This window comes from Pseudomonas multiresinivorans (assembly GCF_012971725.1).
In the GTDB taxonomy this organism is placed as follows: domain Bacteria; phylum Pseudomonadota; class Gammaproteobacteria; order Pseudomonadales; family Pseudomonadaceae; genus Pseudomonas; species Pseudomonas multiresinivorans.
Window position 1 is genome coordinate 4,257,018 of the sequence record NZ_CP048833.1, and the last position, 53,864, is coordinate 4,310,881.

Sequence of the window (53,864 nt, forward strand, 5' to 3'; positions counted from 1 at the left end):
CGGCGCAGGATATGGAACACCTCGGCCGCTTCATCCAGCCCCATGCGTCGAGCGATAGCGGGCCCGGCGGTACGGCGTTCAGCGGCGAGCACTTCGGTACGCGGCACCCGCCCCTGGGCCTGGACGTAATCCATGAAGCCCGTGGTGCGGGTCGGGTTGTAGCGGATGCGCGGCGGCGAGACGAACCAACCGCGACGATTCTCGCGGTAGAGCACGCCTTCTGTTTCCAGCTGTTGCAGCGCCTCGCGCAGGGTTACTCGCGTGCAGCCGAAGCGTTCGGCCAGCTCGCGCTCGGCGGGCAGGCGCGCGGCCAGGGTGGCGTTGGCGATGTCCTGCGCCAACTGCTCGCGAATGCGCAGGTAATGGGGCATGGGTTCGACCGGCATGGGTGTCTTCCGCAAAAAGGCGCGGCGATTATAACGGCACGCAGCGGGACTTCATCGGACCGTCACAATGGGCCGCTAGTCTGGCCTAGACCAATTATCAGAAAAGCCCACCATGCCTGCGACTGCCGACCTTCCGCGCTTCACGACCCTGCTGTTCGGACTGTCCGGTGATCTGGTGGACTTCGGCGCAAGGACGCTGCCGGTTGCCCTGCAACGTATTTGCCCCGATTGTCCGCCGGAGCGCCTGACCTCCGCCCTCGCCCTGCCACCACAGCAGGCCCTGGATCTGGCCCTGGGCCACGATGCCGACGCCCCGGAGCGCGACCTGTTCCAGTCGGCCCTGGATGAAGCCGCCCAGGCCCACGCCGAGGCGACGCCTGGCGCACTGGATGCCCTGCAGTCGCTGCACCGCAACGGCGTTCCCTGCGCCTGGCTGGATGAGCTGCCCAACGCCACGACGCTGCACCTCGCCGCCGCGCTGGATGATCAGCTCGCCACCGGCCTGGACATTGCCGGCCGCCAGTGGCCGGCGCCGGATTCCTGCTGGCAGGCACTGATGCAGCTTGGCACTCCATTGCTGGACGGCTGCGTGCTGGTCAGCGGCCAGCCGCGCCTGCTCCAGGCAGGCCTGAACGCCGGCCTGTGGACCATCGGCCTGGCCGCCAGCGGCCCCCTGTGCGGCCACGCACCAGGAGACTGGGACGCCCTGGGCAATCTCGACCGCGACCGCCTGCGCGCCCAGGCCACACTCGGCCTGTACCGCCTCGGCGTGCACTCGGTCATCGATCATCTGGGCGAGCTGGATTCCTGCCTGCAGGACATCGCAGGCCGCCGTCTGAAAGGAGAAAAACCATGAAGCACGAGCGCCACCGCTTCCTCGACGAGCTGGCCGAGCGTTTTGCCAGCCACGGCGCCGAGCCTTACGGCGAAGCCGTCAGCCAGGCCGAGCACGCGCTGCAGTGCGCCACGCTGGCCGAGCGCGCCGGTTGTTCCGACAGCCTGGTGATCGCCGCCCTGCTCCACGACATCGGCCACCTCTACGAGAACCCGGAGCTGATCGATGAACAGGACCTGCGCCACGAGGAGTTCGGCGCCAGCCTGCTGCGCGAGCTGCTGCCCGAATCCGTCTGGCAGCCGATCCGCCTGCACGTGGCCGCCAAGCGCTACCTCTGCGCGGTGGACCCGGCGTACCACGCCGGCCTGTCCTGGGCCTCGCGGCAGAGCCTGGCGCTGCAGGGCGGGCCGTTCGATGAACGCGGCTCCAGCGCCTTCCTCAACGCGCCCTTCTCCCAGGACGCGCTGACGCTGCGCCGCCTGGACGACCTGGGCAAGGACCCAGCCATGCGCACGCCCGAGCTGGAGCACTTCTTCCCACTGCTCGAGCGGCTCCTGCGCGTTGATCGGCATCAGGCAAGGGTGCGCGCGGCGAGTTAAGCTCAAAGGCATGGCGATGGACCTTTTCCCCGTCGGGCGAGGTCCATCTTTGGGTACGTACCGCAGAAGGACACCACCATGCCGACACAACGCCTCCAGGAAGAACTCCAGGCCCTGCGCGACCAGCTGGAGCGCCAGCCGCCGCTGAACGCGGAAGAGCGCGAATCGCTGCAAGCCCTGATCAAGGACATCGAATTGCAGCTGGCCAACGAAGAGGCGCTGGCCGACGAGACCCTGATGGATAACGTCAACCTGGCCGTCGAGCGCTTCGAGGCAAGCCATCCGACCTTGGCCGGCACGCTTCGCTCCATCGTGCAGAGCCTGGCGAACATGGGCATCTGAAGCTCCCAGACATGAAAAACCCGGCCAAGGCCGGGTTTTTTGTATCCGCGATTGACAGGCGCGCCAGCAACTACTGACGCACCAGCCGGCGATTGTCCGGCTGCACGGCTTCGCTGCTGCGGTAGGGGTTGATGTCCAGCCCACCACGGCGCACGTAGCGCGCGTAGACAGTCAGGCGGGTCGGTTGCAGCAGGCGTTGCAGGTCGAGGTAGATGCGTTCGACGCATTGCTCGTGGAAGTCCTGGTGCTGGCGGAAAGAAACCACGTAGGCCAGCAGGCTGGCAGGATCCAGCGCCGGGCCGGCGTACTCGATCACCAGGGTGCCCCAGTCCGGCTGGCCGGTGACCGGGCAGTTGGATTTGAGCAGGTGGCTGTAGAGCACTTCGTCGACGCGGCGGGTGTCGTCGCAACGCAGCAGTTCCGGGCGCGGGTGGTCGTAGCTTTCCACCGCGACATCCAGATCGTCGACACAGGTGCCCTGGATGACTGCCACGCCCTCGCCCGCCACTTCGTCCAAGCCGCGAACACGGACGCCCACCGGCGCGCCAGCGGCGGCGGACAGGTCACGCTCCATCACCGCGCGCACGGCTTCAGCGTTGTCGAAGGCGGTCTGGTTCAGCGAGTTGAGGTAGAGCTTGAAGGACTTGGACTCGATGATGTTCGGCGACTGCGCCGGGATCGAGAACTCGCCGATGGCCACCACCGGCTTGCCCGATGCGGTCAGCCAGGACAGTTCGTAGCAATTCCACAGGTCCACGCCCTGGTACGGCAGGGTGTCCGCGGTCAGGCCCAGCTCCGCCCACTTGGTGGTGCGGGAGATCGGGAAGAGCAGCTCCGGCGCGTAGGTGGAGACGTATTCGCTGGATTTGCCCAGGGGCGAGTGTTCGGCGGGATGCTGCATGGGGAGGTCCTGCTGGATCGGCGATGCGGGTAGTGACGCGAGGCGGCGAGTGTATACAAATCCGCCGCCCCTTTCAGCAGCCGGCGGACGAGCTGGGGACGCGCGCCCCTGTAGGAGCGAGCTTGCTCGCGAACCGTCATGGCGACAACGCCGCCGGGAAATCCGTTCGCGAGCAAGAAATGGGCGTCCCCCTCGGTCCTACAAAGAGCAGTCAGAACCACATCCGCACGCCCGCCACCCAGTAGCCCTCTTCGTCGTCCTCTCCTTCCGCCCGAGCAATGTCGCCACTGCGGCCGTAGGTCTTGTTCCAGACGTAGCCGAAGTAAGGCGCGAACTCCCGGCGCACTTCGTAGCGCAGGCGCAAGCCCACCTCAAGCTCGCTGCCGCCCGCGCCAACGCCGGTGTCACGGTCATCGGCCAAGGCCAGGTTGTACTCCAGCGCGGGCTCAAGAATCAGCCGCTGAGTCAGCAGCAGCTCGTACTCGGTTTCCAGGCGCAACGACGGGTCGCCACGCTCGCTGAGGAACAGGTTGGCGTCCACCTCGAACCACTGCGGCGCCAGCCCCTGGAGGCCGAGAACGGCATAGGTGCGCGACGGCCCCGGTTGATCGTCATGGCGCACGCCCACCTGCCAGTCCCAGAAGTCCGCTACCAGGCGCTGGTAAAGCAGCTGCACTTCGTTGTCGGTGGTCGGGCCGCCGGCGTCGCGCTCGCCCTCCAGCTTCAGGCGCAGCTTCTGGTAGTCGGTGCCGTACCAGCCCTGGGCTTCCCAGCCCAGCGCCTGGTCGTTGCCGTGAAAGCGGCTTTCCAGGCGCTGGATCAGCAGCGAGCCCATGGGCATGTCGTCCATCTCGGCGCTTTCTGCGGGCAAGGCCAGACCCAGGGTCGCCGCGCAGGCCACCGTTGCAATGCGTTTCATGGCGGTTCCTCAGAGGCTGGCGCTGGCGGGGGCCGGCTCGACTATGACCTTGCGCATCATGCCGGCGGCCATGTGGTAGATCAGGTGGCAGTGAAAGGCCCATTCGCCCAGCGCGTCGGCAGGCACGTCGACATCCAGGGTGCTGCCGGGCGCCACGCTGACCACGTGCTTGAGCGGGTTGAAGCGGCCGTTGCCCTTGTCCAGCTGCATCCACATGCCGTGCAGGTGCATGGGGTGGGTCATCATGGTGTCGTTGACGAAGCGGATGCGCACGCGCTCGCCGTAGGTCAGGCGGATCGGCTCGGCCTCGGAGTACTTCTTGCCGTCGATGGACCAGAAGTAGCGCTCCATGTTGCCGGTCAGGCGAAACTCGATGGTGCGATCCGGCGCACGGTAGTCGGCGTAGGGACGCATGGCTTTCAGGTCCGCGTAGACCAGCAGGCGGTTGCCCGGTTCGGCCGGTTGCGGCGTCAGGCCGCTGCCGGGGGCGTAGTCGGACTTCGGCGCGGCGGCGCCCATGGTCGAATGATCCATCCCAGCCATCTGCGAATGATCCATGCCGGCCATCTTGGAGTGATCCATGCCGGCCATGTCCGAACCTTCCGGCTGAGCCATCGCCATGCTGCTGTGGTCCATGCCCTCGTGGTTCATGCCCATATCGGCCATGGTCAGCAGCGGCCGCTCGCGCAGCGCCGGCACCTCGGCCTGCAACCCGGCGCGCGGCGTCAGGGTGGCACGGGCGTATCCGCTGCGGTCCATGGCTTCGGCGAAGAAGGTGTAGGCGCGGTCTTCCTGCGGCTGGACTATCACGTCGTAGGTCTCGGCCACGGCGATGCGCAGCTCATCCACCGTCACCGGCTGAACGTCATTGCCATCGGCTTGCACCACGGTCATCTTCAGGCCGGGGATGCGCAGGTCGAAGTAGCTCATGCCCGAGCCGTTGATGATGCGCAGGCGCACGCGTTCACCGGGCTTGAACAGGCCGGTCCAGTTCTGCGTGGCGTCCTGGCCGTTGACCAGGAAGCGGAAGCCGGCGATGTCGGCGATGTCCGTCGGCGTCATGCGCATGCCGCCCCAGTCCAGGCGGTCGCGCAGGGTCGCCATAAAACCATTGGCGCTGGAGTCGGCGATGAAGTCCCCCAGGGTGCGCTGGTTGTGGTTGTAGTAGTCGCTCTGCTTCTTCAGGTTGGCGAACACGGTTTCCGGCTTCGTGTCGTGCCAGTCCGCCAGCAACAGGGTGTACTCGCGGTCGTAGCGGTACGGTTCGCGCGCCTTCGGTTCGATCACCAGCGGGCCATAGAGGCCCTCGATTTCCTGGAAGTCGCTGTGGGCGTGGTACCAGTAGGTGCCGGACTGCTTCACGGTGAAACGGTAGGTGAAGGTCTCGCCGGGCCTGATGCCGGGGAAGCTGATGCCCGGCACGCCATCCTGGGTGTAGGGCAGGATCAGCCCGTGCCAGTGCAGCGAGGTGTCGCGGTTGAGGGTGTTGGTGACGCGCAATTCGACGTCCTCGCCCTCCTTGAAACGCAACTCCGGCGCGGGCGTCCGGCCGTTCACCGTGAGCGCCTTGCGCGCGCCATCGGACAGCTTCAACTCGCCCTCGCCAATCGTCAGGTCGTACACGCCCGCCTGCACCGCCCACGGTGCCAGCAGCAGCGCCCCCAGAGCCCAATCCCTTGCGCGAATCATCTTGGCGCTCCCGGTTCAGGGCTTGACGGTCAGTTTGCCGACCATGCCGGCCTGGTAGTGCCCCGGAATATTGCAGGCGAACTCCAGGCTGGCGGCCTTGCTGAAGGTCCAGGTCAGCTCGGCGGTCTTGCCCGGCTCCACCAGCACGCTGTTGGGATCGTCGTGCTTCATCATCTGGCCGTGGCCCATTTTCGAATGATCCATCTGGCTCATGTCGTGCTGCATGCCGGTGGGCGTGAGCATCCCGGCGTCCATCATCTGCTGCATTTCCTTCTGGTGGCCGGCGTGCATCGCGGCGCTGCCCAGGTTGAATTCGTGCAGCAGGCTGCCCGTATTGTGGATGACGAAGCGCACGGTCTCGCCCGGCTTCACGTCGATGTTCTCCGGTTCGAAGAACATCTCGCCCAGCTTGATCTCCACGGTACGGGTGGCCTGGGCGGCCTTGGCCGGCTTGCCGAAGTCGTAGGCGTGCCCGGCGTCGGCCAGGGCAGGCAGGCTGATGGCGGCGGCGAGGCCGAGGACGGAGGCACGGAACAGGTTGAGCGGGGACATGGCGTTTCCTCGATGGATTCGATTGCTTGCGGCCATGGTCGCCATCCGCGCCTGAGACTTGCCTGTCGGGAAGATTACAAATGTGTCAGCTTGGCGCTGATCGGCGGCTGTCGCGGTATAAAGCGGCCAGCCACACTGACTGAAATCGGCGCGCGCGCCAGGACGGAAGCCCCGACCATGAAACTCCTGATCGTCGAAGATGAACCCCGCATCGGCCAGTACCTGCAGCAGGGCCTGAGCGAGGCCGGCTTCGCCGTCGACCTGACCGCCGACGGCGACGAAGGCCTGCAACTGGCCCTGGCCGCAGAGCACGACCTGCTGATCCTCGACGTGATGCTGCCCGGCCGCGACGGCTGGCAGATCCTCCAGGCGGTGCGCCAGGCCGGCAGCACCGTGCCGGTGCTGTTCCTCACCGCCCGCGACGCCGTGGAAGACCGCGTGCGCGGCCTGGAACTGGGGGCCGACGATTACCTGGTGAAACCCTTCGCCTTCGTCGAACTGCTCGCCCGCGTCCGCACCCTGCTGCGCCGCGGCGGCCAGCAGATCCAGGAAACCACCCTGCAACTGGCCGACCTCGAACTCGATCTGCTGCGCCGCCGCGTACAGCGCGCCGGCAAGCGCATCGACCTGACCGCCAAGGAGTTCGCCCTGCTGGAGTTGCTGCTGCGCCGCAGCGGCGAGGTGCTGCCCAAGTCGCTGATCGCCTCCCAGGTGTGGGACATGAACTTCGACAGCGACACCAACGTCATCGAAGTCGCCATCCGCCGCCTGCGCGCCAAGGTCGACGATGACTTCCCGCAACGCCTGATCCACACCGTGCGCGGCATGGGTTACGTACTGGAAGAGCGCGAGGCATGAGCGCCCGCCTCTCCCTCGGCCTGCGTCTGAGCCTGCTGTTCGCCGCCTGCACTGCCGCCGTGTCGCTGCTGGCAGGCATCGTTTTCAGCCGCGCCAGCGAGGCGCACTTCATCGAGCTGGACCAGCAGTTGCTGAGCGGCAAGCTGGCGATCTTCCGCGATGTATTGAAGGGCGTCGGCAACGCCGACGAACTGGCGCCACACTTCGCCGAGCTGCGCCGCGAACTGGAGCGCCACCCCGACCTCGGCCTGCGCCTGCAAGGCCCTGACGGGCAACGCTGGTTCTGGCAACTGCCGACTATGAACATGGCCAGCGGCGAGCCGCCTGCCTACCGCGAACTGCAAGCCCCATTGAAAACCGGCCGAACCGATGGCCCGCAGCTCACCCTGATCCTCGACATCACCCACCACCAGCATTTCCTGCAACGCATGCAGCGCCTGATCTGGATGACCATGGGCTTCTCCGCCCTGGCCACCGCGCTGCTTGGCGCCTGGGCCGCCCGCGCCAGCCTGCGCCCCTTGCGGCGCATGAGCGAAGTGGCGGCGCAGGTCAGCGCGCACTCGCTGACGACCCGCCTCGACGCCGGGCAGATGCCCCAGGAGCTGCGCGGCCTGGCCGGCGAACTGAACGCGATGCTGGCGCGTCTGGAAGAAGCCTTCCAGCGCCTGTCGGCCTTCTCCGCCGACATCGCCCACGAGCTGCGCACGCCCCTGACCGGGCTGCTGACCCAGACCCAGGTGGTGCTCTCGCGCTCGCGCGGCCTGGAGGATTACCGCGAGGCGCTGCACGGCAACCTGGAAGAGCTGGAACGGCTCACCGCGATGGTCAATGACATGCTGTTCCTGGCCAAGGCCGACCACGGCCTGCTCGCACCGAACCGCCAGGCTCTGGCCCTGGCCGGCGAGGTGGACGAACTGCTGGAGTTCTACGGGCCGCTGGCCGAGGAAAAGTCCATTCGCCTGGAGCGCGACGGCGAGCTGTCGGTACAGGGCGACCGCGCCCTGCTGCGCCGCGTGTTGGCCAACCTGCTGGACAATGCGCTGCGCTTCACCCCGCAAGGCGGCGACATCCATGTCCTACTGGAGCCGGGACGGCTGGCGGTGGAAAACCCCGGCCGGGAAATCCCCGTCGAGCGCCTGCCGCGACTCTTCGATCGCTTCTACCGCGCCGACCCGGCCCGCCGCGAAGGCCAGGGCGAACATGCCGGGTTGGGCTTGGCGATCTGCCGCTCCATCGTCCGGGCCCATGGTGGGGAGATTCGCTGCGAGTCGGCTGGTGGGTGGACGCGGTTCGTTATCGAGTTTCCGAACCTGTAGGAGCGAGGGGGACGCCCAGTCCTTGCTCGCGAACAGATTGACCGATAACTCCGGCGTTGAGCGGTTCGCGAGCAAGCTCGCTCCTACAAGATCAAGATCCCCAGCGGCCATGCACCCAATACCCCGAAAAAGGAAAAGGCCCCAACCGGGGCCTTTTCTCAATCATCGCAACGAGCCGCTCACTGCCGCATCCCGCGCCCACTCACCAGCAGACGCACGCAGAACACGTACAGCACCACCGTCGCCACCAGCATGAAGATCACCGCGGTGCCGATGCGGATGTCCGACACCCCGAGAATGCCATAGCGGAAGGCGTTGACCATGTGCAGGATCGGGTTGGCCAGCGACACGGTCTGCCAGAACGGCGGCAGCAGCGTGATCGAGTAGAACACCCCGCCCAGGTAGGTCAGCGGCGTCAGCACGAAGGTCGGGATGATCGAGATATCGTCGAAGTTGCGCGCGAACACAGCGTTGACGAAGCCGCCCATGGAGAAGATGGCTGCCGTCAGCACCACTACCAGCACGGTGATGCCGATGTGATGGATCTGCAGGTCAGTGAAGAACAGCGACAGGATCGTCACGATCACGCCCACCGCCAGCCCGCGCAGCACACCACCGCAGACGAAGCCGAGGAGGATGGTGTGCGGCGACACCGGCGACACCAGCAGCTCCTCGATGTTGCGCTGGAACTTGCTGCCGAAGAAGCTCGACACCACGTTGCCGTAGGAGTTGGTGATCACCGACATCATGATCAGGCCGGGCACGATGTACTGCATGTAGGTGAAGCCGCCCATGTCGCCAATCTGCCGGCCGATCAGGTTGCCGAAGATGACGAAGTACAGAACCATGGTGATCGCCGGCGGCAGCAGGGTCTGCGGCCAGATGCGCAGGAAGCGGCGGACTTCGCGGTAGACGATGGTGTTGAGGGCGACCCAGTTGGCGCGCAATTCGTGGCTCATACCGCCACCTTCGACAGATTCTTCTCCACCAGCGACACGAACAGCTCCTCCAGCCGGTTGCTCTTGTTGCGCAGGCTCAGGATCTGCACGCCCTGGGCATTGAGCTGGACGAACAGACCGTTGATCCCCAGGGATTTGTCCACCTGCACTTCCAGGGTGTGGTCATCCACCAGCCGCGCCGGATAGCCGTCGAGCCTGGGCGTCTCGCTGAGCGTGCCCTGCAGGTCGAGGTAGAAAGTCTCGACGTGCAGCTTGCTCAGCAGCTTGCGCATGCTGGTGTTCTCCACGATGGTGCCGTGGTCGATGATCGCGATGTTACGGCACAGCTGCTCGGCCTCTTCCAGGTAGTGCGTGGTGAGGATGATGCTGATGCCTTCTCCGTTGAGCTCGGTGAGGAAGTTCCACATCGAGCGGCGCAGTTCGATGTCCACGCCGGCGGTGGGTTCGTCGAGGATCAGCAGGCGCGGCTCGTGGACCAGCGCGCGGGCGATCATCAGGCGGCGCTTCATGCCGCCGGACAGTTCGCGGGAGGCGGAATTGCGCTTGTCCCACAGGCCCAGCTGGGTCAGGTACTTCTCGGCCCGGCCCTTGGCGACGCTCATCGGGATGCCGTAGTAGCCGGCCTGGGTGACGACGATGTCGAACACCTTCTCGAATTGGTTGAAGTTGAATTCCTGGGGCACCACGCCCAGGCAGCGCTTGAGGCCGTACGGGTCCTTGTCCAGGTCATGGCCGAACACGTTGACCGTGCCGCTGGTCTTGTTCACCAGGGTGGAAAGGATGCCGATGGTGGTGGATTTGCCGGCGCCATTGGGGCCCAGCAGGGCGAAGAAATCGCCTTCGGCGACGTCCAGATCGATGCCCTTGAGGGCCTGGAAGCCGTTGCCGTAAGTCTTCGTCAGTTGACGGATGGACAGCGCGGAACTCATGGGGATTCCCGTTGCAAGTCTTTGGAAGGTCGCAGGTCTTTGCAAAAAGGCCTGCTTGATACTGGTCCGCCGCACCGATTGCAACCTTCTCGGCGCGCAGGCGGGCCTCAGGTCAGGTCGGTCATCACTGCGTCACGGTAGGCCGGGCGCGCCTTCAGGCGTTCGTACCAGGCCTTGAGATGCGGCTGCGCCGGGCGCTCGATGGGCATTTCGAACCAAGCATAGATGAAGCTGCCCAGCGGAATGTCACCGATGCCCAATTGTTCGCCGGACAGATACGGCTGCTTGGCCAGCGTAGCCTCGGGGATTTCCAGCAGGCGCACGCAGGTATCGATGGCGGCCTGGATGGCGGCGGCGTCGCGCTGCTCCGGCGGGGTGCGCAGGGTACCCCAGAAGACGGTGCGGAACGGGCCGGCGAACGACGAAGTCGTCCAGTCCATCCATTTCTCGGCACTGGCGCGAGCTTGCAGGTCCTGCGGATACAGGTCCGGTGCGTAGCGTGCGGCGAGGTAGCGGACGATGGTGTTGGACTCCCAGAGAATGAAACCATCGTCATCCAGAGTCGGCACCACGCCATTGGGGTTCAGCGCGCGGTAAGGCGCATCGTTGACCACGCCGAACGCTCCGCCGGCGTCGATCCGCTCATAGGCAAGGCCCGCCTCCTCCGCACACCAGAGTGCCTTGCGCACGTTGGAGGAGTTCTTCCGGCCCCAGATCTTGAGCATGCTGCGCCTCTCTTGTTGTCGTCATCGGATGAAGGCACGGCCTGAAGGCGCGGCTTCGGATGACGGCACCCTACCGGCAACGGCGCCAGGAAAAAAGTCGCACGTACTGATGGTGACTATCGATTGTTTTCATGCGGGCGATTGTGTTCATGCCTGGCCGCTTCGCTGCGCATGTCGCCGTCAAGCGGGGCGTCCTCGCCGGTGAACAGGTGCGGGTAGCACTGCTTGAGGTAGCCGAAGAAGAACTCCTCGGGCACATCGGGGAACTGGCCGTGGTCGCGCAGGTACTCCATGTGCCGCTCGCCGTCGCGGTTGAACGGGTGGAAGACGCTGTCGGTGCGCCCGTCGAACTCCAGCGGCAGCACGCCGAAGGCTTCGCACAGGCCGATGTCGAAGGCCGGCGTGGCCTTCACCCAGCGGCCTTCGAGGAACATTTCGGTGTAGCCGTGCATGGCGAATACCTCGCTGCGCAGCAACTCCAGCAGGCGCGGCGTGGCCAGGTGGTTCTTCACATCGGCCAGGCCAATGCGCGCGGGGATCCCGCAGTGCCGGGCGCAAGCGGCCAGCAGCGTGGCTTTTGGCACGCAGTAGGACTGCCCGCTTTCCAGGGCGTGACTGCCCTTGAGGGTCTGCGGGTCGCGGCTGAACACGTAGGGGTTGTAGCGAATCCCGTCGCGCACCGCGTAATAGAGCGCCACCGCCTGCTCCAGCGGCGTACCGCCGTCGCCCCGATGATTTAGAGCGAACTCGATTACCCCGGGGTGGTCACTATCAACGAAGCGGCTGGGCTTGAGGTACTGCTGCATGGCTCTGTCTCCGGGCTGGTCGTCCTTGATGGCGCCACCAGTCTAACCAGCCGGATCGGCTACCCGACAAGGCGATCCGGCCAAGCTCTCCGGCCATGCGGCCATCGGTCCCGTTCGGCCAGCTAAGCTTCCGGTGCATTGTGAAAGGTGTTCACGCCCGCCGCTTTGCGCGCGCATTGTTCGTCACCAAGCCCACCACGGCGCGCTGCCGCCGGGGCGGACTGTCATGGAGGAATCCGCATGCTGTTGCTCTGGTTACTCGTCCTGATTCTCGGCGTCGCCTGGCTTGCGCACCGCCGCGCCGCGCCGCCCAAGGCCCTCGGCATCGTCGCCGTGTACCTCGTGCTGATGAGCCTGTTCAGCCATGCCCACGGCTGGATGGTGTTGTTCTGGCTGATCTGGGCCGTGGTCGCGGTGACGATTCTCGCCACCGACCTGCGCCGCAGCCTGTTTACCTCGCGGCTGTTCGCCTGGTTCAAGAAGACCCTGCCGCCGATGTCCGAGACCGAACGCGAGGCCATCGAGGCTGGGACGGTCTGGTGGGACGGCCAGCTGTTCAGCGGCCGCCCGGACTGGCATACCCTGCTCGCCTACCCCCGCGCGCAGCTGACCGAGGAGGAGCAGGCCTTCGTCGACGGCCCCACCGAACAGCTCTGCGCGATGATCAACGACTACCAGGTCGGCAAGGACATGGACCTGCCGCCCGAGGCCTGGGCCTTCATCAAGGACCAGGGCTTCTTCGGTCTGATCATTCCCAGGGAATACGGCGGCAAGGGCTTCTCCGCCTTCGCCCACTCCCAGGTGGTGATGAAGCTTGCCACCCGCAGCGGCGACCTCGCCTCCACCGTGATGGTGCCCAACTCCCTCGGCCCGGCCGAGCTGCTGCTGCACTACGGCACCGACGCCCAGCGCCAGCGCTACCTGCCGCGCCTGGCCACTGGTGCAGAAATCCCTTGCTTCGCCCTCACCAGCCCGCAGGCCGGCTCCGATGCCGGCGGCATGACTGACGTCGGCGTGGTCTGCAAGGGCCAGTGGGAAGGCCAGGAAGTCCTCGGCCTGCGCCTGACCTGGGAAAAGCGCTACATCACCCTCGGTCCGGTGGCCACCCTCCTCGGCCTGGCCTTCAAGTGCCATGACCCGGACCACCTGCTGGGCGAGGAAGAAGACCTCGGCATCACCCTGGCGCTGATCCCCACCGACACCGATGGCGTGCAGATCGGCCGCCGCCACGTGCCGCTGGGCGCCGCCTTCATGAACGGCCCCAACTCCGGCAAGGATGTATTCGTGCCGCTGGACTACATCATCGGCGGCCAGGAAATGATCGGCAAAGGCTGGATGATGCTGATGAACTGCCTGTCCGTGGGCCGCTCGATCTCCCTGCCGGCGGTGGGCACCAGCGCCGCCAAGGCCGGCAGCTACGTCAGCGGTCGCTATGCGCAGGTGCGCGAGCAGTTCAACGTGCCGCTGTCGGCCTTCGAGGGCATCCAGGAAGCGCTTGCCCGCATCGGCGGCAACGCCTGGCTGATGGACAGCGCGCGCATCCTAACCGCCAACGCCGTGGACCTGGGCGAGAAGCCCTCGGTGCTCTCGGCCATCCTCAAGTACCACCTGACCGAACGCGGCCGCGAGTGCATCGCCCACGCCATGGATATCCATGGCGGCAAGGGCATCATTATGGGCCCGAACAACTACCTGGGCCGCTCCTGGCAGGCCGCGCCGATCTTCATCACCGTCGAGGGCGCCAACATCCTCTCGCGCAACCTGATGATCTTCGGCCAGGGCGCCATCCGCTGCCATCCGTACGTCCTGAAGGAAATGGAACTGGCCCGCCGCGAAGACCAGGACCAGGCCGAGCGCGAGTTCGACGAACTGCTGCTCGACCACATCGGCTTCGCCGTCAGCAACGCCGCCAGCAGCCTGCTGCTGGGCCTGGGCTTCGGCAGCTTCGACCAGGTGCCGGGCGACCGCGTCAGCCGCCCGTACTACCGCGCGCTGAACCGCCTCGCCGCCTCCTTCGCCCTGCTTGCCGACTTCAGCATGATGATGCTCGGCGGCGAGCTGAAGCGCCGCGAGCGCCTGTCGGCGCGCCTGGGCGATGCGCTGAGCCACCTGTACCTGGGTTCCGCCGCGCTCAAGCGCTACCACGACCTGGACAACCCGGATTACCTCCACCCGCTGCTGCGCTGGGCCATGGAGGAAAACCTGGAGAAGGCCGAAGCGGCGCTGGCCGACCTGATCGACAACTTCCCCAACCGTGCCTTCGCCTGCCTGCTGCGCGTGCTCGTGCTGCCGTTGGGCCGCCGCCACCGTGGCCCTGGCGATGCGCTGGACGCCGAGATCGCCGATATCCTCGGCCGCCCGCTGAGCGACCCGGCGCTGCAGGCGATTCTTGCCGGCGCCTACCTGCCCAGCGGGGAGGACGATCCGGTCGCCAAGCTCACCATCGCCTACGACCAGCTCGCCGCCGCCGCACCGCTACAGAAGAAACTGCACAAGGCCCTCAAGGAGCACGGCGTCGATCCCAAGCCAGGTCAATCTCCCATCGACGCCGCCCGCGAAGCCGGCGTGCTGGAGGCGACCGAGGCCGAAACCCTGCATGCCGCCGAGCGCGCCCGCCGCGCGGTGATCGATGTGGACGACTTCTCCAAGGAGGAACTGGCCGGGAAGACATCCGCCAGCGAGAAGTCGAACAAGGAGAAACCGGCGGGCAAACCGACCACCACCACAGACTGATCCACAGGCTTCACGCTTAGGGCGCCTTCGGGCGCCCTTTTTCTTGTCCGACGCAAAGCAATGCCGAGCGCGATGATCAGGTGCACACTGGGGGCAACCCCGTCATGGAGATACCTCCCATGCGCCGATTCCTCCTTCCGCTGCTGGCGATCTTCCTCGTCGGCGCCGCCCAGGCCGATCCCTGGCTCTATCCCAGCCGCCCGCGCCCGGCCCCCACGCCCAACCCGGTCATCGACCCCATCCAGCAACAGCAGGACAGCCTGCGCCGCCAGTCCGAGCTACGGCAGAACGAACTGGACCGCCAGCGTCTGAACTACGAGGACCAGCGCCTGCAGATGCAGCAGGAGAACCTCAAGCGCCAGCAGGACAGCCAGCGCCGCTGGGACGAACAGCGCCGGCAGAGCGACCAGATGATCCAGCGGCAGAAGAGCGAGCTGCAGCAGGACCAACTGCAACAGCAGCAGCGCATCCTCGACCAGCAGCGCCAGCAGATCGACAACCAGCGCCGGCAGATCCAGATGCGCCCGATCCGCTGATCATCCCCGGCGGCAGCACGGGCGAAACCCGATATACTCCGCAGCCGTTTAAATACAGCTCCAGAGGAACTCCCATGGCCAGCGCCTATCTCGACCACCACATTGCCCTGCTCAACCACCTGCGCATGATCCTAGGCGCGCTGGGCGAAGCCGAGCAGGTTCCCGAGGACAACCACGGCCTGTTCCTGGAACGCTTCGACGAACTGATGCTGGAGTTGCCACGCGACCCCGAAGGCGCCCAATACCTGGGCCAGGACCTGATCAGCCAGGTCTTCCATCGCTACCCGCAGATCGCCCACCTGGTCCCGCGCGACCTGCTGTGGTTCTTCGGCGGCGACTGCCTGCACTTCATGCCCGACGAAGAACTGCAGATGTACCAGCAGCTCGACGAGCGCCGCTTCGAAGCAGAAGAAAACGGCGAACCCTTCGACTGGAACCGCGAGAAGCAGGTGCTCGCCCTGCCGGACGACTCACCCAAGCACTGATCCCCGCCTGGCGCGGTGCCTACTGGGAGCCGCACTGATCGGCTTGATCATCCACCTGCTGGCCACCCGCCGCCTGTTCGTCCCCCGCGAGGAGCCGGCGGCAGCCTGATCCAGCAGAACGAGAAAAGCCCGCATTCGCGGGCTTTTCTCGTTCTGCTGGATCAGCGTTCGGAAGCTTCCCCCTCGACCTCCTCCTTCTGCGGGAACAGCAGGCTCGCCACAATCCCCACCGCCAGGACCGCCAGCACGACCACCAGACTGGTGTTGGCATCGATGCTGTAGCCGTGATGGAACAGGTGATCCGTGGCATTCAGGCCCAGCTTGGCGGCAATGAAGAACAGCAGCACCACCACCGACTTCTCCAGATGCACCAGGTAGCGCTTGAGTGCTTCGAGCACGAAATAGAGCGTGCGCAGGCCGAGGATGGCGAACAGCATTGCCGAGTAGACGATCAACGGCTCGCGGCTCACTGCGATCACGGCCGGGACCGAATCGAAGGCGAACAGCACATCCGACACCTCGACCACCACCAGGCAGAGGAACAGTGGCGTGGCAAACAGCGCGCCCTTGGCGGCCAGGCTGACGCCCTTGTGCTCCGGCTTGCACACTTCCACTTCGAGCTGCTTGCGCGCCACGAAGAAACGCCCGCCCAGCAGCTTCGGCCAGACCGGGAACAGCTTGCTGGCGAAGCGATAGGCCAGATGCCGGGAATAGTCCTCCTCGCCGTCATCGTCGCCGCCACCCCTGAGCATCATCACGCCGGTCCAGGCGACGATCGCGGCAAAGACGATCTCCACCCACGGGCCGAAGGCCAGCAGCCCCGTGCCGATGGCCACGAAGATGGCGCGGAACACGATGGCGCCGATGATGCCCCAGTACAGAACGCGGTGGCGCAGGCCATCCGGCACCTTGAACCAGGCGAAGATGGCGATGAAGACGAACAGGTTGTCGACGCTCAGCACCTTTTCCAGCGCATAGCCGGTGAGGAACAGGCTGGCCACCTGGGAACCGTGCTGGACATAGAGGAACCCGGCGAAGCTCAGGGAAATGGCGACCCAGAAGACCGACCAGCCCGCCGCACCCGCCAGTGAAATGGGCTTGTTGTCGCGGTGGGTCGCCATGTCCAGCAAAAGTGCCGCCAGGGCGAGCCCGAGAAAGACCGCTACGGTCAGCGGGGGGAAACCAATATGTGTCTGTTCCACGATTGCGACTCTCGAAAATGGAATGTCAGCCGGATCGATCCGGCCACCGTTCGGATCAGGCGACCGGGCGGGCTGCGCCGATGTTTCGCCGCCAGCGAGGATGGAAGGCCCGCCAATGCGGGTCCTGTGCGGCACGCAGCAGCGCATGGTCGCCCTGGGTATCGCCCCACGCGCGCAGCCGATAAGCCGTCAGGGGGCCGTACTTGGCCTGCAGGCGCAGCACCTTGTTCTCGGCGCGGCAATTGCCGCCGGCGATGCGGCCGGTGATTCGGCCATCGATCACCTCCAGTTCGGTGCCGATCAGCCCCACGCCCAGGCGCTCGGCGAAAGGTCGCAGCACCAGCGCAGGCGACGCCGAGCAAAGAGTCACTTCGGCCCCGGACGCCAGTTCTGCGGCCACGCCGCACAAACCTTCCGGACGCAGCAGGTAGCCCCAGATGAACCGGCAGTAGGCTTGCGCCCGGACCGCAAGCCATTGCGCGTCGATACCTCCGAGAAAAACCGCGAGGAGGCGCGCCTTGAGCTCATCGCGGCTGATCCGGCGCGAGAGGAAAGCCAGGCTCGGCAGCAGCATGGCGGGCAGGCGTCGGGCGAATCCGAACGTGCCGAAGGCGAACCAGAGGAACGGCAGAAAGCTGTCATGGCGGGTCAAGGTGCCGTCGAAATCGAATACCGACAGGACACCGCCTCCGCCCGCGCTCGATTGACGCCCATGGCGGCCAGAATCGGGGCGATCCACTGACTCCCACATCCGCATGACCACCTCACCTGAGCGACCCACAATCTCCATCCCCGCCGCCGACAGGCGGCACGAACGGGCCTCGCTCCATCGCACAACGATCGAGCGCTGGCATTCTCGGGTACCTGTCTGAGGCGACAAACGAGAATCCCCTCAGGGCTGCGTCGGAATTTTCCTCAATGCAGCCGCCAGAGCGGATTTGCCGGTAGATAGCGAGGAAGCCCCAAGCCCACGGCGGAGCAATGAATGCAGAAGGGAGGCCAAGGATGGCAGCCGGAATTGGGCCCCGAGAGAGATGGCGCGTGGCAGCGGGAAGATTTTCGCCGCGCAAACGAAAACGCCGCCCGGATGGGCGGCGTTTCGATTCTGGAGCGGGAAACGAGACTCGAACTCGCGACCCCGACCTTGGCAAGGTCGTGCTCTACCAACTGAGCTATTCCCGCATCAACTTGCTGTAACCTTCAGCTTGCGTCGAAGGTTAACGAAAACGCCGCCCAGATGGGCGGCGTTTCGATTCTGGAGCGGGAAACGAGACTCGAACTCGCGACCCCGACCTTGGCAAGGTCGTGCTCTACCAACTGAGCTATTCCCGCATCAACTTGTTGCAACCTTCAGCTTTCGCCGAAGGGTAACGCCATTTCATCTTTCGGTCACTGCCAGAGGCAATGATCGAGAATCTGGAGCGGGAAACGAGACTCGAACTCGCGACCCCGACCTTGGCAAGGTCGTGCTCTACCAACTGAGCTATTCCCGCAATGGCGTCCCCTAGGGGACTCGAACCCCTGTTACCGCCGTGAAAGGGCGGTGTCCTAGGCCACTAGACGAAGGGGACGCGGCCCGGAACTTAACATCTTTCCGACTTCGTCGCTCCGGCTTATTCAGCGTTTCGCGTCGAAGTGGCGCGCATTCTAGGGAGGCTTTGAAGGGTCGTCAACCCTTCAGAGAAATTATTTTTAAATCAAAGACTTCTGGGTAAAAACCGAGCTGCCGCTATCAGCAGTATCACTAAGACATTACACTCGCGGAAAACATCCGGAGCACTCCACGGTGTCGCCAATCGTCATTACGGTCCTGGTTCTCGTCGGTATCGCCCTGCTGGTCGCCATCGGCTACATCAACCATCTGGTGGAAAACCGCAAGCTGGAGCAGGCGCGCCTGAAGGCCGATCTGGCCGACCGCTGCCGGCGCTGCGCCGATGTTTCCGAATCCCTGCCCGGCCAGTTCATGTCGCCGGCACTGAAGCTGCTGCTCAGCGGCTTCGAACTGAGCCTCAGCGAACGCCTGCTGGCCGTCGACAAGCAGAACGCTGCGCTCAGGCAGCGAATAGAAGAGCTGCGCGGCCTGGTGGCCAAGGGCGAGTCCATTCCGGTCAAGAATGCGCCACAACCGATCCTCACCGAGGCAAAGGCCAAGGACGTGCGCTTCCTCTTCGAAGCGCTGCATGCCCAACTGACCCGCTGCGCCCAGGACAACATGCTGCCTCGGGTGGAAGCGCAGAAATGGGTCAAGGAAATCCGCCACCTGCTCACCCTCCTTCATATAGAGTTCTTCGGCAATCTCGGCCAGCAGGCGCTCCAGCAGGGGCAGCCCCGGCAGGCACGCCTGGCCTTCGAGCGCGGCGCACAGTACCTGCAGAAGCAACCGGAAATCGGCCGCTACCAGGCGCAGCTCAAGCAGATGAAAGCCCAACTGGCCCACGCCAACGCCCTGGTACTGGAAACCTCCCAGCCCGCCGTGGATGAGCAGAGCGAACTGGGCGACGGCCTCAAGGCACTGGACGAAGACGATATCTGGAAGAAGAAGAACCTTTACGACTGATCCGTCGTCGAACCAACACCCCGGCCACCTTCGCCCCAGGAGCCTTGCATGAGCCTCGTCGTCTTCGGCGCCCCGCTGTCCCCCTTCGTTCGCAAAGTCCGCCTGTTCGCGGCCGAGAAAGGATTCGACTACCAACTGGAGAACGTCAACCCGTTCAACCAGCCGGACTGGTACCGCGAACTCAACCCGCTGCGCCGCGTGCCGGCGATCCGCGACGGCGACTTCACCCTCGCCGACTCCAGCGTCATCTGCCACTACCTGGAAGACCGCGACCCGCAGCGTGACCCGCTGTGCGGCACAGGCGCCGAGTCCCGCGCGCGGATCAACTGGCTGGAGAAGTACGCTGACTACGAGCTGGCGCCGCTGACCACTTTCACTGTGTTCCGCAACCGCCTGCTCAAGCCGCTGATGGGCAAGGTCTGCGATGAAGTGGCGGTGAAAGGCGCCATGCAGGAGAAACTTCCCGAACACTTCGACTACCTGGAGAAGTGCCTGGGCCAGCAGCAATGGTTCGTCGACGACCGCTTCAGCCTCGCCGACATCGCCATCGCCTGCCAGTTGGTCAACCTGCGCCACGGCGAAGAAGAACTGGATGCCCAGCGCTGGCCGAAGCTGGCCGCGCATTTCGAGCGCACCCTGGCCCGCCCCGCCCTCGCCGAAATCGTCCAGGGCGAGCTGCAGATCATCGCCAAGATCATGGCCAAGCGCTGATCGTCCCGCATGAACGAAAAAGCCCCGCCTAGGCGGGGCTTTTTTCATGGGCGCGGATCAGCAGTCGGAGAGGCGCAGGAAAATCTCCACCAGGCGCTCGATACCTGCCTGGTCTTCCTCACTGAATCGGCCAACCTTCGGGCTGTCCAGATCCAGCACGCCAATCAGGCGGCCCTCCTTCACCAGCGGCACGACCAGCTCGCTGTTGGAAGCGCTGTCACAGGCGATGTGGCCGGGGAATGCGTGCACATCTTCGACTCGCTGGGTTTCCCGGGTACGCGCCGCGGCGCCACACACGCCCTTGCTGAAGGGAATACGCACGCAGGCGACCTTGCCCTGGAACGGGCCGAGCACCAGTTCCTCGTTGCGGTTCAGGTAGAAGCCGGCCCAGTTCAGGTCCGGCAGCTCGTTGAACAGGAACGCGGAAAACTGCGAGGCGTTGGCGATGAAATCGCGCTCGTCGGCGAACAGCGACTCCGCCTGGGCGGCGAGCAGCGCGTAGCCGCCAAGGCCGGCGCCGGCCTGTTGCAGATCGATCATGGGGTCTCTCCTTCCAGCAATTGTCTGCCCACCCAGTAGCGGGCGAATTGATAGGCACAGCGGCCATTACGGTTGCCGCGCCCGAGCGCCCAGCGGATGGCTTCCTTCTCCAGCGCCTCGTCCCAGGTCCAGGCAGCGAGCCCGGACTTCTGCGCGAGCACCTCGACCCAGTGGCGCACCACGCTGAGGAAGTGCTCCTGGGTGAAGGGATAGAAGGACAGCCACAGGCCGAAACGGTCGGACAGGGCGATCTTGTCTTCGACGGCCTCATTGGGGTGCAACTCGCCGTCGACCATCTTCCAGTTCTCGTTGTCGCTCTGCTTCTCCGAGACCAGATGGCGACGGTTGGACGTGGCGTAGAGCAGCACATTGTCCGGCGCCTGCTCCAGCGAGCCGTCGAGCACGCTCTTGAGGACGCGGAAATCGCCTTCGCCGGCGTCGAACGACAGGTCGTCGCAGAACAGCACGAAACGCTGCGGCAGCCCCTGGATCTGCTCGACCACGCGCGGCAGGTCGGCCAGGTGGTCGCGTTCGATCTCGATCAGGCGCAGCCCTTCGCCGGCCAGCTCCGCCAGCAGTGCGCGGACCAGCGAGGACTTGCCGGTGCCTCGGGCGCCCCACAGCAGTGCATGGTTGGCCGGTTGGCCGGCGACGAACTGCCGGGTATTGCGCGCCAGTTGCTCGCGCTGCCGGTCGACGCCCAGCAGGTCGTCCAGGCGCAGGTCGAGGCTGACCTTCAACGGCTGCAGATAACCGCTGCGGCCGTCACGGTGCCAGCGCGCCGCCAGGCTCTGCTGCCAGTCCACGGTTTCGCGGGCGGCGGGCAGCAAAGGTTCCAGGCGCACCATCAGCGCTTCGGCGCGGGCAAGAAAATCGTTCAGGCGGGAATCCACGCGGGTCTCCATATTCTTCGACGCGGCTCTTCGGGTTAAGAACCGGGAATTTCTTCGCCTTCGGGCTATCCCGACAGACGGTTCCGATGGGCTATGCTACGCCGCAGGAAAGCTTCTGCGAGGCGACGCTCCGCAACCATGGATATTGCGCTCACACATCGCCTCTCGTTCAAGCAGGCCAGCCTGACGGTGCTGGTGGCGTTCATCCTGGGCACCTTGCTGAGCCTCATCCAGGTAGGCGTCGATTATGCCAGCCAGGACGCCTCCATCAACCGCGAAGTGCGCGCCCTGCTGGACGTCAGCCACAACCCCGCCGCCCGCATCGCCTACAACATCGACGCCGAACTGGCCCAGGAACTGGTCGTGGGCCTGCTGCGCTCGCCCGCGGTAATCCGCGCCGAGATCATCGATAACGCCGGCGTGCCCCTGGCCAGCGCCGACCGACCACCGGCGGAGAGCCACCTGCGAGGCCTGAGCGATTTTCTCTTCGGCCAGCAACGCACCTACGAGGAACCGCTGTTCGTCGAGCATGCGCCGGCGGAATCGCTCGGCGTGCTGCGTCTGGAGATCGACACCTTCGTCTTCGGCAACGACTTCCTGCGCCGCGCCGGGATGACCTTCATTTCCGGCTTCATCCGCAGCCTGATGCTCTCACTGATCCTGTTGGTGCTCTTCTACGCGCTGCTGACCAAGCCCCTGGTGAGCCTGATCGAAGCCCTCTCCCGCCACGACCCGCGCTCGCCCTCCCGCCTGCGACTACCCTGCCCGCGCGGCCACGAGCGCGACGAGATCGGTGTGCTGGTGGAGGTCACCAATCGCCAGCTCAACCGCATCTCGGTGGAGATGGAACAGCGCCGCGAGGCGGAGGACCGCCTGACCCAGTACCTGGAAGAACTGGAAAGCATCGTCGCCGCGCGCACCGCCGAATTGAAGGCGGCCAACGCGCGCCTGACCCTGTCCAACCAGGAGCTGGAGCAGGCGCGGCAGAACGCCCTGGCCATGGCCCAGGCGCGCGGCAGCTTCCTGGCCAACATGAGCCACGAGATCCGCACGCCGCTCAACGGCTTGCTGGGCATGCTCGGCCTGGCGCTGGACGGCCCGCTCACCGCCGAGCAGCGCCAGCAGCTGTCCATCGCCCACGATTCGGGCAAGGTGCTGGTGGACCTGCTCAACGACGTGCTCGACCTGTCCAAGTTCGAGGCCGGCCAACTGGAGCTGGAGCAGATCCCCTTCGACCTCGGCACCCTCGTGGAAGACACCGCCAGCCTGCTGTCGCAGAACGCCGGTCCCGCAGTGGAACTCACCTGCCTGATCAGCCCGCAGCTGCCGGCCCAGCTTTCCGGCGACCCGACGCGAGTGCGCCAGGTGGTGAGCAACCTGTTGTCCAACGCCCTCAAGTTCACCCGCTTCGGCCGCGTGGATGTCCGCGTCGATCCTCTGGACCATGGCGTGCGCATCAGCGTCCGCGACACCGGCATCGGCGTGGCGCCCGAGGCCTTGCAGAAGATCTTCCAGCCCTTCACCCAGGCCGACGCCGGCATCGCCCGCCAGTACGGCGGCACCGGGCTGGGCCTGGCGCTGACGCGCAAGCTCTGTGAGGCCATGCAAGGCGAGCTGAGCGTCACCTCCGAACCGGGCCTGGGCAGCGAATTCGCCGTCACCCTGCCCCTGCAGACACTGGAGCCCGCACAGCCGCTGGCGCAGCTGAACGGCAAGCTGATCGTGCAGTGCGCCGCCAGCAGCGGGCTGGCCGCGCTGCTGCAGAACTGGCTGCCGGAATGGGGCGTGGACTACCAGCGCCTGGACATCGACGCCAGCCTGGCCGGAGTGGAGCTGGACGCGCTGCTCTCGGATTGCCCGGACTGCCTGATCGGCCTGCGCCAGAACGTCACCAGGCCGGTGTTGCTGGTGACGGCCTACGGTAACTTCCTCGAGCCCGAGATGGCCCAGCGCCTCGCGCCCTTACGACAACTGGCGCGCCCGTTGTCGCGCGCCGTGCTCTACCAGGCACTGAAACAGGCTTTCGAGCACCAGCCACTGCCCACGGCAAAAGCGCCGGGCACTGCGGCACCGGAGCAATTCTCCGCCCGCGTGCTGCTGGTGGAGGACAACCCGGTCAACCAGCTGGTCGCGCGTGGCCTGTTGCAGAAGCTGGGGTGTCAGGTGGGCATTGCCAACAATGGCGAGGAGGCGTTGCAGCAGCTCGCCAGCGTCGAATTCGACCTGGTGCTGATGGACTGCAACATGCCGGTGATGGACGGCTACCAGGCCACCCGCGAGATCCGCGAGAGCGGCCGCTGGCCGGGCCTGCCAGTGATCGCCCTGACCGCCAATGCCCTGCCGGACGAGCGCGAACGCTGTCGCGCCGCCGGCATGGACGATTACCTCGCCAAACCCTTCCACCGCGACGAGCTGGCCGCCATCCTCGAACGCTGGGCCGGCCCCCGGTCGCGCGGCTGATTCAGGCGCCCAGCTGGGTCAATTGCCACAGCAGGCCGTCCAACTGCTCGCGCAGGCCATCGGTGACGCTCAGATCGATACCGCTGCGGCACAGCAGTTCCTCACGCAGCGGCAGCACCTTATCGCGCAACGCAGCCCCCTCCGCCGTCAGGCCCAGGTGCACCTCACGCTCGTCATCCTGCGCGCGACGGCGCTGCACCAGGCCCAGTTGCTCCAGGCGCTTGAGCAGCGGCGTAAGGGTGCCGGAGTCAAGCATCAACCGCTCGCCCAGAGCCTTCACCGAAGGCTGTTCCGGCGGCTCGGCCTGCCACTCCCAGAGCACCAGCATGGCCAGGTACTGCGGGTAGGTCAGGCCGAGCGCTTCGAGCATCGGCCGGTAGCCACGGATCACCGCGCGGGACACGGCGTACAGGCGGAAGCACAGCTGGTTGTCCAGTTGCAGCTCTGCGGGCAGGGATACAGCATCTTTCATCACAGCAGCGCTTCGATCTCGGCGGACAGTTGCTCGGGCTTGGTGGTCGGGGCAAAGCGCTTGATCACCTTGCCATCCTGGCCGATGAGGAACTTGGTGAAGTTCCACTTGATGCCCTGGCTGCCCAGCAGGCCCGGCGCGCGCTTCTTCAGTTGCACATAAAGCGGGTGGGCCTCGGCGCCGTTGACGTCGATCTTCTTGAACAGCGGGAAGCTCACGCCGAAATTCAACTCGCAGAACTGGGTGATTTCCCCTTCGTTACCGGGCTCCTGCTTGCCGAACTGGTTGCAGGGGAAACCGAGCACCACCAGGCCCTTGTCCTTGTACTGCCGCCAGAGCTTCTCCAGCCCCTTGTACTGCGGAGTGAAGCCGCACTGGCTGGCGGTATTCACCACCAGCAACGCCTTGCCGCCGAAATCGGCGAGGGTCTTCTGTTCGCCCTTGATGGTAGTCACGGGAATGTTCAGCAGTGCATCGCTCATCGGACATGGCTCCGGGGGAAGTGGGAAATTTAATAGTAGTGATCAATTAAATTGCATGCAATTTAATTGATCACTAATCACCCACTGAATGCCTCACCATCACCCTGTAGGAGCGAGCTTGCTCGCGAACGAATGTTCCGGCGGCAACCGAACTGGGCGGGTTCGCGAGCAAGCTCGCTCCTACAAAAAGCAAAAAAAGGCCCGCTCGGTGGCGGGCCTTGGGTTCACGCTTTCGGCACCAACTTCAACGACGCCGAATTGATGCAGTAGCGCAGCCCGGTTGGCCGTGGGCCGTCGGGGAAGACGTGGCCCAGGTGCGCATCGCACTTGCCGCAGCGCACTTCGATGCGATGCATGCCATGGCTGAAGTCTTCCAACTCCTTCACCACTTCGCCGTTGACCGGCTGGAAGTAGCTCGGCCAGCCGCTGCCGGAGTCGTACTTGGCGTCGGAATCGAACAGCGCGGTACCGCAGCACACGCAGTGGTAGATGCCGGGTGTCTTGGTGTCGTGGTATTCGCCGGTGAAGGCGCGCTCGGTGCCGCCCAGACGGCAGACATGGAACTGCTCGTCGGTGAGTTCGTCACGCCAGGAATCCAGGGGCTTTTCCAGCTTTTCCATCGATCTACCTCCATTAATGGAAAAAATGCCCGATACCTCCTTTTCCGGGAATCGGGCCGCACGTATGATGCGCGTGGTTAACGTCAGGTTCAGAATCTGCCGCACAGAGACATTCTCGCGATAGAAAAGCCTTAAAAACTCTACTTTTTCGAGAAATCCACTGTTTTCCTGTCGATTTTCAGGGTCGATACCAGGGAAAAGCACTTCCGAACCCATCATTTGACGCCAGTCTGTCACCCGCGTTACAGCCTGCCAAGTCGCCGGCCGCGGACTATTTCGGAATCCCAGATCATGCAGGTCACCAAATCGAACAAGCTCGCCAACGTCTGCTACGACATTCGCGGGCCCGTGCTCAAGCACGCCAAACGCCTGGAAGAGGAAGGCCATCGCATCCTCAAGCTGAACATCGGCAACCCGGCGCCGTTCGGTTTCGAGGCACCGGATGAAATCCTCCAGGATGTCATCCGCAACCTGCCCACCGCCCAGGGCTACAGCGACTCCAAGGGCCTGTTCAGCGCGCGCAAGGCGGTAATGCAGTACTACCAGCAGAAGCAGGTGGAAGGCGTCGGCATCGAGGACATCTACCTGGGCAACGGCGTGTCCGAACTGATCGTCATGGCCCTGCAGGCGCTGCTCAACAACGGTGACGAGGTGCTGATTCCGGCGCCCGACTACCCGCTGTGGACCGCCTCGGTCGCCCTCTCCGGCGGCAAGCCGGTGCACTATCTCTGCGACGAGCAGGCCGGCTGGTTCCCCGACGTCGCCGACATGAAGGCGAAGATCACCAGCAATACCAAGGCCCTGGTGTTGATCAACCCGAACAACCCCACCGGCGCGGTCTACTCCAAGGAAGTGCTGCTGGACATCGTCGAGCTGGCGCGCCAGCACAACCTGGTGATCTTCTCCGACGAGATCTACGACAAGATCCTCTACGACGAGGCCCAGCACATCTCCACCGCGTCGCTGGCGCCGGACGTGCTCTGCCTGACCTTCAACGGCCTGTCCAAGTCCTACCGGGTAGCGGGCTTCCGCTCCGGCTGGATCGCCATTTCAGGACCCAAGCACAAGGCACAGAGCTATATCGAAGGCCTGGACATCCTCGCCAACATGCGCCTGTGCGCCAACGTGCCGAGCCAGCACGCGATCCAGACGGCGCTGGGCGGCTACCAGAGCATCAACGACCTGGTGCTGCCGGGCGGCCGGCTGCTGGAGCAGCGCAACCGCGCCTGGGAACTGCTCAACGACATCCCCGGCGTCAGCTGCGTGAAGCCCATGGGCGCGCTGTATGCCTTCCCGCGCATCGACCCGAAGGTCTGCCCGATCCACAACGACGAGAAGTTCGTCCTCGATCTGCTGCTTTCCGAGAAGTTGCTCATCGTTCAGGGCACTGCTTTCAACTGGCCCTGGCCGGATCACTTCCGGGTGGTTACCCTGCCTCGACTCGATGACCTGGAACAGGCCATCGGGCGCATTGGTACCTTCCTGAAAACCTATCGCCAATAAATCATCGCCAGTGAATCCCAGCGCATAAATGGATCTGCAGATCGACGACTTCTACAAGGACGCAGCCGGCGGCCTGCTGACGCTCTACCAGGCCTTCCCGCGCAAGATCGCCCTCTATGTCGAGGACCTGATCGGCCGGGAAGAGCCCGACGAGTTCGGCCTGCCCAGCACCCGCCACCAGAGTTGCCTGGGCGCGCTGCTGTGGTTGGCCGAAGAAGGCTACCTGCGCTTCGAGGCAACCATTCGTTACGAAGCATTGGACCAGGCGGTCCTCAGCGAAAAGGCCTTCCTGCGCCTGACCCGCCTCGTCCCCCATGCTGTGCGCGACGACCAGGAACTGCCGCCCAGCGTGCGCCGCGACCAGGCCACGCTGGCCAACCAGCTGCGTGAAGCACTGGCCAGTCGGCACGGGGAACGCATCGCCCGGCTGACCCGTCTACTCTTCGAGAGCGACCTGGGGCGCCCGTAGTCCGGGCAGGCGACACAAGTTGAAATAGTCCCCGAGTTGAATCGCCTGGGGGCCATCCGTATATACCCCGCATACTATTCAGCGATCCCGAGCGCGTTGCGCCCGGCGATCCGGAAAGCCGCATTCCAAGGCGGCTTTCACCCCGTCACCGTGAGGAGAAGCTATACGCCATGATGCGCATCCTGTTGTTCCTGGCCACCAACCTGGCAGTTCTGGTGATCGCCAGCATCACCCTGAAACTGCTCGGCGTGGACCGATTCACCGGCCAGAATTACGGTAGCCTTCTGATTTTCTGCGCCGTCTTCGGCTTCGCCGGCTCCCTGGTTTCGCTGTTCATCTCCAAGTGGATGGCGAAGATGAGCACCGGCACCGAGATCATCAGCCAACCGCGCACCCGCCACGAACAGTGGTTGCTGCAGACCGTGGAAGAGCTGTCCCGCGAAGCCGGCATCAAGATGCCGGAAGTGGGTATCTTCCCCGCCTACGAGGCCAACGCCTTCGCCACCGGCTGGAACCGCAACGACGCGCTGGTCGCGGTCAGTCAGGGCCTGCTGGAGCGCTTCTCGCCTGAAGAGGTGAAAGCCGTACTCGCCCACGAGATCGGCCACGTGGCCAACGGCGACATGGTCACCCTGGCGCTGATCCAGGGCGTGGTGAACACCTTCGTGATGTTCTTCGCGCGCATCTTCGGCAACTTCGTCGACAAGGTGATCCTGAAGAACGAGGACGGCCCGGGCATCGGCTACTTCGTCGCGACCATCTTCGCCGAGCTGGTCCTGGGCATCCTCGCCAGCATCATCGTCATGTGGTTCTCGCGCAAACGCGAATACCGCGCCGACGAAGCCGGCGCCCGCCTCGCCAGCACCGGCGCGATGATCGCCGCCCTGCAACGCCTGCGCGCCGAACAGGGTGTGCCGGTGCAGATGCCCGACTCGCTGCAGGCCTTCGGCATCAACGGCAACCTCAAGCATGGCCTCGCCGGCCTGTTCATGAGCCACCCGCCGCTGGAAGAGCGCATCGAGGCCCTGCGCGCCGCCGGCCGCTAAGCTTCGACGCGACAAAAAAGGGCGACCCTCGGGTCGCCCTTTTTCATGCCTGCGATTCAGCCCCGGCGCAGCGCAAACACCACTTCGTCCAGATGTCCTACACCACGCTTGAGAAACTTCGGGTTCTCCGCCAGCACATCGAGGCGCTCCACCTCCGTCACCTCCCAGTCCTCGGCGAAGAGCTCGTGCACTTCCTTCGCCAGCACGGCGAACGGCGGGCCATCCATCTCGGCCTGCGGGTATTCCAGGGTCACCAGCAGTCCGCGCGTGCGAGGCGGCAGGATGCGCTGCAGATGAGCCGCATAGTCGGCGCGCAGGTCCGGCGGCAAGGCGATCAGCGCCGCGCGGTCGTACAGCGCGCTGCACCCCGCTACCTGTTCAGCGGTGACATCGAAGAAATCGCCCTGGAGAATTTCCAGGCGCTCGAAGCTGTAGCGGCGCAGCGCGCCATCCTCGGTGACCTGCGGAGTGACGCCCAGCTCGGTGAAGAAGTCGACGGCGGCGCGCTCGGCCAGTTCGACTCCCAGCACGCGATATCCCCATTGCGCCAGCCAGAGCATGTCCAGGCTCTTGCCGCATAGCGGCACCAGCACCTGCGACTCCTCGGGCAACCCCAGGCCCGGCCAGTTGCGCTGCAGGCCGGGGTTCACCGACTGCTGATGGAAACCGATTTCATTGCGCGCCCAGCGCGACTGCCAGAACTCATGCTGCATAGATCACCTGCTCAAACACTGCGCAAAGCGCGGGGCAGCAGCGAGCGCCACCAGGCGCCGCGCCGCTCGCGCTGACTTTCTCCGGCCTCGAGGATCTTCAGCCGCACCTGATCACCGCGGACCCGCTGCACGCAGATTTCGGTGCCGTCCTCCAGACGGAGGCAGTCGCCGATCTCGAGCATCAGGACTTGTTCGCCTTGCTGCATAGCTGAATTCGCCATCTGTTTCGGAAATTTCCGCAAACTCTAACGCATAGTCCGACTGACATCCTGCCAAAGCGATTCCTGGTCGCTGACTCCACGACTCTGCAACCGAGTTGGCACTTCGGCAGCGATGTCATTCAAGGGAATGAGCACAGATAAACAATCGATCATGCCGATCATTTTCGTCAAAAACCTATACTGGATATCGATCTTTATCCGCGTGAACATAGGGACATTCAAGTAGCGAGGTTCGCCATGCTCCCTGCCCTGTTCATCTCCCACGGCTCCCCCATGCTGGCCCTGGACCCCGGCGCCAGTGATGCGCCCTTGAAGCGCCTAGCCCGCGAGCTGCCACGCCCGAAAGCCATCCTGGTGGTCTCCGCCCACTGGGAAACCCCGGACCTGCGCATCACCGCCTCGCCCATGCCGGACACCTGGCACGACTTCTACGGCTTTCCGCCCGAGCTCTACGCCGTGCAGTACCCGGCCACCGGCTCGCCGGAGCTGGCGCAGCGGGTCGCCGAACTGCTGACCGAGGCTGGCCTGCCTGCCACCCTCGACCCCGAACGCCCGCTGGACCACGGCGCCTGGGTGCCGCTGAGCCTGATGTACCCGGAAGCCGATATCCCCGTCGTGCAGTTGTCCCTGCCCAGCCGCCTCGGCGCCCCCATGCAGCACCGGGTCGGCGCTGCCCTGCGCAAGCTGCGCGATGAAGGCATCCTGCTGATCGGCTCAGGCAGCATCACCCACAACCTGGGCGAACTGGACTGGCACGCAGGCCCCGAGGTGATCACCCCCTGGGCCAAGGCGTTCCGCGACTGGATGGTGGCGCGCCTGGAAGCCGACGACGAAGCCGCCTTGTTCGACTATCGCCGGCAGGCTCCCTACGCGATACGCAACCACCCACGCGACGAGCACCTGCTTCCGCTGTATTTCGCCCGCGGCGCCGGTGGTTCTGCGATGACGGTGGAGCACGCCGGCTTCACGCTTGGCGCGCTGGGGATGGATATCTACCGCTTCGACTAAGTCTGCACCGCCTTTGTAGGAGCGAGCTTGCTCGCGAACCGCCCAACTCCGAAGCTGCCGCGAGAAGTTCGCGAGCAAGCTCGCTCCTAAAGATCTGAACCGGGCAAATACCGGAAATGAAAAAGCCCCGCCAAGGCGGGGCTTTTTCATTCACGAGAGACTGACGAATCAGTCTTCGCGGTAACGGCGCAGGCGCAGGGCCTTACCGGCAACGCGAGTGTCCTTGAGCTTGGTCAGCAGACGCTCGAGGTTCTCTTCCGGCAGCTCGATCAGGCTGAACGTCTCGCGGATCTGGATACGGCCGATGGCCTCGCGAGACAGGCCGCCCTCGTTGAGGATGGCGCCCAGCAGGTTCTTCGCCTGCACGCCATCACGGGCGCCCAGGGCGGTACGGCAGCGGGCCTTGCCTTCCGACGGCGGAGCCATGGTGCGGGGCGGGCCGCTGCGCTCCGGACGGTCGCCGCGCTCGGGGCGATCGCCACGTTCGCTGCGCTCGTAACGGTCACCGCTGCGCTCGCGCGGGGCGGCCGGGGTCAGCGGCTGTTCGCGGCGGACCGATTCCAGGTCCAGCGCCTTGCCTTCGGTGAGCTTGGCCAGCAGCACGGCGGCCAGGGTGTCCATGTCGGTACCCAGGCGACGGCACAGCTCGTCGCGCACGGCGCCACGGTTGGCCACGGCGTTGGCCAGCAGCGGTTGCAGGCCGGTAGCGAGGCGATTCAGACGGGCTTCCAGCACGGTCTCGGCGTCCGGCAGGCGAACTTCGCCGACCTTCTGCCCGGTCACGCGCTCGATCACCTGCAGCATGCGGCGCTCGCGCGGGGTCACCAGCAGCAGGGCGCGACCTTCGCGGCCGGCACGGCCGGTACGGCCGATACGGTGCACGTAGGATTCCGGATCGTAGGGCATGTCCACGTTGAGCACGTGGGTGATGCGCGCCACGTCCAGGCCGCGAGCGGCAACGTCGGTGGCGATGACGATGTCCAGCGAACCATCCTTCAGGGACTCGATCACGCGCTCACGCTGCGCCTGCGGCATATCGCCGTTCAGCGCGGCGGCACGGTAGCCCTGGCGCTCGAGCAGCTCGGCGATATCCAGGGTGGCCTGCTTGGTGCGGACGAAGCCGATCAGGGCGTCGAACTGTTCGACTTCCAGCAGGCGCAGGATCGACGCCGGCTTCTGGTCGGCGTGGACCATCAGGTGCACCTGCTCGATGCGGGCGACGGTCTGGGTCTTGGCGGCGATGCGGACGTGCTTGGGTTCTTTCAGGTGGCGTTCGGCGATGCTGCGGATCGAGGCCGGCAGGGTCGCGGAGAACAGCACGCTCTGACGGCTGGACGGCATGGCTTCGAAGATCACTTCGAGGTCATCCATGAAGCCGAGCTTGAGCATTTCGTCCGCTTCGTCGAGCACCAGGCTCTTGACGGTGGACAGCAGATTTTCGTCGCGGCGCAGGTGGTCGCACAGGCGGCCCGGGGTGGCGACCACGACCTGGGCGCCCTGACGCAGGGCCTTGAGCTGCGGGCCCATGGGGGCGCCACCGTAGACGGCAATGACGCCGACGCCCGGCATCTGCTTGGAATAGGTTTCGAAAGCAGTGGCAACCTGCAGGGCCAGCTCGCGGGTCGGTACCAGTACCAGCACCTGCGGAACGCGGCGGCCGGGGTCGATCTGCGAAAGCAACGGCAGCGCGAACGCGGCGGTTTTACCAGTACCGGTCTGGGCCTGGCCGATCATGTCGTGGCCTTCGAGGATCACCGGGATCGACTGGGCCTGGATCGGCGACGGCTCTTCATAACCGACAGCGGCAATGGCAGCGAGAACATTGGGGTGAAGACCGAGCGCGGCGAAGCCGGCGGTTTCCTGGGTCATGGGTTTTGCCTCTAAGTACATCCGCAAAGACCCAATAGCCGAGCTGCGCATGCCCTGTACGACGATAAAGTCACCCAGGCAGCTGGAAGCGGGGATTTGCGAAATGAAGATTGGAAGAATGCGTCAAGGAAGTCCGCACAGCGGACGCACAGCCCGAGCGTGTAAGCTGCGGAAAAATGCGGGATCCGAAACGAGGCCAGCGTTTGGCCGGCGCGTATCATACCGGAAAATCCTGACCAATGTGTTTCTTTTCGGAACACGACCGGCGAACGGTCGTCCCGTGGACAACCCCGCCCCTGCCGGCTATACCGTGCAAGCCACCCGACCGGAGCCCGCCAATGACCGCCAGCAGCGAACCGCGTATCACAGTCGAACGCCATGACCATGTCCTGCTGCTGGGCCTGAACCGGGTCGAGAAGCGCAACGCCTTCGACCTGGAGATGCTCACCCAACTGGTGCTGGCCTTCGGCGAGTACGAGCGCGACGACGAGCTGCGCTGCGCGCTGGTGTTCGCCCACGGCGACCACTTCACCGCCGGCCTGGACCTGGCCAGCATCGGCGAAACCTTCCGTACCGGCTGGAGCATGCCCGAAGGCTCCGCCGACCCCTGGGGTACCTTCGGCGGGCGGCGCCTGACCAAGCCTTTGCTGGTCGCGGCGCAGGGCTACTGCTTCACCCTGGGCATCGAATTGATGCTCGCCGCCGACATCAACCTCTGCGCCAGCAACGCGCGCTTCGCCCAACTCGAAGTGCAGCGCGGCATATTTCCCTTCGGCGGGGCCACTTTGCGCATGCACCAGGTGGCCGGCTGGGGTAACGCGATGCGCTGGCTGCTGACTGGCGACCCCTTCGATGCCCACGAGGCCTATCGCATAGGCCTGGTGCAGGAGGTCACCGCGCCGGAAGAGCTGATGCCCCGGGCCCTCTGGCTGGCCCAGCGCGTTGCCGCCCAGGCGCCGCTGGGCATCCGCGCCACCCTGGCCTCGGCTCGGAGAAGCCTCGACGAAGGCGAGGAGGCAGCCGCAAGACTGCTGCCGGCCATGGCCAGCGAACTGCTCTCCACCGAGGACGCGAAAGAGGGTTTGAATGCCATGCTGGAGCGCCGCGAGGGTCGATTTCTGGGCAAATGAACGCTCCCGGAAAAAGCAAAACGGGACCATCGTGCGAAAAGCGCTATATCCAAGGTATTAAAAATCTCTGACGGGCGGTCTTAATCCTTTAGTTTTCACTTTAAAATCAGATAGTTGAAAGTCACAAAACGACTATATACAAGTTCCAATTTCGCGCCTGAAAACAAACCTCTAGAACTGACTCCAGAGCAGCTCAGCGACGCGCCGGATACCGACCGGGCAGCCCGCTGACTGACGTTCTCATGGAGGAACTTCTCATGTCTGGCCCGATCCGTGTTTTCGCGCTTTCCCTTCTCGTCGTTGCCCTCTCCCTGCAAGGTTGCAGCAGCAAGGGCGGCAGCAGCCACCATTCTTCCGGCAGCAGTTCCGAGCAACCCGCCGACAGCGGCGCCGGCGGCGATGGTTCCGGTGGCACTGGCGGTACTGGCGGTACCGACGGCACTGGTGGTACTGGAGGAACCGGTGGCACCGACGGCACCGGAGGAACTGGCGGTACCGGCGGGACCGGCGGAACTGGCGGTGGCGGCACGGACGGTGGCGGTACCGATGGCGGCGGCACCACCACTCCGCCCGCCAGCACCACCGGCAACATCCTGACCAACACCGGCGAAGCGGTCTCCAATGTCGGTGACACCGTGGGCACCGTGGGGGCCGTGGTGAAAACCGTCGACCTGCCGATCCTGGGCAACGGTGTCACGCAGAATGCCGGCAACCTGGTTCAGGAAGTCGGCGCCGGGGTGGACAGCGTCGGCACCGGCGTCACCAATGGCCTCGGCCAACTGGGCAACAACCCCAACGCAGTGGGCACTACCGTGGCTGGCGTAACCGGCCTGGTGAGCCATACCGGCGGCGCCGTGAGCAGCCTGGGCGACACCGTGGCGGCCATCGGCGATGCCCCGGTGCTCGCCAATACCCCGCTCAACGGCCTGACCGGCCAGGTGGGCGGCCTGGTGGATGGTGTCGGCGGCAAGATCACCATGCTCGGCGACTCCCTCAGCGGCGCGGTCACCACCGGCCCGCTGAGCCAACTGACCACCCAGCTCAGCGGCACCACCGCCGGCCTGGTCGGCAACATCGAAGGAACCACTCGCGGCGTGGGTGCCGCCACCGGACTGGGAGCACCGGTGAACAACCTGTTGACCACCGTCGGCGGCGTTGTGACCCAGACAGGCAACCAGGTCGCCAGCCAGAATCCGGCGCTGGCCCCGGTCGGCGGAATCGTCAGCAATGCGGGTCAGGCAGTCAGTTCTGCCGGCGGCCTGGTCAACGGCAGCAACCCGGGCGGCGGTCTGCTCGGCGGTGTCACCGGTTCCCTCGGCGGCGCTGCCGGTGGCAGTAATCCGGTGGGCGGCCTGGTCAGCGGTGTGACCGGCGCAGTCGGCGGCATCACCGGTTCCCTGGGCGGCGCTGCCGGTGGCAGCAATCCGGTGGGCGGCCTGGTCGGCGGTGTGACCGGCGGTGTGACCGGCGCAGTCGGCGGCATCACCGGCTCCCTCGGCGGCGCTGCCGGCGGCAGCAACCCGGTGGGTGGCCTGGTCAGCGGTGTGACCGGCGCAGTCGGCGGCATCACCGGATCCCTCGGCGGCGCCACTGGCGGCAGCAACCCGGTCGGCGGCCTGGTCAACGGCGTGGCCGGAACCGTCGGCGGCCTGACCAGCAGCCTCACCGGTGGCGGCGGCCTGGTCGCCGGGGCAGGCGTGGGCATCGGCAGCAACAGCCAGGGTTCGGGTGTGGCAGTCGGGGCCGGTGCCGGTACGACTGGCGGTACCAGCGGCCAGGGAGGCCTGCTGGGCAATACGCTGGGCGCCGTGGGTGGCGCGCTGGGTGGTGTGACCGGCGGACTGGGCGGTGGATTGGCGATCGGTACGCCCAAGCAATAATCCGATTTACGCCCATACTGTAGTAACCAGGAGCCGCCCACGGCTCCTGGTCTTTTAATAAGAAGATCGGTCTCATGGAGGAGCCAGATGCGCAGACTCGCTGTCCTTCCCCTGTTGTTGGCTGCACCCTTCGCCTGGGCCGAGCGCCCGATCCAGCTTCCCGGCTCCGATATCGAACAGACCCTCCCCCGCCCCAACCTTCCTGGCGGCGACATTCGCCCCAAGGCCCCCAAGGTCACAGCTCCGGAACCTTCAGCCAGCCAGCCCGGCCAGGTACTCCAGCAGCGCATCCGCATCAAGCGCATCGAACTGGCCGGCGGCAAGCACTACCCCGTCGAGACATGGAAACCGCTACTGGAACCACTGACCAAGCGCACCATCCAGGTCAGCGAGCTGGTGGCGGCGGCCAAGGCCATCACCCAGCGCTACCAGGATGACGGCTACTTCATCTCCTTCGCCTACGTGCCCAACCAGAACTTTGGCAGCGGCGTCGCGCGGATCGTGCTGGTCGAGGGCCACATCAGCCAGGTCCGCGCTGCGGGCGACCTGGGCGTGCACCAGATGCGCGTGGACCGCTGGATCGAGAAGCTGAAAGCGGAAAAACCCCTGAGCCGCGAAAGCTTCGAGCGCTTCAGCGTACTGATGAGCCGGGTGCCCGGCATGCAGATGGCCATGGCGCTCAACCCGCCCACCACCGCCGACGGCGGCGCCGTGCTGGAGCTGGCGGGCAAGCAGAAGCGCTTCGACACCGGCATGAACCTCGACTCGCGCCGTGGCGAACAGCGCGGGCTGTTCAACGCCGAGGTGATGTCGATGCTCGGCTGGGGCGAGCAACTGCAGTTCAGCTACCTCTACCCGCCGGGAGACGATCACGAGTACTACCGCGCCTGGAACTACAGCCAACTGCTGGGGGACAACGGCCTGCAACTGCTCGCCGGCTACAGCAAGTACAACTCGCGCCCGGGCGAGAACCTGCGCCTGGCCAGCGGCCTGGAGTTCGAGCGCAAGCGGCAGAACGAGCGGGTCAGCGCTGGCCTGGGGATTCCGCTGGTGCTGCGCCGCGACCTGACCTGGGACCTCAACCTGCGCGGCTATACGGTGAACGACACCAGCCGCTACGACCTGGTCTACCCGGCCATTCCCTTCCGCATCGAGCAGAAGAGCAAGCTGCGCGTGGTGGGGATCGAAACCGTCGTCCAGCAATTCGCCGAGAAGCGCGTGCGAGCCGGCAGTGTGGCGGTTTACCAGGGCCTCAACGGCATGGGTGCGGAGACGCCGGATCCGATCAAGAAGAATTTCACCCGCCTGCTCGGCTACGGCGCCCAGCAGGATCAGTTCGGCTCCAACTGGCAGGGCGTGGTGACCGCCGCCTTCCAGTGGAGCGACGACGTGCTGCCGGACTCCGAGCAGGTCACCTACGGCGGCAGCAACTTCGGCCGCGGCTACCCCGACGACCAGGCCACCGGCGACAAGGGCTGGGGCGCCGCCTACGAGGTGAATTATTCCTTCCTGCGGCAGAGTGTGGTGCTCAACCAGATCCAGCCCTACTTCGTCGTCGACACTGCGCGTACCCGCTACAACCAGGACGGTCTGAACGAAGGCAAGCTCGGCTCCGCGGCGCTGGGCGTGCGCTTCTCCGACCGCAAGCACTACCTGGTGTCGATGGAAGTGGCCAAACCCTTCGGCGACCGGGCCCTGGACAACAACGAGCGCAGCCCGCGGCTGAACTTCGCCTTCAGCTACCAGATTCCCTGATGGATACCCATGCAGAGAGTCACTGCGCCGGGCGCAGTGACTCGATGTAGGTGCGCAGCGAATAGCCCAGCTTCGGTTCAAGCTGGCCGACACGCTTCTTCAGGCCGCGCAGGTTCAGCTCCTGATCCAGTTCGGCGGGGACGAAGACGATCACGTTGCCTTCGGGCACCGGGCATTCCCAGTAATGCCGGTTGAAGCGTCCGCGCAGCAGCGCGGCCCCCAGGGGCCGGCCGTCGTCGGTGCTCCACTGGTTGATCACCAGCCAGCCACCCGGCCGCAGGCGTTCGCGGCAGGCGCCGAGAAAGTCCCAGCCGATGTGCGCCGGCGCGGGTCCGGTATCGGTATAGAGATCGAGGAAGATCAGGTCGGCAGGCTCGCACTCGGCCAACTCCTGCACGGCGTCGCCGATGCGCAGGTTCAGGCGCTCATCGTCCGCCAGGCCGAGGTGCTCACGGGCCAGGCGCGGGATGGACGGGCGCAACTCGATGGCTTCCACTTCGTCCAGCGGCAGGTATTTCAGGCAGGCCTGAGTCAGGCTGCCGGCACCAAAACCGAGGAACAGCGCGCGGCGCGGACGCGGATGGCACAGCGCGCCGACCAGCATGGCGCGGGAGTAGTCGTACTCCAGCCAGCTCGGATCGCCCATCAGCACACAGCTCTGCTCGACCTCGTCGCCGAACTCCAGGTAGCGGAAGGCACCGCTTTCCACGACACGGATCACGCCGAAGTCATCGCGCTCCTCGACGATCAGCAACTCTTCGCTCAACAGTTCCTCGCTCATCACTGGCTCCGGGAGGAAACAGCCATGGCAATGCGGCTCGCCGGATACGGCGAACGGCACGGATTGCCATTGAAATACAGGGGCTCGCGCACGCAATAATCCTTCGAATCAAGACGGCCACCCACGACCGCCCGGTCGGCAAAGCCGCAAGAATAACAGCCCAAGAGGCACAACCGAGCATGCGCCAGCGTAGCGCCCTTCGCGAGTCCGCCAACCGTCACTGTCTTTCGTCGGTATTCCTGCGTCAGCGCGCACCTGCGCGCTGCGCGGGCGGCTGATCGCCACCAGTGTTCCCCAGGACAAGGATGTCCCTTCTTTTCCAGCGCAAACCGCCACGGCGACCTCGCGCGGGCCAAATGCCGAGCTGATACCATGGGCGGATACCGTCCACAGCCGCGAAGACCCGCCAATGAGCCTGCCCTGGAGCCCCGATAGCTGGAGAAGCAAACCGATCCAGCAACAGCCCGCCTACCCCGACGCGAACCGCGTGAGCGAGGTCGAACGCACCCTCGCCAGCTTCCCGCCGCTGGTATTCGCCGGCGAGGCGCGCGAGTTGCGCCGACAGTTCGCCGAGGTCACCGCTGGCCGCGCCTTCCTGCTGCAGGGCGGCGACTGTGCCGAGAGCTTCGCCGAGTTCTCCGCGGCAAAGATCCGCGACACCTTCAAGGTGCTGCTGCAGATGGCCGTGGTGATGACCTTCGCTGCCGGCTGCCCGGTGGTGAAGGTCGGCCGCATGGCCGGCCAGTTCGCCAAACCGCGCTCCTCCGGCGATGAAACCATCGGCGGCGTGACCTTGCCGGCTTACCGCGGCGACATCGTCAACGGCATCGGCTTCGACGAGAAAAGCCGCGTGCCGGACCCGGACCGCCTGCTGCAGGCCTACCACCAGTCCACGGCCTCGCTGAACCTGCTTCGCGCCTTCGCCAATGGCGGCTTCGCCGACCTGCACCAGGTGCATCAGTGGAACCTCGACTTCATCGCCAACTCGGCGCTGTCCGAGCGCTACCAGCAACTGGCCGACCGCATCGACGAAACCCTCGCCTTCATGCGTGCCTGCGGCCTGGATACCGCCCCGCAACTGCGCGAAACCAGTTTCTTCACTGCCCATGAAGCGCTGCTGCTGAATTACGAGGAAGCCTTCATCCGCCGCGACAGCCTCACCGGCGGCTGGTACGACTGCTCCGCGCACATGCTGTGGATCGGCGACCGCACCCGCCAGCTCGACGGCGCCCACGTCGAAATGCTCCGCGGCGTCGGCAACCCCATCGGCGTGAAGGTCGGCCCGAGCATGGACAGCGAGGAGCTGATCCGCCTGATCGACATCCTCAACCCGGACAACGAGCCCGGCCGCCTCAACCTCATCGTACGCATGGGCGCCGACAAGGTCGGTGACGGCCTGCCGCGCCTGATCCAGACCGTGCAGCGCGAGGGCAAGCAGGTGCTGTGGAGCTCCGACCCCATGCACGGCAACACCATCAAGGCTTCCAGCGGCTACAAGACCCGCGACTTCGCGCGCATCCTCGCCGAGGTCCGGCAGTTCTTCGAAGTACACCGGGCCGAGGGCAGCTACGCCGGCGGCATCCACATCGAGATGACCGGGCAGAACGTCACCGAATGCATCGGCGGTGCGCGGCCGATCACCGAGGCCGGCCTCAGCGATCGCTACCACACCCATTGCGACCCGCGCCTGAACGCGGACCAGTCGCTGGAGCTGGCCTTCCTCATCGCCGAAACCCTGAAGCAGGTCCGTCGCTGAACCGGACACGCGTCTCAGCAAACACCTGAGAGCACTTCCCGCAATTGACGGTAACCGGGCGCCTACCTAGAGTGGCGCCCCGCGCGGCAGCCGCCGCGCCATGGAAACCGCCAACCAAGGAAGATTCCCGATGCAACTGCACCGCTCCCTCCTCGCCCTGCTGATCGGCGCCAGCGCCGCGCTCTCCGGCTGCCAGAACATGAACACCGACAGCCTCGTGCAGTCGGGCATGATGGCCATGAAGGCCGCCACCCTCAGCGATGCCGAGATCAAGCAGGTCGCCGACGAAGCCTGTGCCAAGCAGGATGCCGAAGCCCAGATCGCCCCGGCCTCCAGCCCCTACGCACAGCGCCTGGACAAGATCGCCGCCGCCCTGGGCAACCCGCTGACCGGCACCTCGATCAACTACAAGGTCTACCTCACCGAAGACATCAACGCCTTCGCCATGGCCAACGGCTGCGTGCGCGTCTACTCCGGCCTGATGGACCTGATGAACGACAACGAAGTGGAAGGCGTGCTCGGCCACGAGATCGGCCACGTCGCCCTCGGCCACGTGAAGAAGGCCACCCAAACGGCCTACGCAACCGCCGCCGCCCGCGGTGCCGTTGCGGCTTCGGGGAATGCTACCGTCGCAGCCCTGTCGCAATCGCAGCTGGGTGAAATCGGTGAAGCGCTGGTCAACGCGCAGTTCTCCCAGTCCCAGGAGTCGGCGGCCGACGATTACTCCTTCGACCTGCTGAAGAAGCGCGGCATCGACCTCAATGGCCTGGCCAGCGCCTTCGACAAGCTGGCCAAGCTCAGCGGCGGCCAGGAGAGCAGCATGTTCGACTCCCACCCCGGCTCGCAGCAGCGTGCGGACCACATCCGCAAACGCATCGCCAGCGGCAAGTGATCACGGACGGGCCTCTGCAGAGGCCCGTTTCGTTTCAGGCTTGCGCCAGCAGCCCCTGCAGACGCTCGCCCGAGGGCCGCTGGCAGTTCACTGCCACCCGTTCGAGCCCCAGCCAGCGCGCCATCTCGTTCAATTGCTGCGCCAACGCGGCGTGGCCCTCTTCACCCAATCCCTTTTCCTCTTCGTGGACGGCATGCACCACCAGCTTTCCCGCGGCGCGATCGGAGCGCAGGTCGACCCGCGCGGCCAGGTGCTCGTTGAACAGGAAAGGCAGCACGTAGTAGCCGTAAACGCGCTTGTGCTGCGGCGTGTAGATCTCCAGGCGATAACGAAAATCGAACAGCCGCTCAGTGCGGGCGCGCTCCCAGACCAGTGAATCGAAGGGCGAAAGCAAGGCGCTGGCGCGCACCTTGCGCGGAATGACCGGATCCGCCAGGCAATAGGCCGGCGCCTGCCAGCCCTGAACCTGTACGACCAGCAGATCGCCCGCCTCCACCAACTCTGCCAGCCGCGCCTTGCTGTCCGCGGGGTCCAGGCGGAAATAATCACGCAGGTCCTTCTCGGTGGCCACACCCAGCGCCTGCGCCGAATGCAGCAGCAATTGACGCTGCGCCTCGGCTTCGTCCAGCTCGGGCTGAGCCAGCAGGGCCGACGGCAACACGCGCTCAGGCAGATCATAGAGCCGCTCGAATCCCTTCCGCCCGGCGACCGTCACTTCGCCCGCGGCGAACAGCCATTCCAGCGCATGTTTCTCCTCGCTCCAGTCCCACCAGGGGCCGGCACGTTCCTCGCGGGTAGTCAGGCTGCCGGCACCCAGCGCGCCTTGCTCGCGAACGGCATCGAGCACCCGCTGGATCACCCCCTGCCGCTCACGCCCGAAGCGCGCCAGTTGCTGATAAATTCCCCGACCTTCAGCGGCACGGCGCATACGCCAGCGCATTAGCGGATACAGCTCCAGCGGCAGCAGCGAGGCTTCGTGCCCCCAGTATTCGAACAGGCGACGATGCCGCCCGCCGCTCCAGGCCGCCTCTTCCAGCAGCGTCGGCGAGTAGTTGCCCAGGCGCGAGAACAACGGCAGGTAATGCGAGCGCACCAGCGCGTTCACCGAATCGATCTGCAGCACACCCAGGCGCTCCAGCAGGCTGCGCACATGGCGGCGCTGCACCTCGCCGCCGGGCCTGCGCAGGGCAAAGCCCTGGGCGGCCAGGGCCAGGCGTCGGGCTTGCTTGAGGGACAGGGATTCTACGGTCGGCATCGTGGACTCCAGGACGGGGCAAGCCCTAGAGCCTAACGCCTATTGCTGCGCCTGGCTGCATCAGGCCGGCTCGGCCAGCGATCCGGGCACCGGGAATGGTCGGGCGAAAGTGAAGACCTCCGCCGAAGGGCCCTCCAGCTGCAGCCGCTCCAGGCGTTCGCGGGCCATCTGCACGTCCGGCAGGTCGCCTGCGGGCAACCACCAGAGCGCCAGGCTCGGCGAAGACAGGCGCTCCATCCAGTCACGCTTGCTGCGCAGCACCTGCAGGTGCTCGCCGCTGTAGACGTACTCCTTCAACGCCTCCACGGACTCCCAGACGGACAGGTTGACGATGATCAGCGGGTCGTCGAAGACGCGGATGGAGGTGGCATCGCCCTCCTCCGTCTGCAGGCGCCAGACGAAACCCGCGCTGCGCTCGGCAAGGGCATTGATATGGTCGAGCTGGTCAACGAATCCCTTCATCAGGGGATGATCCAGCGGGGCGCGGGCCTTGGCGATGTTGACCTGGGCGAGGTGGTAATGCGTGGACATGGGCTTCCTTGTCATGGCGCTGATCAGACTTGCAAGAGCGGGCGACACGGTGAGGGTCCGTGCCGCCCGGCAGGCTCAACGACGAACATAGTCGGCCCAGAACGGGCGCTCGACTTCCTGCTGGATATCGGCGCGACTCAGGCCGATGTCCTTGAGCGCTTCATCGCTCATGGTCGCCAGCTCACGGCGCTGGCGGGCCAGTTCGTGCCAATGCAGGACACGTTGCACGGCGCGCTTCCACAGCGGTACGGCCGCGATTTTGTGAACATGGTAGGACGCTGCTACGAAACCGATTTGACCTTTCATCTTGCTTCCTCCCTGTGGGGTTGGATGCAGTTTCCTGCTCGCGCTAAGATCAATCCAACGAATCATTCTTATGCAACCCATCTCGGAGATTGATGAATGAGCAGCTTCCCCAGCATCGACAGCGAACTGCTGCGCACCTTCGTCGCCATTGCCGACCACGGCGGCTTCACCCGCGCCGCCGAGATGGTCAACCGCACCCAGTCGGCGGTGAGCATGCAGATGAAACGGCTGGAGGAAGACGTGCTGGAACGCAGCCTGTTCGAGCGCGACGGCCGCCAGGTGCGCCTGACGCCGGAAGGCCAGATCCTGCTGGGCTACGCGCGGCGCATCCTGCGGTTGCAGGGCGAGGTGTTCAACACCTTCCGCCAGCCGCACATGGTCGGCTCGGTGAAGATCGGCACCCCGGACGACTATGTGATGCGCTTCCTGCCCAGCATCCTCTCGCGCTTCGCCGAGGCCTACCCGCTGGTGCAGGTCGAGGTGCATTGCGACTCGTCGGCGCAACTGCTGATGCGCAACGACCTCGACCTGTCCATCGTCACCCGCGAGCCGGGCACCGAGATCGGCCAGCTGCTGCGCCAGGAAGACTTCGTCTGGATGGCCGCCGAGAGCTTCTGCCCGCAGGACCAGCGCCCGCTGCCACTGGCGATGTTCAACACCGCCTGCTTCTGCCGCGCCTGGGCCTGCAATGCCCTGGAGGCGATGGAAGTGGACTACCGCATCGCCTACAGCAGCCCGAGCCTGTCGGCCCTGTTCGCCGTGGCCAATGCCGGACTGGCGGTGACCGCGCAGCTGCGCAGCCTGCTGACCGGCAACCTGCGCATCATCGGCGAAGACGAAGGGCTACCGGTGCTGCCCAACGCCAGCATCGTGCTGCTGCGTGGACAGAAGATGACGCCGGTGACCGACAAGCTCGCCGAGTACATAGTCGAGGGGTTCAAGTCCTGACTATCAACACGCTGGGACTCAGCGCACCGCCAGCAGCACTGCGCAGACGATCAGGAAGGCACTGAAGGCCATGCGCAGCTGACGTTCGGGCAACGCGTGGGCCAGCCGCACGCCCCAGGAAATGCTCACCAGGCCGCCCAGCGCCAGCGCGCTGCCCATGCGCCAGTCCACGTGGCCGTGCACCGCGTAGGTTGCCAGCGCCACGCCCGTGCTGGGCGCCGCCAGCGCCAGCGCGAGGCCTTGGGCAATCACCTGGGTCAGGCCGAACACCGAGGTCAGCACCGGCGTCGCCAGAACGCCACCGCCCACACCAAACAGGCCACCCAGCGATCCAGCCCCCAGCCCCAGCACGCCCATCCACGGCAGGCCGTAGCGCGGCGTGCTGCCACCCTGCGGCACACGCTGGAACAGGCGCACCAGCAGGTACAGCGCCAACAGCACCAGGAAAACCACGAAGGCCGTGCGCATGCTGCGGGCATCCAAGTTGACGGCAATGCTGGAAGCGAAGAACGCGCAGACCAGGCCAGTCAGTGCCAGCACGCCGGCCTGGGCGAAGTCGATGCGATTGCGCTGGTGGTAACGCCAGATGGCCAGCAGCACGTTCGGCACCACCATCACCAGCGCGGTGCCCTGCGCCAGTTGCTGGTCCAGCCCGAACAGCACACCCAGAGCCGGAATCGCCAGCAGCCCGCCACCGATACCGAACAGCCCGCCCAGGCTGCCCAGCACGACGCCGAGCAGAAAGTCCACGACCAGATCCCACATCACGCACCTCCACAACAGTGCGTCCATGCTAGAAAAGCCCGTCTGGATGGGAAACGCAAAGCGCTGCACAATGGCTTTGCCTTTCTTGCATAGCCAATGAATGCCATGACGCCCTCCAACCTCGAAGATCAGCTCGATCTCTACCTGGACGTGCTCGACAACGGCAGCTTTTCCGCTGCCGCCCGCCTGCGCCAGCTCACTCCTTCCGCCGTGGCGCGGCGCATGGATTCCCTGGAGCAGGGGCTGGGATCGACCCTGCTCGTGCGCAGCACCCACAACGTGCGCGCCACGCCGGCGGGGCTGGCCTTCGCCGAGCGGGCACGGCGGATCGTCAGCGAACTGCGTCAGGCGCGAGCGGAGGCCGTGTCCCTGAGCACCGCGCCGGAAGGCCTGATCCGCATCGACGCCCCGGTTCCTTTCGGTCGTCGCCATCTCGCGCCGGCGCTGGTCGACTTCCTCACTGCCAACCCCGGCCTGGACGTGCAACTGCGGTTGATCGACAGCTTCACCGACACCCGCGGGGAGAATCTCGGCCAGGTCGACCTGGTCCTGCGCATCGGCACGCTGCCCGACAGCCGCCTGGTCGCCACGCGCCTGGCGTCCATGCGGCGGATCGTCTGCGCCAGCCCCGCCTACCTGCAGCACCATGGCAGGCCTGCCTCCCCCCTGGAATTGCCGGAGCACATCGGCCTGGACTGGGAAGGCCTGGCCCCGGCACTGGCGTGGCGCTTCCTCATCGATGGCAGGCTGCAGCAGCTTCGGCCGCGCCGCTTGCGCATGACCGCCAATAATGCGGAAACACTGGTGGAAGGCGCGCTGCAGAGCATCGGCCTGGCGCACCTGCCGACATGGTTGTGCAGTGAGTACCTGATCAGCGGCCAGTTGCTGCCTCTGTTCTGCGAGAACGGCCTCCCCGAGCCTGAGCCAGGCGTCATCCACGCGCTGCGCCTGCAACGCGGCACCCACCCGCGCAGCGAACGACTGCTGGCGTTCCTGCTGAAACGCTTCGGTTTCCCTCCCCCCTGGGACACGGCACTGGAGGAAGCGCTGTTCAAGAATTAACCATCGCGCTAAATTAATGCGCAATCACCTCTTCGCCTCGAGCGCCCATCCGGGAGCACGCCATGACCAAGCCAGACCCGACCTGCGAAGCCCTCAAGCTGGATAACCAGCTGTGCTTCGCCCTCTACTCCACGTCCCTGCAGATGACCAAGGTGTACAAGCCCTTGCTGCAGGAACTGGGGCTCACCTACCCGCAGTACATCGCCATGCTGGTGCTCTGGGAAGAAGACGGCATCACCGTGGGCGAGATCAGCTCGCGCATGCTCACCGACCCCGGCTCGCTCACGCCGCTGCTCAAGCGGCTGGAAGCCGAAGGCCTGATCACCCGCACCCGCAGCCAGGCAGACGAGCGCGTCGTGCAGTTGCGCCTGACCGACAAGGGCCGGGAACTGCGCCGACAGGCGGAGCGCATTCCGGCCTGCATCCTGGCCAGCAGCGGTCTAACGTTGGACAGTCTGAAGCGACTCCAGGAGGAGCTCGTGGACCTGCGCGGGCATCTGCAAGCCCCGTGAATCGGGGCTTATGCCCAAGCTGCAGGTCACTTAGTCAGAAATCTTCCAATAATTATCTTGCGCACTAAATTAAATAGAACTAACTTTCATCTCACGAACTACTTAGCGCACAAGATATTAAGCAGCAAGACATTCTCAACCAGACTTACCTGACAGCGAACCGGAGACCACCATGCAAACCATCAAAGCCCTCTACACCGCCACCGCTACCGCCACCGGAGGCCGCGACGGCCGTGCCGTTTCCTCGGACGGCATCCTCGACGTGAAACTGACCACCCCGCGTGAACTGGGCGGCGCCGGTGGCGAAGCCACCAACCCGGAACAACTGTTCGCCGCTGGCTACTCGGCCTGCTTCATCGGCGCCATCAAGTTCGTCGCCAGCCAGAGCAAGAAACAGATTCCGGCGGACGCCTCGATCACCGGCAAGGTCGGCATCGGCCAGATCCCCGGCGGTTTCGGCCTGGAAGTCGAGCTGAACATCAACCTGCCGGGCCTGGACCAGGCCGAGGCTGAAGACCTGGTCGCCAAGGCCCACCAGGTCTGCCCCTACTCCAACGCCACCCGCGGCAACATCGATGTGCGCCTGAACGTCAGCGTCTGACACCAGCGCCGACAATCCAGAACGCCAGAAATGAAAAAGCCCGGCATCAGCCGGGCTTTTTTGTGTCTCGAATCAGGCTCAGGCCTTGACGCGGGACTTGTACTCGCCAGTGCGGGTATCGATTTCGATCGAGTCGCCGATTTCGCAGAAGGCGGAAACCTGGACTTCAGCACCGTTCTTCAGGCGAGCGGTCTTCATCACTTTACCGGAGGTGTCGCCACGGACAGCCGGCTCGGTGTAGACGATTTCGCGAACGATGGTGGTCGGCAGTTCAACGGAGATGACTTTCTCGTTGTAGAAGACGGCTTCGCAGACGTCGGTCATGCCGTCTTCGATGAAGGTCAGCACGCCTTCCAGATCGCCTTTCTCGATCTCGTACTGGTTGAACTCGGTGTCCATGAAGACATACAGCGGGTCCGCGAAGTAGGAGTAGGTCACTTCCTTGCGATCGAGGATGATCGGCTCCAGCTTGTCGTCGGCCTTGAACACGGTCTCGGTGCCGGCACCGGTCAGCAGGTTCTTCAGCTTCATCTTGACGACCGCGGAGTTACGGCCGGACTTGTTGAACTCGGCCTTCTGGATGACCCAGGGGGCGCCATTGATGTTGGCAACCTGGCCAGCGCGGAACTCTTGTGCGGTTTTCATACGATTATCCGATTGGATTGGAGACAAAAATCAGGGGCCATATCATAGCCAATTTGTATAAAAACGCACCAGCCCCGCAGCAAGATCGGTTTGTTCGGTCAGTCGCTGTTGCCAATTGCCAATCCACGCGGACCACTCCGGCAGCCGGCTTTCCAGCTTTCGCCAGGCTTCCCCGGCATCGCCCTGGCCGTTCCAGGCCATCCAGAACGCCATCAGCTCGGTCCGCAGCGGTTCGCTCATCCCGTCACCGAACAGAGCCAGGAAGGCCTGCAGCTTCTCCAGGTGAATATCGTCATCCTGCTGGTAGATGTGCCAGACGAATGGCCGCCCCGCCCACTGCGCCCGCACGAAGGAATCCTCACCACGCACCGCGTTGACATCGCAACTCCACAGGAGCGAGTCATAGTCTTCCTGGCGCACGAAGGGCAGCACCTGCAGGCGCAGGGCTCCGCGCTGGAACTGCTCCCCTGCTTTCAATGTTCTCTGCGCCCAGCGCTCGACATCGGCCAGCACCCTGCCCTCGGGCACCAGCAACAAAGTGCTGTCGGAGTTGGCGGCCAATGCGTCGAGCCAACTGCCCAGCGCGGCATTTTCATAGGCGAACAGGGAGATGCGCCGCTCATGGGCATGCGGGTGCACGCCAAGACTTTCGAGGAATCGAAGGCTGGCCGCCGGGTCGGCCTGGAACGCGTCGCGCCGGGCAATCAGATCGTTCTCGCGCAACAGCCCGCCGGTGGCCGGAGTGAAACCGGGGAAGTAGAAGTACTTCTGCAAACCGCTGACCTGCATCGATGGCAAGCCATGGCAGGACTCGACCCACGGCTCGGCGCTGAGATACTCCAGGTTCAGCCACAGTGGCGGCTGCCGGCGTTGCTTCATCGCTTCTATATAGGCAGGCGGCATTTCGCAGGCGAAGGCCTCGACCACCACATCCGCCACGTGAGAGTCCTGCCAGGGCTTCGGCCACAGGCGTACCTCCACACCGGATTGGCGCTGCGATTCGACCGCGCCATCGGCCGCCGGGCAGATGCGCACGAAGGCAGACAGATCGTCGACCCATAGCCGTACCTGCTGGCCATGTTCGCCGGCCAGTTGGCGAGCCAGTCTCCAGGTGACGCCGATATCGCCATAGTTGTCGACTACGCTGCAGAAAACGTCCCAGCTGGCCATGCGCTCTCCCGAGGATCAGAAGGCACCAGTGTACCCGCGATCCCGGCCGTGCTTCTTAAGCCGATGAATCCCTTGGGAAAAATTTTCAAAAAAGATTTGCCAAGGAGGAAACCTTTGAGTAAAGTGCGCGCCTCGACAGACACAGCGCTGTCGAGAAATCTGGTGAGGTGTCCGAGCGGTTGAAGGAGCACGCCTGGAAAGTGTGTATACGAGAAATCGTATCGAGGGTTCGAATCCCTCCCTCACCGCCAGATTCATGAAAAAGCCCGGCTAAGCAATTAGCCGGGCTTTTTCGTTTTCCCCTTCACACTTTCTTCACCTGTTGCGACCTAGTTGCAAGTTGTCAGTTGGACAAATGCACAACGGCGATTAAACAGTTGTTCGACCATTGTCGACAGTCATCTGAGAGCTTGGTTCCACAGGCCGGAAAGCGGCCTCGGAGCTTGCCTGACGCACTTTGGAAACACTCCTTTGCCAGATTGGACAGTTTTTGCCCAAATCGGCCTCGCACTACTGCGAAGAGCGACCTAACATGAAAAAAAAGTGCCGTACTTGCGCTTGGTCAGTTTACTTACTACAAGTAATGGGTACTATGTAGTCCGGCTAATTTCCCAGTCATGGGAGATTGCTTTTAATGGAAATGTCCACCTTAAGGGGAACACGATGAACAACGTTCTGAAATTCTCTGCTCTGGCTCTGGCTGCTGTTCTGGCCACCGGTTGCAGCAGCCACTCGAAAGAAACCGAAGCACGTCTGACCGCTACTGAAGACGCCGCTGCTCGCGCTCAAGCCCGTGCCGATGAAGCCTATCGCAAGGCTGACGAAGCTCTGGCCGCCGCTCAGAAAGCCCAGCAGACCGCTGACGAGGCTAACGAGCGCGCACTGCGTATGCTGGACAAAGCCAGCCGCAAGTAATAGATCTTCGGATCTGTTCGAAAAAACCGACCCTCCGGGGTCGGTTTTTTTATGCCCGCAAGAAAGTAGCAGGCAAGAAAAAGCCCGCTCGCGGCGGGCTCTTTCGCTGGAGCAGAAAGTTACTGCAGCGGCATCGCATCCTGGTCGACAGTCGCGGCAACCGACCCGCCCTGCTGCACTTGCTGCGGCTGGGCAATGGCAACCGGCAGGCCGTCTTCGGCGGCAACCACTTCACGCACCACGTTCCAGTCCATCTGCATCTGGCTGGCGATGTCTTCGCGCTTGAGCAGGGCGTTGATCACGGCGGTGTGCTTGTCGACGACCGACGGATCACCGTTGTCATCGATCGGCGCATGGGCCTCGAGGTAGATCTTGCCTTCGCTGCGACCGAACTTGTACGGCTCGTTGATGATGCGCACCTTGGTGCCCACCGGGATCATCGAGAACAGCTGGGTCACGTCCCAGTTGTACATGCGGAAGCAACCGTGACTGGTACGAGTACCGATGCCGAACTTCTTGTTCGAACCATGGATCAGGTAGCCGTGGAAGCCCAGGCTCATCTTGTACGGCCCCAGCGGGTTGTCCGGGCCCGGCGGCACCACGGTCGGCAGCGGATCACCATCGGCGGCGTGCTCGGCGCGGATCGACGCCGGCGGATACCAGGCCGGATCCTTGGTCTTGGCGATCACGCTGGTGCTGCCCACCGGCGAACCCCAGCCTTCACGACCGATACCCAGGGCGTAGGTGTAGACGACGTTCTTGTCCTTGGGGAAGTAGTACAGGCGGTATTCGGCGAGGTTGATCACCACGCCTTCGCGCGGGCCGGCCGGCAGCACGAAGCGGGTCGGAATGATGACCTCGGTGCCCACACCCGGCAGCCAGGCATCGACGCCCGGGTTGGCGGCGATCATCTCGGAGTAGCCGAGGCCGTATTTCTCGCCGAGGTCGGCGAAGGTGTCTTCGTACTTGGCCTTGATCACCTGGACCTGGCCGACGATATCGTCGCCCGGCGCCGGCAGCGGCAATTCAATGGCGGAAACAGGGCCGGCCGAGAGCAGCGCGGCGAGGGACAGCGAGCAGGCGGCAATGACGCGCGACAACATCCGAGGATCCTTGACGTGGGCAATGAGCAAAGGGTGATCAGTTTACCACCGCAAGCCCCGCCAACGGGAGATATCAGACGAGCCAGGAACTGCGCGCGCCGCGCTTTTCCTCTTCCAGTTGTTTCAGGCAGGCCGCGCAGATGCGCCGGTCGCGCAGCAGCGGCCTTTCGGCGCCGCGCCACAGAGGCTGCGCCGGCAGCAGGCTGCCGCACAAGGTGCGGTCGGCCGGGGTTCCCAGCTCCAGTTGGCGCGCAACCAGATGCACCCGCACTTCGCGGCAGGCGAACAGGTCCAGCTGCTCATCGGGTTCGATCAACTGGTAGGCGAAGAGGGTCCAGGCGGGGCGCGACATAGGGGGTTCCAGAAGGGTGCGCAAACATAGCCGAAAGGCCGGGCGCGGGGAAGCCTCGATTCAGTGGTTTATTACTGCAACCGCCTATCACAGCAAGGGTTTGAGTGTCGGCCACACGTTGTCGAGCAGTTTAGGCTGTGCCGCCACCGCCGGATGAATGCCATCGGCCTGCATCATGTCCTGCACACCTCCAACTCCCTCGAGGAAGAACGGTACCAGCGGAACCTTCTGCTCGCGCGCCACGCTGTCGAAGACCTTGGCGAATGCATCGGTATAGCGCTGCCCGTAGTTCGGCGGCAGGCGCATCCCCAGCAGGACGACCTTCGCGCCCGCCTGGCGCGACTGATCCACCATGGAGGCAAGATTCTGTTGCAATTGCGCCGGCGCCATCCCGCGCAGGCCATCGTTGCCACCCAATTCGATCACCACCAGCTTCGGCTTCTGCTCCGAAAGCAGCGCCGGCAGGCGCGCTAGGCCGCCTGCCGTGGTGTCGCCGGAGATCGACGCATTCACCACCTGGTAGTCGAAACCCTGCTCCTTCAGGCGCTTGTCCAGCAGGCTGACCCAGCCCAGGCTGGTATCCAGCCCCAAACCGGCGCTGATACTATCGCCGACGACCAACAGCGTCTGCGCCGCGGCCTGCTGCGTGATCAGAAGCAACGCCAGGCAGCCGCCCATTAGCCATGCACGCATCGGATTCTCCATGAGCGAAAGCATTCTCACCGCGCGGAACCTTAGCAAGGTTGTTTCCAGCGCGGAAGGCAAGCTGACCATCCTCCACGACCTCTCCCTCGACCTCTCCCGCGGCGACAGCCTCGCCATCGTCGGCAGTTCCGGCTCGGGCAAGTCCACCCTCCTCGGCCTACTGGCTGGGCTCGACCTGCCCAGCGGCGGCGAGATCGTCCTGCTCGGCCACACCCTCGGCAGCCTCGATGAGGACCAGCGCGCCCGCGTGCGTGCCGCTCATGTCGGCTTCGTCTTCCAGTCGTTCCAGCTGCTCGACAGCCTCAATGCGCTGGAGAACGTCATGCTGCCGCTGGAGCTCGATGGCCGGAAGGACGCCGGGCAGCGCGCCCGTGAACTGCTGGAGCGAGTCGGCCTCGGCCAGCGCCTCACCCACTACCCGCGCCAGCTCTCCGGCGGCGAGCAGCAGCGCGTCGCCATCGCCCGTGCCTTCGCCGCCGAGCCGGACGTGCTGTTTGCCGACGAGCCCACCGGCAACCTCGACACCCATACCGGCGAGCGCATCAGCGACCTGCTCTTCGAGCTGAACCGCGAGCGCGGCACCACCCTCGTCCTGGTAACCCACGACGAACGCCTCGCCCACCGCTGCCAGCGTCACATCCGCCTGGAAAGCGGCCACCTGATCGACCACGTCGAACCCTGACGGACGAGAGCCGATGAAGCCACTGTCGCTGCCCAACCTGTTCCGCCTGTCCCTGCGCCAGCTATGGCGCGAAGGGCGCAGCGGCGAACTGCGCGTGCTGTTCTTCGCCCTGCTGGTGGCGGTGGCGGCCAGCTCCGCCATCGGCTATTTCAGCGCACGCCTGAACGGCGCGATGCTGGTGCGCGCCGCCGAATTCCTCGGCGCCGACCTGGTACTTACCGGCACCCAGCCCGCGAGCCAGGAGCAGATCGACAGCGGCCTCAAGCTCGGCCTGCAACACGCGCAGAGCGTCGAGTTCTCCAGCGTGGTAGCCACCGACAACGGCATCCAGCTGAGCAGCGTGAAGGCCGTCGGCGACAGCTACCCCTTGCGCGGCCAACTGAAAAGCGCACCCGCGCCATTGCAGCCGGAAGTCGAAGGCGGACGCCCGGCAGCGGGTGATATCTGGGTCGAGTCGCGCCTGCTGGCGAGCCTCGACCTGAAGATCGGCGACAGCGTCGACATCGGCCGCAAATCCCTGCGTATCGCCCGCGTACTGACCTATGAACCGGACCGCGCCGGCGACTTCTACAGCCTTACCCCGCGCGTGATGATGAGCCTGCAGGACCTGGACGCCACCGGCGTGGTGCAACCCGGCAGCCGGGTGCGCTACCGCGACCTGTGGGGCGGCCCGCACGATGCCTTGCAGGCCTATCGTCAGGCCACCCGCAACGCACTGGCCGCCAACCAGGAACTGCAGGACGCGCACCACGGCAACCGGCAGATCGGCGATGCCCTGGGCCGCGCCGAGCGCTACCTCAACCTTGCCAGCCTCGCCGCCGTGCTGCTCGCCGGCGTGGCGGTAGCGCTGTCTGCCAACCGCTTTGCCACCCGACGCTTCGACGCCAGCGCGCTGTTGCGCTGCCTGGGACTGTCGCGCCGCGAAGCGCTGCTGCTGTATGGCAGCCAGTTGTTCGTGCTGGGCGTGGTGGCCAGCCTCTTCGGCGCCATCCTGGGTTGGCTGGCACAACTCGGCCTGATGCACCTGCTGGGCAACCTGCTGCCGCCGGAAATCCCCGACGCCGGCATCGTCCCGGCGCTCGCCGGCATTGCTACCGGGCTGGTCGCACTGGCCGGCTTCGCCCTTCCACCGCTGGCTGCCCTTGGCCGCGTACCGCCACTGCGAGTGCTGCGCAGCGACCTGCTTCCAGTACCGATGCGCACCTGGATGGCCTACGGCTGCGCCCTGCTCGCCCTCGGCCTGATCATGTGGCGGCTGAGCCTGGACGTGAAACTCACCCTCGCCCTGCTTGGCGGCGGCGCCATCGCCGCGGTGATTCTCGGCTTCATCCTGCTGCTCGCCCTGCGCGGCCTGCGCAGCGCGCTGCAAGGGGCCAGCCTGCCGTGGCGTCTGGGCCTCGGCCAATTGCTGCGCTACCCGCTGGCCGCCGCCGGGCAGAGCCTCGCCTTCGGCCTGATCCTGCTGGCCATGGCGCTGATCGCCCTGCTGCGTGGCGAGTTGCTGGATACCTGGCATTCGCAGCTGCCGCCCAATGCACCGAATCATTTCGCCCTGAATATCCTGCCGGCCGAGAAGGACGGCTTCGAGCAGCGGGTGAAGGCGCTGTCGCCCAATGCCGAAGACCTTTTCCCCATGGTGCCCGGCCGCCTGGTGGCGGTGAACGGCAAGCCCGTCCACGCGATGAACGAGGACATCCGCAGCGAGCGCGCCCTGCAACGCGACCTGGGGCTGACCTGGTCCGCACGCCTGCCCGCAGGCAATCAGATAGTCGCCGGCGAGTG

The 53,864-nt window shown here is 65.1% G+C and carries 56 protein-coding genes and 5 tRNA genes (2 of these 61 cut by a window edge); 28 read left to right on the top strand and 33 right to left on the bottom strand.

The window, feature by feature from the left end:
• Positions 1-386, bottom strand: partial view of a UTRA domain-containing protein gene (locus tag G4G71_RS19240; RefSeq protein ID WP_169939570.1) — the 5' portion only. The gene continues 331 nt to the left of window position 1, outside the view; the window shows 386 of its 717 coding nt (coding positions 1-386); it begins with the start codon at positions 384-386; its stop codon lies beyond the left edge, outside the window.
• A gap of 112 nt (positions 387-498) precedes the next feature.
• Between G4G71_RS19240 and G4G71_RS19245 the strand changes: the two genes are divergently transcribed.
• The 3 genes from G4G71_RS19245 to G4G71_RS19255 all read left to right on the top strand — a co-directional run bounded on the left by G4G71_RS19245 (position 499) and on the right by G4G71_RS19255 (position 2,162).
• Positions 499-1,242 (top strand): HAD superfamily inactivated hydrolase PcrP, encoded by a 744-nt coding sequence (locus G4G71_RS19245; protein WP_169939571.1) that lies wholly within the window; start codon positions 499-501, stop codon positions 1,240-1,242.
• Positions 1,239-1,820, top strand: a complete 582-nt coding sequence (locus G4G71_RS19250) for a phosphonate degradation HD-domain oxygenase (protein WP_169939572.1) — start codon at positions 1,239-1,241, stop codon at positions 1,818-1,820. The genes G4G71_RS19245 and G4G71_RS19250 overlap by 4 nt, the downstream gene beginning before the upstream one ends.
• A 78-nt stretch (positions 1,821-1,898) precedes the next feature.
• On the top strand, positions 1,899-2,162 hold the full coding sequence (locus tag G4G71_RS19255) for a DUF4404 family protein (RefSeq protein ID WP_024763885.1): 264 nt from the start codon (positions 1,899-1,901) through the stop codon (positions 2,160-2,162).
• Positions 2,163-2,232: 70 nt separating this feature from the next.
• Here G4G71_RS19255 and queF read toward each other — a convergent pair whose 3' ends face one another.
• From queF to copI, 4 genes are all read right to left on the bottom strand, one after another.
• Positions 2,233-3,063 carry an NADPH-dependent 7-cyano-7-deazaguanine reductase QueF gene (queF, locus tag G4G71_RS19260; protein ID WP_169939573.1) on the bottom strand — a complete coding sequence of 277 codons (831 nt, stop codon included), beginning with the start codon at positions 3,061-3,063 and terminating at the stop codon, positions 2,233-2,235.
• Between the two features lie 211 nt (positions 3,064-3,274).
• Complete coding sequence (locus G4G71_RS19265) at positions 3,275-3,982, bottom strand: copper resistance protein B (RefSeq protein WP_169939574.1); 708 nt, start codon at positions 3,980-3,982, stop codon at positions 3,275-3,277.
• Between the two features lie 9 nt (positions 3,983-3,991).
• The gene (locus tag G4G71_RS19270) at positions 3,992-5,671 is read right to left on the bottom strand and encodes a copper resistance system multicopper oxidase (RefSeq protein WP_169939575.1); all 1,680 of its coding nucleotides are present in this window, start codon (positions 5,669-5,671) and stop codon (positions 3,992-3,994) included.
• A 15-nt stretch (positions 5,672-5,686) separates the two neighbouring features.
• A complete protein-coding gene (gene copI, locus G4G71_RS19275; protein WP_169939576.1) occupies positions 5,687-6,223 on the bottom strand; it encodes a copper-resistant cuproprotein CopI in 537 nt (178 codons plus the stop codon).
• A 177-nt stretch (positions 6,224-6,400) separates the two neighbouring features.
• Here copI and G4G71_RS19280 point away from each other — a divergent pair, with 177 nt between their 5' ends.
• Together G4G71_RS19280 and G4G71_RS19285 are read left to right on the top strand one after the other, a co-directional pair.
• Positions 6,401-7,081: a heavy metal response regulator transcription factor gene (locus G4G71_RS19280; protein ID WP_169939577.1), complete on the top strand. Its 681-nt coding sequence runs from the start codon at positions 6,401-6,403 to the stop codon at positions 7,079-7,081.
• Positions 7,078-8,397: a heavy metal sensor histidine kinase gene (locus G4G71_RS19285; protein ID WP_169939578.1), complete on the top strand. Its 1,320-nt coding sequence runs from the start codon at positions 7,078-7,080 to the stop codon at positions 8,395-8,397. The genes G4G71_RS19280 and G4G71_RS19285 overlap by 4 nt, the downstream gene beginning before the upstream one ends.
• 179 nt (positions 8,398-8,576) lie before the next feature.
• Here the strand turns inward: G4G71_RS19285 and G4G71_RS19290 are convergent, their stop codons facing one another.
• From G4G71_RS19290 to G4G71_RS19305, 4 genes are all read right to left on the bottom strand, one after another.
• Positions 8,577-9,356, bottom strand: coding sequence for an ABC transporter permease (locus G4G71_RS19290; protein WP_169939579.1), 780 nt, complete (start codon positions 9,354-9,356; stop codon positions 8,577-8,579).
• Positions 9,353-10,285 (bottom strand): ABC transporter ATP-binding protein, encoded by a 933-nt coding sequence (locus G4G71_RS19295; protein WP_169939580.1) that lies wholly within the window; start codon positions 10,283-10,285, stop codon positions 9,353-9,355. The genes G4G71_RS19290 and G4G71_RS19295 overlap by 4 nt, the downstream gene beginning before the upstream one ends.
• Before the next feature lie 107 nt (positions 10,286-10,392).
• Positions 10,393-11,010, bottom strand: a complete 618-nt coding sequence (locus tag G4G71_RS19300) for a glutathione S-transferase family protein (protein ID WP_169939581.1) — start codon at positions 11,008-11,010, stop codon at positions 10,393-10,395.
• Positions 11,011-11,126: 116 nt separating this feature from the next.
• Positions 11,127-11,816 (bottom strand): transglutaminase-like domain-containing protein, encoded by a 690-nt coding sequence (locus G4G71_RS19305; RefSeq protein WP_169939582.1) that lies wholly within the window; start codon positions 11,814-11,816, stop codon positions 11,127-11,129.
• A gap of 240 nt (positions 11,817-12,056) precedes the next feature.
• On the opposite strand from G4G71_RS19305, the gene G4G71_RS19310 reads away from it, so the two are divergent.
• The 3 genes from G4G71_RS19310 (at position 12,057) to G4G71_RS19320 (ending at position 15,570) form a co-directional block, all read left to right on the top strand.
• Entirely contained in the window at positions 12,057-14,549 is a 2,493-nt protein-coding gene (locus G4G71_RS19310) for an acyl-CoA dehydrogenase (protein WP_169939583.1), read from the top strand.
• A 119-nt stretch (positions 14,550-14,668) separates the two neighbouring features.
• The gene (locus G4G71_RS19315) at positions 14,669-15,085 is read left to right on the top strand and encodes a PA2816 family glutamine-rich protein (RefSeq protein ID WP_169939584.1); all 417 of its coding nucleotides are present in this window, start codon (positions 14,669-14,671) and stop codon (positions 15,083-15,085) included.
• Positions 15,086-15,159: 74 nt separating this feature from the next.
• The gene (locus tag G4G71_RS19320; RefSeq protein ID WP_024763871.1) at positions 15,160-15,570 is read left to right on the top strand and encodes a PA2817 family protein; all 411 of its coding nucleotides are present in this window, start codon (positions 15,160-15,162) and stop codon (positions 15,568-15,570) included.
• A gap of 161 nt (positions 15,571-15,731) precedes the next feature.
• On the opposite strand, the gene G4G71_RS19325 is transcribed toward G4G71_RS19320, so the two are convergent.
• The 6 genes from G4G71_RS19325 to G4G71_RS19350 all read right to left on the bottom strand — a co-directional run bounded on the left by G4G71_RS19325 (position 15,732) and on the right by G4G71_RS19350 (position 18,343).
• Positions 15,732-16,772: a TerC/Alx family metal homeostasis membrane protein gene (locus G4G71_RS19325; RefSeq protein WP_169939585.1), complete on the bottom strand. Its 1,041-nt coding sequence runs from the start codon at positions 16,770-16,772 to the stop codon at positions 15,732-15,734.
• 55 nt (positions 16,773-16,827) lie between these two features.
• Positions 16,828-17,523, bottom strand: a complete 696-nt coding sequence (locus G4G71_RS19330) for an HAD-IB family phosphatase (protein WP_420826023.1) — start codon at positions 17,521-17,523, stop codon at positions 16,828-16,830.
• A 355-nt stretch (positions 17,524-17,878) separates the two neighbouring features.
• Positions 17,879-17,954, bottom strand: a tRNA-Gly gene (locus G4G71_RS19335).
• 74 nt (positions 17,955-18,028) lie between these two features.
• Positions 18,029-18,104: transfer RNA gene (locus tag G4G71_RS19340), tRNA-Gly, on the bottom strand.
• A gap of 85 nt (positions 18,105-18,189) precedes the next feature.
• Positions 18,190-18,265, bottom strand: a tRNA-Gly gene (locus G4G71_RS19345).
• Positions 18,266-18,267: 2 nt separating this feature from the next.
• A tRNA-Glu gene (locus G4G71_RS19350) sits at positions 18,268-18,343 on the bottom strand.
• A 215-nt stretch (positions 18,344-18,558) separates the two neighbouring features.
• Between G4G71_RS19350 and G4G71_RS19355 the strand changes: the two genes are divergently transcribed.
• Both G4G71_RS19355 and G4G71_RS19360 read left to right on the top strand, forming a co-directional pair.
• A complete protein-coding gene (locus G4G71_RS19355) occupies positions 18,559-19,329 on the top strand; it encodes a hypothetical protein (RefSeq protein ID WP_169939587.1) in 771 nt (256 codons plus the stop codon).
• 48 nt (positions 19,330-19,377) lie between these two features.
• Positions 19,378-20,040: a glutathione S-transferase family protein gene (locus G4G71_RS19360; RefSeq protein WP_169939588.1), complete on the top strand. Its 663-nt coding sequence runs from the start codon at positions 19,378-19,380 to the stop codon at positions 20,038-20,040.
• A 57-nt stretch (positions 20,041-20,097) separates the two neighbouring features.
• Here G4G71_RS19360 and G4G71_RS19365 read toward each other — a convergent pair whose 3' ends face one another.
• Together G4G71_RS19365 and G4G71_RS19370 are read right to left on the bottom strand one after the other, a co-directional pair.
• Positions 20,098-20,580 carry a GAF domain-containing protein gene (locus tag G4G71_RS19365; RefSeq protein ID WP_169939589.1) on the bottom strand — a complete coding sequence of 161 codons (483 nt, stop codon included), beginning with the start codon at positions 20,578-20,580 and terminating at the stop codon, positions 20,098-20,100.
• Positions 20,577-21,473, bottom strand: a complete 897-nt coding sequence (locus G4G71_RS19370; RefSeq protein WP_169939590.1) for an ATP-binding protein — start codon at positions 21,471-21,473, stop codon at positions 20,577-20,579. The genes G4G71_RS19365 and G4G71_RS19370 overlap by 4 nt, the downstream gene beginning before the upstream one ends.
• Before the next feature lie 93 nt (positions 21,474-21,566).
• Here G4G71_RS19370 and G4G71_RS19375 point away from each other — a divergent pair, with 93 nt between their 5' ends.
• Positions 21,567-23,933, top strand: a complete 2,367-nt coding sequence (locus tag G4G71_RS19375) for an ATP-binding protein (RefSeq protein ID WP_420825947.1) — start codon at positions 21,567-21,569, stop codon at positions 23,931-23,933.
• 1 nt (position 23,934) lies between these two features.
• Here the strand turns inward: G4G71_RS19375 and G4G71_RS19380 are convergent, their stop codons facing one another.
• From G4G71_RS19380 to msrB, 3 genes are all read right to left on the bottom strand, one after another.
• Positions 23,935-24,405, bottom strand: a complete 471-nt coding sequence (locus tag G4G71_RS19380) for a MarR family winged helix-turn-helix transcriptional regulator (RefSeq protein WP_169939592.1) — start codon at positions 24,403-24,405, stop codon at positions 23,935-23,937.
• Positions 24,405-24,887, bottom strand: a complete 483-nt coding sequence (locus G4G71_RS19385) for a glutathione peroxidase (RefSeq protein WP_017516977.1) — start codon at positions 24,885-24,887, stop codon at positions 24,405-24,407. Before G4G71_RS19385 ends, G4G71_RS19380 begins: the two co-directional genes overlap by 1 nt.
• A gap of 224 nt (positions 24,888-25,111) precedes the next feature.
• On the bottom strand, positions 25,112-25,507 hold the full coding sequence (gene msrB, locus G4G71_RS19390) for a peptide-methionine (R)-S-oxide reductase MsrB (RefSeq protein WP_045211413.1): 396 nt from the start codon (positions 25,505-25,507) through the stop codon (positions 25,112-25,114).
• Between the two features lie 291 nt (positions 25,508-25,798).
• Between msrB and G4G71_RS19395 the strand changes: the two genes are divergently transcribed.
• The 3 genes from G4G71_RS19395 to htpX all read left to right on the top strand — a co-directional run bounded on the left by G4G71_RS19395 (position 25,799) and on the right by htpX (position 28,525).
• Positions 25,799-27,010, top strand: a complete 1,212-nt coding sequence (locus G4G71_RS19395) for a pyridoxal phosphate-dependent aminotransferase (RefSeq protein ID WP_169939593.1) — start codon at positions 25,799-25,801, stop codon at positions 27,008-27,010.
• Between the two features lie 28 nt (positions 27,011-27,038).
• Complete coding sequence (locus G4G71_RS19400) at positions 27,039-27,479, top strand: hypothetical protein (protein WP_169939594.1); 441 nt, start codon at positions 27,039-27,041, stop codon at positions 27,477-27,479.
• Positions 27,480-27,649: 170 nt separating this feature from the next.
• Positions 27,650-28,525 (top strand): protease HtpX, encoded by an 876-nt coding sequence (gene htpX / locus G4G71_RS19405; RefSeq protein ID WP_169939595.1) that lies wholly within the window; start codon positions 27,650-27,652, stop codon positions 28,523-28,525.
• A gap of 56 nt (positions 28,526-28,581) precedes the next feature.
• Here the strand turns inward: htpX and G4G71_RS19410 are convergent, their stop codons facing one another.
• The gene (locus tag G4G71_RS19410; protein ID WP_169939596.1) at positions 28,582-29,238 is read right to left on the bottom strand and encodes a thiopurine S-methyltransferase; all 657 of its coding nucleotides are present in this window, start codon (positions 29,236-29,238) and stop codon (positions 28,582-28,584) included.
• 11 nt (positions 29,239-29,249) lie between these two features.
• Positions 29,250-29,444, bottom strand: coding sequence for a hypothetical protein (locus tag G4G71_RS19415; protein WP_169939597.1), 195 nt, complete (start codon positions 29,442-29,444; stop codon positions 29,250-29,252).
• A 252-nt stretch (positions 29,445-29,696) separates the two neighbouring features.
• Between G4G71_RS19415 and G4G71_RS19420 the strand changes: the two genes are divergently transcribed.
• Entirely contained in the window at positions 29,697-30,467 is a 771-nt protein-coding gene (locus tag G4G71_RS19420; RefSeq protein ID WP_169939598.1) for a DODA-type extradiol aromatic ring-opening family dioxygenase, read from the top strand.
• 168 nt (positions 30,468-30,635) lie between these two features.
• Here the strand turns inward: G4G71_RS19420 and G4G71_RS19425 are convergent, their stop codons facing one another.
• The gene (locus G4G71_RS19425) at positions 30,636-32,336 is read right to left on the bottom strand and encodes a DEAD/DEAH box helicase (RefSeq protein ID WP_169939599.1); all 1,701 of its coding nucleotides are present in this window, start codon (positions 32,334-32,336) and stop codon (positions 30,636-30,638) included.
• Positions 32,337-32,674: 338 nt separating this feature from the next.
• Between G4G71_RS19425 and G4G71_RS19430 the strand changes: the two genes are divergently transcribed.
• From G4G71_RS19430 to G4G71_RS19440, 3 genes are all read left to right on the top strand, one after another.
• On the top strand, positions 32,675-33,466 hold the full coding sequence (locus tag G4G71_RS19430) for a crotonase/enoyl-CoA hydratase family protein (protein ID WP_169939600.1): 792 nt from the start codon (positions 32,675-32,677) through the stop codon (positions 33,464-33,466).
• A gap of 257 nt (positions 33,467-33,723) precedes the next feature.
• A complete protein-coding gene (locus G4G71_RS19435; protein WP_169939601.1) occupies positions 33,724-35,346 on the top strand; it encodes a collagen-like triple helix repeat-containing protein in 1,623 nt (540 codons plus the stop codon).
• An 87-nt stretch (positions 35,347-35,433) separates the two neighbouring features.
• Positions 35,434-37,101, top strand: coding sequence for a ShlB/FhaC/HecB family hemolysin secretion/activation protein (locus G4G71_RS19440; RefSeq protein WP_169939602.1), 1,668 nt, complete (start codon positions 35,434-35,436; stop codon positions 37,099-37,101).
• A 19-nt stretch (positions 37,102-37,120) separates the two neighbouring features.
• On the opposite strand, the gene G4G71_RS19445 is transcribed toward G4G71_RS19440, so the two are convergent.
• Positions 37,121-37,882, bottom strand: a complete 762-nt coding sequence (locus G4G71_RS19445; RefSeq protein ID WP_169939603.1) for a spermidine synthase — start codon at positions 37,880-37,882, stop codon at positions 37,121-37,123.
• 409 nt (positions 37,883-38,291) lie between these two features.
• On the opposite strand from G4G71_RS19445, the gene G4G71_RS19450 reads away from it, so the two are divergent.
• Positions 38,292-39,638: a class II 3-deoxy-7-phosphoheptulonate synthase gene (locus tag G4G71_RS19450; RefSeq protein WP_024764544.1), complete on the top strand. Its 1,347-nt coding sequence runs from the start codon at positions 38,292-38,294 to the stop codon at positions 39,636-39,638.
• A gap of 130 nt (positions 39,639-39,768) precedes the next feature.
• On the top strand, positions 39,769-40,530 hold the full coding sequence (gene loiP, locus G4G71_RS19455) for a metalloprotease LoiP (protein WP_169939604.1): 762 nt from the start codon (positions 39,769-39,771) through the stop codon (positions 40,528-40,530).
• 34 nt (positions 40,531-40,564) lie between these two features.
• On the opposite strand, the gene G4G71_RS19460 is transcribed toward loiP, so the two are convergent.
• From G4G71_RS19460 to G4G71_RS19470, 3 genes are all read right to left on the bottom strand, one after another.
• Positions 40,565-41,785: a winged helix-turn-helix domain-containing protein gene (locus G4G71_RS19460; RefSeq protein WP_169939605.1), complete on the bottom strand. Its 1,221-nt coding sequence runs from the start codon at positions 41,783-41,785 to the stop codon at positions 40,565-40,567.
• Positions 41,786-41,845: 60 nt separating this feature from the next.
• On the bottom strand, positions 41,846-42,316 hold the full coding sequence (locus G4G71_RS19465) for a DUF3291 domain-containing protein (RefSeq protein ID WP_169939606.1): 471 nt from the start codon (positions 42,314-42,316) through the stop codon (positions 41,846-41,848).
• 75 nt (positions 42,317-42,391) lie between these two features.
• On the bottom strand, positions 42,392-42,622 hold the full coding sequence (locus tag G4G71_RS19470; RefSeq protein ID WP_169939607.1) for a DUF1127 domain-containing protein: 231 nt from the start codon (positions 42,620-42,622) through the stop codon (positions 42,392-42,394).
• A 96-nt stretch (positions 42,623-42,718) separates the two neighbouring features.
• Between G4G71_RS19470 and G4G71_RS19475 the strand changes: the two genes are divergently transcribed.
• Positions 42,719-43,570: a LysR family transcriptional regulator gene (locus G4G71_RS19475; RefSeq protein ID WP_024764539.1), complete on the top strand. Its 852-nt coding sequence runs from the start codon at positions 42,719-42,721 to the stop codon at positions 43,568-43,570.
• Between the two features lie 18 nt (positions 43,571-43,588).
• Here the strand turns inward: G4G71_RS19475 and G4G71_RS19480 are convergent, their stop codons facing one another.
• Positions 43,589-44,335: a sulfite exporter TauE/SafE family protein gene (locus G4G71_RS19480; protein ID WP_054909686.1), complete on the bottom strand. Its 747-nt coding sequence runs from the start codon at positions 44,333-44,335 to the stop codon at positions 43,589-43,591.
• 105 nt (positions 44,336-44,440) lie between these two features.
• On the opposite strand from G4G71_RS19480, the gene G4G71_RS19485 reads away from it, so the two are divergent.
• The 3 genes from G4G71_RS19485 (at position 44,441) to G4G71_RS19495 (ending at position 46,510) form a co-directional block, all read left to right on the top strand.
• On the top strand, positions 44,441-45,397 hold the full coding sequence (locus G4G71_RS19485) for a LysR family transcriptional regulator (RefSeq protein WP_169939608.1): 957 nt from the start codon (positions 44,441-44,443) through the stop codon (positions 45,395-45,397).
• A 62-nt stretch (positions 45,398-45,459) separates the two neighbouring features.
• Positions 45,460-45,909: a MarR family winged helix-turn-helix transcriptional regulator gene (locus G4G71_RS19490; protein ID WP_169939609.1), complete on the top strand. Its 450-nt coding sequence runs from the start codon at positions 45,460-45,462 to the stop codon at positions 45,907-45,909.
• Between the two features lie 172 nt (positions 45,910-46,081).
• Entirely contained in the window at positions 46,082-46,510 is a 429-nt protein-coding gene (locus tag G4G71_RS19495; protein ID WP_054909689.1) for an organic hydroperoxide resistance protein, read from the top strand.
• 78 nt (positions 46,511-46,588) lie between these two features.
• On the opposite strand, the gene efp is transcribed toward G4G71_RS19495, so the two are convergent.
• Positions 46,589-47,155: an elongation factor P gene (gene efp, locus G4G71_RS19500; protein ID WP_045211459.1), complete on the bottom strand. Its 567-nt coding sequence runs from the start codon at positions 47,153-47,155 to the stop codon at positions 46,589-46,591.
• A 42-nt stretch (positions 47,156-47,197) separates the two neighbouring features.
• Positions 47,198-48,325, bottom strand: a complete 1,128-nt coding sequence (gene earP / locus G4G71_RS19505) for an elongation factor P maturation arginine rhamnosyltransferase EarP (RefSeq protein WP_169939610.1) — start codon at positions 48,323-48,325, stop codon at positions 47,198-47,200.
• 161 nt (positions 48,326-48,486) lie between these two features.
• On the opposite strand from earP, the gene G4G71_RS19510 reads away from it, so the two are divergent.
• Both G4G71_RS19510 and oprI read left to right on the top strand, forming a co-directional pair.
• A tRNA-Ser gene (locus G4G71_RS19510) sits at positions 48,487-48,576 on the top strand.
• Between the two features lie 412 nt (positions 48,577-48,988).
• Positions 48,989-49,240: an outer membrane lipoprotei OprI gene (oprI, locus tag G4G71_RS19515; protein ID WP_017517003.1), complete on the top strand. Its 252-nt coding sequence runs from the start codon at positions 48,989-48,991 to the stop codon at positions 49,238-49,240.
• A gap of 119 nt (positions 49,241-49,359) precedes the next feature.
• On the opposite strand, the gene G4G71_RS19520 is transcribed toward oprI, so the two are convergent.
• The 3 genes from G4G71_RS19520 to G4G71_RS19530 all read right to left on the bottom strand — a co-directional run bounded on the left by G4G71_RS19520 (position 49,360) and on the right by G4G71_RS19530 (position 51,388).
• Positions 49,360-50,343: a L,D-transpeptidase family protein gene (locus G4G71_RS19520; protein WP_169939611.1), complete on the bottom strand. Its 984-nt coding sequence runs from the start codon at positions 50,341-50,343 to the stop codon at positions 49,360-49,362.
• 73 nt (positions 50,344-50,416) lie between these two features.
• Positions 50,417-50,695 carry a hypothetical protein gene (locus G4G71_RS19525; RefSeq protein ID WP_045211467.1) on the bottom strand — a complete coding sequence of 93 codons (279 nt, stop codon included), beginning with the start codon at positions 50,693-50,695 and terminating at the stop codon, positions 50,417-50,419.
• A gap of 87 nt (positions 50,696-50,782) precedes the next feature.
• Positions 50,783-51,388: an arylesterase gene (locus G4G71_RS19530; RefSeq protein WP_169939612.1), complete on the bottom strand. Its 606-nt coding sequence runs from the start codon at positions 51,386-51,388 to the stop codon at positions 50,783-50,785.
• A 10-nt stretch (positions 51,389-51,398) separates the two neighbouring features.
• Here G4G71_RS19530 and G4G71_RS19535 point away from each other — a divergent pair, with 10 nt between their 5' ends.
• Positions 51,399-52,082, top strand: coding sequence for an ABC transporter ATP-binding protein (locus G4G71_RS19535; protein ID WP_024764531.1), 684 nt, complete (start codon positions 51,399-51,401; stop codon positions 52,080-52,082).
• Between the two features lie 13 nt (positions 52,083-52,095).
• Positions 52,096-53,864, top strand: partial view of an ABC transporter permease gene (locus G4G71_RS19540; RefSeq protein ID WP_169939613.1) — the 5' portion only. The gene runs 733 nt beyond the window's last position; the window shows 1,769 of its 2,502 coding nt (coding positions 1-1,769); it begins with the start codon at positions 52,096-52,098; its stop codon lies beyond the right edge, outside the window.

Coding starts and splice junctions, on each gene's coding strand:
- G4G71_RS19245 (WP_169939571.1), top strand. CDS start 499: ATGCCTGCGACTGCCGACCTTCCGCGCTTCACGACCCTGCTGTTCGGA.
- G4G71_RS19270 (WP_169939575.1), bottom strand. CDS start 5,671: ATGATTCGCGCAAGGGATTGGGCTCTGGGGGCGCTGCTGCTGGCACCG.
- htpX (WP_169939595.1), top strand. CDS start 27,650: ATGATGCGCATCCTGTTGTTCCTGGCCACCAACCTGGCAGTTCTGGTG.
- G4G71_RS19380 (WP_169939592.1), bottom strand. CDS start 24,405: ATGAAAGATGCTGTATCCCTGCCCGCAGAGCTGCAACTGGACAACCAG.
- oprI (WP_017517003.1), top strand. CDS start 48,989: ATGAACAACGTTCTGAAATTCTCTGCTCTGGCTCTGGCTGCTGTTCTG.
- G4G71_RS19400 (WP_169939594.1), top strand. CDS start 27,039: ATGGATCTGCAGATCGACGACTTCTACAAGGACGCAGCCGGCGGCCTG.
- G4G71_RS19320 (WP_024763871.1), top strand. CDS start 15,160: ATGGCCAGCGCCTATCTCGACCACCACATTGCCCTGCTCAACCACCTG.
- G4G71_RS19395 (WP_169939593.1), top strand. CDS start 25,799: ATGCAGGTCACCAAATCGAACAAGCTCGCCAACGTCTGCTACGACATT.
- queF (WP_169939573.1), bottom strand. CDS start 3,063: ATGCAGCATCCCGCCGAACACTCGCCCCTGGGCAAATCCAGCGAATAC.
- G4G71_RS19305 (WP_169939582.1), bottom strand. CDS start 11,816: ATGCAGCAGTACCTCAAGCCCAGCCGCTTCGTTGATAGTGACCACCCC.
- G4G71_RS19265 (WP_169939574.1), bottom strand. CDS start 3,982: ATGAAACGCATTGCAACGGTGGCCTGCGCGGCGACCCTGGGTCTGGCC.
- G4G71_RS19360 (WP_169939588.1), top strand. CDS start 19,378: ATGAGCCTCGTCGTCTTCGGCGCCCCGCTGTCCCCCTTCGTTCGCAAA.
- G4G71_RS19375 (WP_420825947.1), top strand. CDS start 21,567: ATGCTACGCCGCAGGAAAGCTTCTGCGAGGCGACGCTCCGCAACCATG.
- G4G71_RS19285 (WP_169939578.1), top strand. CDS start 7,078: ATGAGCGCCCGCCTCTCCCTCGGCCTGCGTCTGAGCCTGCTGTTCGCC.
- msrB (WP_045211413.1), bottom strand. CDS start 25,507: ATGGAAAAGCTGGAAAAGCCCCTGGATTCCTGGCGTGACGAACTCACC.
- G4G71_RS19485 (WP_169939608.1), top strand. CDS start 44,441: ATGACGCCCTCCAACCTCGAAGATCAGCTCGATCTCTACCTGGACGTG.
- G4G71_RS19415 (WP_169939597.1), bottom strand. CDS start 29,444: ATGCAGCAAGGCGAACAAGTCCTGATGCTCGAGATCGGCGACTGCCTC.
- G4G71_RS19435 (WP_169939601.1), top strand. CDS start 33,724: ATGTCTGGCCCGATCCGTGTTTTCGCGCTTTCCCTTCTCGTCGTTGCC.
- G4G71_RS19465 (WP_169939606.1), bottom strand. CDS start 42,316: ATGTCCACGCATTACCACCTCGCCCAGGTCAACATCGCCAAGGCCCGC.
- G4G71_RS19310 (WP_169939583.1), top strand. CDS start 12,057: ATGCTGTTGCTCTGGTTACTCGTCCTGATTCTCGGCGTCGCCTGGCTT.
- G4G71_RS19535 (WP_024764531.1), top strand. CDS start 51,399: ATGAGCGAAAGCATTCTCACCGCGCGGAACCTTAGCAAGGTTGTTTCC.
- G4G71_RS19290 (WP_169939579.1), bottom strand. CDS start 9,356: ATGAGCCACGAATTGCGCGCCAACTGGGTCGCCCTCAACACCATCGTC.
- earP (WP_169939610.1), bottom strand. CDS start 48,325: ATGGCCAGCTGGGACGTTTTCTGCAGCGTAGTCGACAACTATGGCGAT.
- G4G71_RS19250 (WP_169939572.1), top strand. CDS start 1,239: ATGAAGCACGAGCGCCACCGCTTCCTCGACGAGCTGGCCGAGCGTTTT.
- G4G71_RS19470 (WP_169939607.1), bottom strand. CDS start 42,622: ATGAAAGGTCAAATCGGTTTCGTAGCAGCGTCCTACCATGTTCACAAA.
- efp (WP_045211459.1), bottom strand. CDS start 47,155: ATGAAAACCGCACAAGAGTTCCGCGCTGGCCAGGTTGCCAACATCAAT.
- G4G71_RS19330 (WP_420826023.1), bottom strand. CDS start 17,523: ATGTGGGAGTCAGTGGATCGCCCCGATTCTGGCCGCCATGGGCGTCAA.
- copI (WP_169939576.1), bottom strand. CDS start 6,223: ATGTCCCCGCTCAACCTGTTCCGTGCCTCCGTCCTCGGCCTCGCCGCC.
- G4G71_RS19280 (WP_169939577.1), top strand. CDS start 6,401: ATGAAACTCCTGATCGTCGAAGATGAACCCCGCATCGGCCAGTACCTG.
- G4G71_RS19520 (WP_169939611.1), bottom strand. CDS start 50,343: ATGTTGTCGCGCGTCATTGCCGCCTGCTCGCTGTCCCTCGCCGCGCTG.
- G4G71_RS19315 (WP_169939584.1), top strand. CDS start 14,669: ATGCGCCGATTCCTCCTTCCGCTGCTGGCGATCTTCCTCGTCGGCGCC.
- G4G71_RS19495 (WP_054909689.1), top strand. CDS start 46,082: ATGCAAACCATCAAAGCCCTCTACACCGCCACCGCTACCGCCACCGGA.
- G4G71_RS19445 (WP_169939603.1), bottom strand. CDS start 37,882: ATGAGCGAGGAACTGTTGAGCGAAGAGTTGCTGATCGTCGAGGAGCGC.
- G4G71_RS19440 (WP_169939602.1), top strand. CDS start 35,434: ATGCGCAGACTCGCTGTCCTTCCCCTGTTGTTGGCTGCACCCTTCGCC.
- G4G71_RS19460 (WP_169939605.1), bottom strand. CDS start 41,785: ATGCCGACCGTAGAATCCCTGTCCCTCAAGCAAGCCCGACGCCTGGCC.
- G4G71_RS19430 (WP_169939600.1), top strand. CDS start 32,675: ATGACCGCCAGCAGCGAACCGCGTATCACAGTCGAACGCCATGACCAT.
- G4G71_RS19410 (WP_169939596.1), bottom strand. CDS start 29,238: ATGCAGCATGAGTTCTGGCAGTCGCGCTGGGCGCGCAATGAAATCGGT.
- G4G71_RS19385 (WP_017516977.1), bottom strand. CDS start 24,887: ATGAGCGATGCACTGCTGAACATTCCCGTGACTACCATCAAGGGCGAA.
- G4G71_RS19425 (WP_169939599.1), bottom strand. CDS start 32,336: ATGACCCAGGAAACCGCCGGCTTCGCCGCGCTCGGTCTTCACCCCAAT.
- G4G71_RS19490 (WP_169939609.1), top strand. CDS start 45,460: ATGACCAAGCCAGACCCGACCTGCGAAGCCCTCAAGCTGGATAACCAG.
- G4G71_RS19525 (WP_045211467.1), bottom strand. CDS start 50,695: ATGTCGCGCCCCGCCTGGACCCTCTTCGCCTACCAGTTGATCGAACCC.
- G4G71_RS19475 (WP_024764539.1), top strand. CDS start 42,719: ATGAGCAGCTTCCCCAGCATCGACAGCGAACTGCTGCGCACCTTCGTC.
- G4G71_RS19480 (WP_054909686.1), bottom strand. CDS start 44,335: ATGTGGGATCTGGTCGTGGACTTTCTGCTCGGCGTCGTGCTGGGCAGC.
- G4G71_RS19450 (WP_024764544.1), top strand. CDS start 38,292: ATGAGCCTGCCCTGGAGCCCCGATAGCTGGAGAAGCAAACCGATCCAG.
- G4G71_RS19295 (WP_169939580.1), bottom strand. CDS start 10,285: ATGAGTTCCGCGCTGTCCATCCGTCAACTGACGAAGACTTACGGCAAC.
- G4G71_RS19420 (WP_169939598.1), top strand. CDS start 29,697: ATGCTCCCTGCCCTGTTCATCTCCCACGGCTCCCCCATGCTGGCCCTG.
- loiP (WP_169939604.1), top strand. CDS start 39,769: ATGCAACTGCACCGCTCCCTCCTCGCCCTGCTGATCGGCGCCAGCGCC.
- G4G71_RS19530 (WP_169939612.1), bottom strand. CDS start 51,388: ATGCGTGCATGGCTAATGGGCGGCTGCCTGGCGTTGCTTCTGATCACG.
- G4G71_RS19365 (WP_169939589.1), bottom strand. CDS start 20,580: ATGATCGATCTGCAACAGGCCGGCGCCGGCCTTGGCGGCTACGCGCTG.
- G4G71_RS19255 (WP_024763885.1), top strand. CDS start 1,899: ATGCCGACACAACGCCTCCAGGAAGAACTCCAGGCCCTGCGCGACCAG.
- G4G71_RS19300 (WP_169939581.1), bottom strand. CDS start 11,010: ATGCTCAAGATCTGGGGCCGGAAGAACTCCTCCAACGTGCGCAAGGCA.